Here is a 54,647-nt window from a genome sequence, read left to right on the forward strand (position 1 = left end):
GGTGTTCATGGCCTGAAGCATGTCGATGACCTCTTCGCCACGGGTTTCCCCCACGATGATCCGGTCAGGCCGCATCCGCAGGGCGTTGCGCAGACAGTCGCGCTGCGTGACCGCACCCTTGCCCTCGACGTTCGGCGGGCGGCTTTCCATACGGCCCACATGCACCTGTTGCAGCTGAAGTTCGGCCGTATCCTCGATCGTCAGCACCCGTTCGGCGTTGTCGATGAAGGATGACAGCGCGTTCAGCGTGGTCGTTTTCCCTGAACCCGTACCGCCCGAGACGATGATGTTGAGCCGGGTCGACACGGCCGCCTCAAGATAAAGCGCCATCTCCTCGGTGAAGGCGCCAAAGCGGATCAGGTCGTCGATCTTCAGCTTTTCTTTCTTGAACTTCCGGATCGACACAAGCGAGCCGTCCACCGCGACCGGAGGCACCATGCAGTTGAAGCGTGAGCCATCGGCAAGTCGGGCGTCGCAATAGGGGTTTGATTCATCGACGCGCCGGCCCACGGCCGAGACGATCTTGTCGATGATGCGCAGAAGGTGACGTTCGTCCTTGAAGGTCACATCGGTCAACTGCAGCTTGCCGCCGCGTTCGACAAAGATGCGTTGCGGCCCGTTCACCAGAATATCGCTGACCGACTCGTCCTTCAGCAGCGGCTCCAGCGGGCCAAGGCCCATCACCTCGTCATAGAGTTCCTGATTGAGCGTCGCACGGTCCTGCGCGTTCAGCGCGACCGACATCTCTTCAAGCGCTTCGCTCGAAATCGCCGCGATTTCGGATTTAAGGCTGGTCTCTGTGGCCTTTTCCAGCGCTGCGAGGTTCAGGTTCTCAAGCAGTCGCTTGTGAAGTTCGACCTTCAGCTCCTGCAGACGTTCCTTGCGCTTGCGGTCCTTGTCGGCCTGGGCCACCTCGGCCGGGCTGCGCGCCGGGGCGCGGGTCTGCGACATGGGCGAGGGTGAAGGCTTGGGGCCGCCTGATGCAGCGCCACCCGTCTGGGCGCCGGTCTGCCCACCACCCGGCGGCATCGGGCTGCCGGGTTTTGCTGGACCGTCCGGTTTCTTGAAGCGAGAGAACATCGTGGCTTCCCTTCAGATCAGGCTCAGGCTGCGCCGGCGACAGAGGATTTTCCAAGGTCGTAGAGCGACTTGGCGAGTTTCGCGACTTCTTTGCGCAGCGGGTTCTTCGCAGCGGTTTCCGACAGCGGCAGGCCGTGGTCGTTCGATTGTGTCACCTGTGCGCCGCCATCGGGCAGTTGCAGCTCGATCGAAATATCAAGGCTCTCGGCAAGCCGCTTGACCCGACCTTTGCCTGACAGATCGGTAAACTTCGGCGCGCGGTTCAGCACATAGCGCAGTTTTTCGATTGGCAGGCCTTCGGCTTTCAGCGCACGGATCAGCCGCAGTACGTTCTGGGCCGAGCGCAAATCCAGTTCCATCAGGGCGAAGTAGATATGCGCCCGGTGCAGCACGGCTTCCGTCCAGCTGACGATGGTCTTGGGCATGTCGATGATGACAAAGTCAAAATTCGCCTGCGCCATATCGAGCAGACGGCCGATGTCTTCGCCGGTCACGATATCCAGCGGCAGCATGTCGGCAGGGGCGGTCAACACATGCAGCTTGTCGTTGAAGGTGAGCATTGCCTGCAGGAAACTGTCGCTGTCGGTTCGCTCCAGATCCTGCAACAGCTCGAACACCGCTTCCTTGCGTGGCAGGTCGAGATAGGTCGCGCAGGCGCCAAACTGGAAGTCGAGGTCGATCAGGCAGACCCGCGGCGGCTGTGTTTTGTCCGCGTTGGCCAGTTCCCACGCAAGGTTGGCCGCAAAGGTCGAGGCACCCGCGCCGCCCGCAAGGCCGTGGACCGGAATGATCACGCCCTCGCGGTCACCCTTGGCTTTGAACCGGGGTGCCCGATGCGCGCCCTCATCTGGGTCATGGTGGGCAACAGATGGGGTCTGGCGCGCGCGGCTGATCCGATCGATCGCCTCGTGCAGCGCACCTTCGGGCAGGGGGTAGGGCACAAAATCGTCTGCCCCAAGGCGCAACAGCTGGTGCAGCGCGACGGGGCCGACCTCGGCCGCGATGAGGATGACACGGACCTCGCGCGCCTTGGCTGCGCGGATCACCTCGGTGATGCGGGTCAGGTCCGCCTCGTCATGGCCATCTACGGCCACGGCCACGAATTTCAGGTGCTCGCTGTCGGGCTGCTGTAGAAAGATCAGGGCATCGTCAAACGAGAGATCTCCCCAGTTCTCGCCCAGTTCTCGCTCCATATCGTCAATGAGCAGCTCAAAGTTCTGCACATCGCGCGAGATTGTGCACGCCACAACGGGCGCGGGCTCGGGCTGAAGATTTGCCACAGTCGACATTGCCTCAAGTCCTTCCGTTTCCCACGTTCAACGATCTAGGCCTTTGCATCGCTGCCGACGCCTTGGGCAGCCGGACCGCAGGGTTTGGGTTCATACTGAAAACGCTGGTTTAGAAGTTGGGCGAGATTGGGGCCAAAAAGCCGTAAATCTGCGAATTATCCCCGTTCCGTAACTAATGACGGGCCCGTAGGCCCGCCAGTTCAACCCATGGTTGGGCGCGATCAGTTGCTGCCGGTGTCGAACACCAACTGCTGCACTTGGGTCGGCCGCTCGATCTCGCGGCGGGCCGAATCGATGTACTCGCGATGGATAACTTCGGCATATTTGCCGTTCAAAGGCGCGTTGCGTTTGTGGCCCACGAAGCCTGAAACCTCTGTCACGGTACGACGATTCCGTTCCTCGGGTGCTGCCGTACTGATGACCGGCCTTGTTTCGCCATAGGAAACAAGCGCCTCCAAGCGACGTGAGGAAATTCCACGCGTTCCGAGGTAAGATACCACCGCTTGCGCGCGCCGTTTGCCAAGTGCCTTGTTGTAGGAATTGGAACCGACAAGGTCAGTGTGCCCATAGACCGAGAAGCGCAGTTCGGGGAACTGGCTCATCCACATGGCCTGATGGTTCAGCACCGCCTGCGCCTCGGGTGTCAACTGCGCAGAATTGAACGGGAAGGTGATGGTGGTCGGCACCTCGGCCGCGAAACGGCGGCCGAGAAGGATGGTCGCCTCGGCACCGTTGATCTGCGCCATCGAGTTGTTCATCGTGGCGTTTCCGAAGGTGCCGCCATCGACACGTGCGCCCACTTCCTCGTCCAGGCTGCCGCAGGCTGCGGTCGCGAGGATTGTGGTGAACGCAAGAATAGTCCGCATGTTCCCCCGCATGTGTCTCACTCCATCACATAGCCGTAGGGGCTGCTGAAATCCTGCCGGGCGACTTCGCCGGCAGCACCCTTGGTCGCCGCCACCTTGCCAAACAGGAACAACTCTCGCTCTGTCGGCAGGCGGACACGGTCGGTCGGAAGGGCCAGCGCCTCGCCTCGCGTGGGGGTGACAAGGTGCGGCGTCACGATGATGACCAGTTCGGACTGCGCGCGCTGATACTCGGCGCTGCGGAAGAGCGTGCCCAGAACCGGAATGTCGCCCAGCCACGGCACCTGGCCGTTCAGATCGCGAAAGTCATCTTGCAACAGGCCTGCAATTGCGAAGCTCTCGCCGTCGCGCATCTCCACGGTGGTCGAGGTTTCACGCCGTTTGAAGGCGTTCACGCTGATGCCATCAGTCTGGATCGAAGTATCGGCGTCAATCGACGACACGGCAGCGTTGATCTGCAGGTTGATCAGGTCACCATCGACCACAACCGGCGTAAAGTTCATCTCAACGCCGAAGGGCTTGTAGGTGATGGTGATGCCATCATCATCGGATACCGGGATCGGATACTCGCCACCGGCAAGGAACTTGGCCTCTTGCCCCGAAAGGGCGGTCAGGTTCGGCTCAGCCAGCGTGCGGACAACACCCTTGGACTCCAGTGCCTCAAGCAGCACGCCGAACTGCAGCGAGCCTGCGGTAAAGCCAAGCGCCAGCGCAGAGTTTGCGTTGTCGCGGGCGGTGATCGAGTCATTGCCGAGGCCGTTTCCGCTACCCAGCCATGTCCCGGTTTCACCGATCACGCCGACATCCGTCCCGCCGGCGATTGCCAGTGACGACGACAGGTTCTTGGCAACTGAGCGCTGCATTTCGGCAAACCGCACCTTCAGCATCACCTGCTGCGTGCCGCCGACCGTCATCAGGTTGGAGACGCGGTCGGGTGCATAGCGGTTTGCGAGGTCAAGGGCGCGATCCAGCTTTGCTGTCGAACTGACGGTGCCTGAAAGTACGATGCCATCATTGGCCGTCCGCACCTCGATGTTTTCACCCGGAAGGATCTGGCGCAGGCGTTCCTTGAATTCCGATACGTCGGGTGTCACCTCGACATCGACGTTGGAAATCAGCCGCCCGTCGGCCCCCAGCAGGGTCAGCGTGGTGCGTCCCGGTGCCTTGCCCAGAACGTAGATCGACTTGTCAGAGAGCGTCGAGATATCTGCGATGCCGGGGTTCGCGATCGAAAGTTCGGCAAAGGGTTCGTCGCTTTCGACCACGACGGCCCGGTTGAGGGGAACGGAAAGGGGCGCAGAGGTCGATCCCTGCATGACCCTAAGGTTCTGCGCGCTGACGGCGGTGATCGCCGTGCTCGCCAGCGCAAGGCCAAGAAGCCCGGCGCCGAATATTGTTCTGACCTGCATGTGACCTGCCTTTCGGATCACGCCTCTGTTCGGGTCTTTTCGCCCATTCGAGAAACAAAATGCAGGAGAAGCCGTTTTATTGCAAGAATCAACCTCTTGCGCCGCAAAGTTGCTGTGGATATCTCACAGCGGTTGTGCTTTGGCGGCATCAGGGTCTGCTTGGCGCCCCAGATACAGCGCCAAGCAAGCCGTCAGGACACAATCAGTTGGTGTCGCTTTCGGCGAGACAGGGAATTTCTTCCTCGAGGACTTCGGTGCCCTTGCGGACTTTGCGGAAGCAGCGCTTTTGTTCGGGGGCCTCGACCACGACTTCTTCGGCGCCGAAGATCGTGGTGTCGACCTCAAGCGAAGCGGGGCCAGCGGTGTTCTGGTCGTCCTTCGCGACGAGCGAGACCGACAGATCACCCGAAGCCTGCGCCTGCGCAAGTCGTGCAACTTGCTCCTGGCTTGCAGCGACCGTCATGGCTTTGGGCAGGCTGTTGTCCAGCCCGGTGGCTTTCTGGTCCTTGGCTGGCGGGCGATCAACCGCGATCACTTCGACCGAGCTTTCGATCAGCATGGTCTTTTGCTGGCCGTTCGGGGCAGTGCCCGTCCAGTAGATGTCCACGCGGTTTGTGGGCTGGAGCATCCGCGATGCCCCAGAAGCATCGTCAAACTGAATGGTGAACGCGCGCTGTCCGGGCTTCAGCATGCTGGTCAGGCCCGTCGTCTCGCCGGGGGCGGTGACCTTGGTTGCAAGGATCGGCTCGAACTGCTCCATCTGCCGCAGCACATAGCGGGGGGCCTTTTCGCCCTCGGCGAAAAGCGGGGCTTCGGGGGTGAAGGCTCCTTCGGGCAGCGCATTCTTTTGCCAATAGACCAGCTGCACGTCGTCCGGGGTGATGGTGTCGCCGTAGTTCACCGGCTTGTTCACCACATACACCTCGACAAGCGCGCCGATCCGCTGGCGCATGGCCTGCTCTTTTTCCAGCTGTGCCTGGGTCTGTCCGATGAAGTTCTGCGCCATGTAGACGGCAAAGCCCGCCAGCGCGATACCCAGGGCCAGAACCCCAAGGAAAACTGTCCGCATTATCTGATCCTATCTGGTTTCTTGCCTGGCGGCAGAATGATCTCAGGAGTGCAGATAATCAATGATGCTCTGTGCGATGGATGTGGCGGCATCAGATGCGCCCGCAATTATGAGCACGCCCACGGCGACCGCAACAACGACGATCACCGCCGTCAGGACCGTGAAGTCAACCGTAACGGCACCATCCTCGGCCGCAAGAAACGTCTTCAATCGCTGCATGTCCGAACTCTCATACTTGTTTACCACTACACTGGGGAACGGCACGACACGCCGATCACCCCCTCGCAATTGTAAACAGGCTGCGGCCCTGAACGGGTCCCGCAGCCTGTTTTATCACGCCTCGAGACTGTCGTCTCGTGTCAGATCAGTTGGTGCGGCCGATCTCGGTAGCGTTCGCCATGTCGTCGGCGATGGCGGTCGCGGTGTCTTCGATCGCCGGCTGCAGCGTCGAGATCACGATGATGCCCAGGCCGACGATTGCGGCGGTCAGCACCACGAAGTCAACGGTCACGGCGCCCGACTCTTCTTTCGCGAAGGCCTTGAAGATGTTCAGCAGTTTCATGTGCGTAATTCCCTTGGTTCAGCGTTGCTCTGTCTTGACCGCCACGAAGCTTGACTGATCGGCCTCTGTTCCGATCCGCGTCTCGGTGCGGCATGTGCTCATATAGCCCCTCAATGGTGGCGGGAGTTGGGAGGCAATACGGCCAAAGAAAAATATCGTTCACCAAGGGTAAAAAATCAAATATCACATTGAAAAGAAACAGTAAAAAAATATCGACCGATATGCGCAACCCAAAACTGGCTTCGGAAATTGCGCCAAACTGCGGCAAGATTGCGGCAAGATTGCCACGATTTGGTACCTGTTTCCGTGGTTTTGTGGATCGAAGCAGGGTTTTCTGGCACTCTGCCCACCATAAAACCGGATAACGGACAGGCAGCCCCATGAGGCGGGGAATCGAAGCAGCGGTGATCGTCGGCCTGATTCTGGCTGGCGCACAAGCCACGCGGGCACAGACAGTGCCCGGGTTTGAAAACTTTACATTCCGCAGCGTGAAACCGCCCGCCCCAGGCGAAAAGGTCAAGCGACGCATTACCGTCCAGATCGACCCGGAAGAGCAGGCCCGGCGCCTGGCGGCCTCTCCCAAGGTCGACCTGAAGAAAGAGGCGGAATCGGTCGCCGAGCAAAAACCTGAACCATTGCCCGAACCGCAGGGGCCGCGCTTGCCGCAGCCGAAGGTGGCCAACACCTATGCGTGGTTCTGGGACCGTGTGCCGCCGGCGCGCGAGGCGGTTCAAGGCCGGTTTCCTGCCGCCATGGCTGCGCTGTCGCAAGGGCCGGGCGGCAGCATTGTTGCAGCGCCGCGCATGCAGAGCCTGCAGAACATCGCGCAAAGCTACGGAACCGACATCCTCGCCACCACCATCGGCACCGAGGTATCGCCCGCACTGGTGCTCGCAGTGATTGCCGTGGAAAGCGCAGGCCGGCCCAATGCGATCAGTTCGGCTGGGGCGCAGGGGCTCATGCAGCTTATTCCTGCGACGGCCGAGCGCTTCGGCGTGTCGGATGCGTCGGTCCCCTCGCAGAACATCAAGGGCGGCGTGGCCTATCTCGACTGGCTGATGAAGCGGTTCGATCGGGATCCGCTGATGGTTCTGGCCGCTTATAACGCGGGCGAGGGGGCCGTGGATGCCAATGGCGGCGTGCCACCCTATGCCGAAACCCGTGACTATGTGCCAAAGGTTCTGGCCGCATGGCAGGTGGCGCAGGGCCTTTGTCAGACCCCGCCCGAGCTCTTCTCTGATCCTTGCGTCTTCAAGATCATGTCGGTCGGCGGTTAGACCGCGAAGGCATCGGCCCATTCAGGGTGCTTCTTGCGCTGCGCATTTACAAAGGGGCACAGCGGCATGATGCGAAACCCTTCGGCGCGGGCGTCCTCGACCAGTCTCGTGACCAGCGCGAGCCCCGCGCCAGTGCCCCGAAAGCTGTCAGGAACCAGCGTGTGATCGGCGATCACCAGAACGGGCGAGGTGATGGAATAGGTCAGCTCGGCCTCGTCACCGTTCTGCCGGATGACATAGCGGCCTTTGGAGCCGTTGGTCTCGCGCTGGATATCAAAGGTGGTCATGTCGCGCTCCTGTTGCTGTGCCATCCATCTGGCCCGATTGCGGCGTCTGCAGCAAGGCGCGCGACCGTGCGGTTCCGCACAGCGGCGGTGCGGAAGAAAGGAGAGGGGGGCAGATAGCCCCCCGCCCGAAGTCGGGCTTAGCCGACAATCGTTGCTTCGGTCGCGGCGTGCAGTTCAGCCTCGGTGACACCATCGGCGCATTCCACGATCTTCAACCCGCCCGGCACCACGTCGAGGACGCCGAGGTTGGTGATGATGCGGTTGACGACGCGCTTGCCGGTCAGGGGCAGGGTGCAGGCGCGCAGCACCTTGGACTCGCCGGCCTTGTTGGTGTGGTCCATCACCACGACTACACGGCCCACGCCCGCGACCAGATCCATTGCCCCGCCCATGCCCTTCACAAGCTTGCCGGGGATCATCCAGTTCGCGAGATCGCCGTCCTCGCTCACCTCCATCGCGCCGAGGATCGCCATCGCGATCTTGCCGCCGCGGATCATGGCAAACGAGGTCGCGCTGTCGAAATAGGCCGTCTGCGGCAGTTCGGTGATGGTCTGCTTGCCCGCGTTGATCAGATCGGCGTCCTCTTCGCCTTCAAACGGGAAGGGGCCCATGCCGAGCATCCCGTTTTCCGATTGCAGCGTCACGTTCACGCCCGCGGGGATGTAGTTCGACACCAGCGTCGGGATGCCGATGCCGAGGTTCACATACCAGCCGTCCTGCAACTCCTGCGCGGCACGGGCGGCCATTTGGTTCCGGTCCCAGGGCATCAGATGGCCTCCTTCTTGCGCACGGTGCGCTGTTCGATCCGCTTCTCATGCGGGCCCTGGACAATGCGATGCACATAGATGCCGGGCAGGTGGATCATGTCGGGGTCAAGGCTGCCAAGCGGCACGATCTCTTCCACCTCGGCCACACAGATCTTGCCGCAGGTCGCGGCGGGGACGTTGAAGTTGCGCGCGGTCTTGCGGAACACAAGGTTGCCCGACGGGTCGGCCTTCCAGGCCTTCACGATCGCCAGATCCGCGACGATGCCGGTTTCCAGAATGTATTCGCGGCCGTTGAAGACCTTCACATCCTTGCCCTCGGCAATCACCGTACCCACGCCGGTCGCGGTGTAGAAGCCGGGGATACCCGCGCCGCCCGCCCGCATCCGCTCGGCCAGCGTGCCCTGCGGATTGAACTCCAGCTCCAGCTCGCCCGAAAGGTATTGGCGCATGAATTCGGCATTCTCGCCCACGTAGGACGAGATCATCTTCTTGACTTGCCGCGTCTCAAGCAGTTGGCCAAGGCCAAAACCATCGACGCCTGCGTTGTTCGAGGCAACCGTCAGCCCCTTGACCCCGCTGTCGCGGATCGCCGCGATCAGAAGCTCGGGGATGCCACAAAGGCCAAAGCCCCCCGAGGCGATCAGCATGCCGTCCGAAAGCAGCCCTTCAAGCGCTGCAGCGGCGGTCGGATAGGTCTTTTGCATGGGCCTCCCTCGCGTTGATTTGCCATTGATTTGTGGCGAAGCGCGCAGATCTAGTCAATTGCCGCGCTGCGGCAGAGTGTGCGCCGCACAGATTTTTCCGGTTGTCGCCGGAAATCGCTTGGTTATGTTCGGCCATGGCCCGCGTGGTGGAATGGTAGACGCTGGGGACTTAAAATCCCTTGCCTTCGGGCGTGCGGGTTCGAGTCCCGCCGCGGGCACCAATTAATCTTTTAATTTCAATGAGTTATGTGGATGGCTTTTTGTCTTTCGCGGCGACCAGCTTGTAATAGAGCCACTCCGGCAGGAAGGCCGACCCGCGTAGCAGCCACTGGAACGGCGTCGGGAAGCTGCGCGAGAAGCGCCCGCTCTCCATCAACCGGATGATCTGATCGGCCGCCTGCGCGGGTTCCATCAGCTGCGGCATGGCGAAATCGTTCATCGCGGTCAGGCGCGTGCGGATGAAGCCGGGATTGGCAAGCTGGATCCTGACGCCCGTGTGCGCCAGATCGGCGCGCAGCGTTTCGGCAAGGGACATGACGCCCGCCTTGGACGCGCCATAGCCCACCGCGCCTGGCAGGCCACGGAACCCTGAAAGCGAGCCGGTCAGCACCACATGCCCTTCGTTGCGCGCCATCATCCCCGGCAGGACTGCGCCCAGCACACGGGCGCAGCCGGTCAGGTTGATGTCGCACATCGCCACGACCTTTTCCGTGTCCCAGTCCTGCGCGCGCATCGGCCAATAGACTGCGGCGAGCCAGACCAGCCCATCCACCTCGCCGACCTGCGCTGCCGCAGCGGCCACAGATGCGGGGTCTGCCACATCCATCGGGACCACCTCGGCCCCAAGCGGGCGGGCGACAGCCTCAAGTGCATCGGCTCGCCGCGATGACAGGACCAGTCGGGCTCCGCGTTGGGACATCGCCTCTGCCAGGGCGGCGCCAAGGCCCTCGGACGCCCCGACAAGCCAGTAGCGCCGACCGTTCAATGTGTATTTGGTCATCGGCTGGCTTTCTGGGTGGGCGGAGTGGGGCGGTTTCGGAAGATCGCTCCCCGAAGCCACAACCGCAATGCCTGCCAATGGATCAGCGCAAGCACCCGACGCGAGCCGAGCGGCCGGCGCAGTGATGCCCGCAGGACGCCCGCGACCGTCAGCGGCTTCCGGGGGCCGATCAGGTTGGTATAAACGCCGCCCGTTTCATTGGTGTGGTCGATCCAGATGCCGATCCGGTCCTCCCGGAGGTCAAAGCGAAAGCGATAGCTGCCCGAGATCGGTTGAAACGGCGAGACATGCATCACCTTGCGCGCCTCGATCCAGTCGTCCGGCCCGATGGGCGAGACATCGTCATGAAGGCACAGATAGCAATGCCGGTCGCCGTAAGTATTGGTGACCTCGGCCACGACGATCCGAAGGCCATTTTCGTGACAAAGCCAGAAACTGACAGGGTTGAAGACGTGACCAAGGGTTTTTGGCTGGGCCAAAAGTTCGATTTTTGAAGGTGAGGGCAACCCATGTGCCGCCAGAACCTCACGCAGCCAGCGCGCGCCAGAGCCCGCGCCCGGTGGTCCGCCATGGTCGCGGTCACTGACCGACATCAGGTTCGCGCGGTTGCGAGAGAAAAGCCATGGCGCTTTTACAGCGCCCTCGGCGTCAAGCAGCACATAGTCAACGCCATAGCGGAACGCGTTCGTGATCGGCCCCTTGCGGCCGTGGAACGTGTGTCCCGCGATGTGCTCGACCCGGTTCATTCAGCGGCTACCCTTAGCGTATCGCGCGCGGCCATCGCTTCGACCACATCGACAGCGCTTGCAAAGCCGTCTTCGTGAAAGCCGTTCCGCATCCATGCCCCACAGAACCATGTCGCCCTTTCGCCGTTCACCGACCGCAGTGCTTGCTGTCCCTTCAGCGCCTCCAGATCATACACCGGATGGTGGAAGGTGTTCACGTCATAGATCAGATCCTCACGCACCGGGCTTGTGGCGTTCAGCGTCACAAACATCGGATCGTCCTTCGGGATCGGCTGTAGCGAGTTCATCCAGTAGCTCAGCGAAATCCGCTCCGGGCGCTTTCCTGCAGGTTCCACATAGACCCAGCTGGACCAGACCTTGCGGCGGCGGGGCATCAGGCTGGTGTCACAATGCAGGATTGCTTCGTTCGGCTGATAGCGGATGGCGCCTAGTGCGCGCCGCTCGGCCTCGGACGGATCGCCAAGCATCGCCAGTGCCTGATCAGGGTGGGTTGCAAAGACCACCTCGTCAAATCCCTGCCAGTCGCCGCCCTGCACCATGACCTCGGGCAGGGGGCTGCGACGTACCGCAACAACGGGCCGCCCCGTGCACAACTGTACGCCCGCTGCCTGAAGCTGTGACTGAAGCCTGCGGACGTATTCGATCGAGCCGCCCTTTACCGTGTACCATTGATGCTGACCCGTCACGTTCATGAGATGATGGTTGCGGAAGAATGTCACGAGCGATTGGGCGGGAAAGTCCAGCACGCCCTCGCAGGGGGTGGACCAGATCGCCCCGGAAAACGGCAGAAGATAGCGATCACGGAACCAGTGCCCAGTCCCCAGTTCGCGCAGGAACTCGCGGATCGTCATGCCGGGATGCTGCAGTGCGGACTCGGCATTGGCGTTGAAATGCAGGATGTCGCGCAACATCCGCAAGAAACGCGGATCGGCCGCACGTCGGCGCTGCGCGAAAAGCTGGTCGAGCGAGCCGAGCGCATATTCCATGCGTCCTCCGCCGAAAGAGGCGCCAAAGCTCATCTCGCTGGGTACATAGGGCACCTCCAGCCGGTCAAACAGCCGGGTCAGGTGCGGGTAGTTCACCTTGTTGAAGACGATAAAGCCGGTATCGACCGGCTGGTCTCCACGGCGGCCCGCCAGGATGGTGCGCGCATGCCCCCCGAGGCGCGCCTCTGCTTCGAACAACGTCACGTCAGCGGTGTCTGACAGCAGATGTGCGGCGGCCAACCCCGAAATGCCACCTCCGATAACTGCAATGCGGCGGCGTGGTGGTTGTGGCATTTCGAATGGCATTGCTGTCCTCGTCATGGGTTTTTGTTTGCTTACGCGCAGATAGCGCACATGGATCACTGAATCGCAAAGATTGCAGATGCTGTGATCCACTTTGATCCCCATCACGTATTGGCTGCATGATGTTCGATCTGTGCCAAACGGAAATTGTGGATGCGCGGGCCCGTCGGCGCCCGTATGCTGCGCCTCGCAAGGAGACGCAGCAGGCAGCAATGGAACGCGCAAGCGCAGACGAACAGAACTGGACGGCTCTTCTGCTCGCCGTGCGAGACCAGCAGGACAAGGTGGCCTTTGCCGCACTGTTTCGCCATTTCGCGCCACGGGTGAAGGGGTTTCTGATGAAGTCGGGCATGTCGGCCGCCCTGGCCGAGGAATGCGCCCAGGATGTGTTGGCAACGCTGTGGCAAAAGTCGCATCTCTTTGATCCGACTCGCGCGAGCGTCGCGACCTGGGTGTTCACCATTGCCCGAAACCGCCGGATCGACGCCGCTCGTCGCGCCGCCCGACCCGAGCCCGAGGATCTTCCCTGGGGCCCCGAGGCCGAGCCCGACCAGCAAGAGGCGCTCGAGATGGCGCAAGAGACGGAACGGTTGGGTGCGGCACTTGCACTTCTGCCTGAATCACAGCGGGCGCTGATCGAGAAGGCCTATTTCGGTGAGTTGACGCATACCGAAATTGCCGCCGAGACCGGCCTGCCGATGGGAACAATCAAGTCGCGAATCCGGCTTGCACTGGACAAGCTGCGCGCACAACTGAGTTGAAGGCAAGACAAAGATGACCACGATCCGCCACCATGTCTCTGACCGCCTCTTGATGGCCTACGCGACAGGCAGCCTGCCCGAAGCCTTTGGTCTGGTGATTGCCACGCACCTGTCGCTCTGCGATGAGTGCCGGGCAAGGCTGGGTGCATTTGATGCTGTGGGCGGCCAGGTGGTCGAGGGCTGTGAGGCCGAGATGGCCGCGGGCAGCCTAGATGCCTGCCTCGCGCGTCTTGGCGTGCAGGATCGCCGTGTTGCTCCCCTGCGGTCCAAGCCCGGAGTGTTCCCGCAGCCCTTGCGCGACAAGGTGGGGGGCGATGCCTCCGCCGTCCGGTGGCGGCCTTTGGGGATGGGAGTGCGCCAAGCGATCCTTCCCACTTCCGATTCTGCGACGGCGCGGCTGCTCTATATCCCTGCGGGCGCTGCGGTGCCTGATCACGGGCACAAAGGCACGGAACTGACGCTGGTTCTGCAAGGTGCCTTCTCGGATGCGACCGACCGTTTTGGTCGCGGGGATCTTGAGATTGCGGATGAGGATCTGGAACACACGCCCGTCGCCGAGGCGGGGCAGGATTGCATCTGCCTTGCCGCAACCGATGCACCCCTGCGCTTCACTGGCCTGATCCCGCGCATGCTGCAGCCGATCTTCCGCATCTGACGCAGCACCCCCCGTTCAAATGAAAAGACCCGCAGGTTTCCCTGCGGGTCTTTCCTATTCAGGCTGTTGCCGTATTCACTCGCGGTTGCCCATGAACTGCAGCAGGAACATGAACAGGTTGATGAAGTCGAGATACAGGCTCAGCGCGCCCATGATCGCGGCCTTGCCCAGCCATTCCTGATCGCCGTGCATCGCGTGTTGCAGGTAGGTGTTCTTGATGTTCTGCGTGTCATAGGCAGTCAGACCCGCAAACAGCAGCACACCGATCACAGAGATCGCGAAAGCAAGCGCGCTCGACGCCAGGAACAGGTTGATCAGCGACGCCACGATGATACCGATCAGGCCCATCAGCAGGAAGGTGCCAAAGCCCGACAGGTCACGCTTGGTCGTGTAGCCATAGAGGCTGAGCGACGCGAACGCGATCGAGGTCACAAGGAAAGTGGTCGCGATCGAGGTGTTGGTGAACGCCTGGAAAATCCACGCCAGCGACAGACCCATCGCCGCCGAGTAGACGTAGAAGAACAGTTGCGCACCCGCAGCCGACAGACGATTGATCATGGCGCCAAAGGCAAAGACCATGATCAGCGGCAGGAACATGACGATCCAGCCAAGGATATTCGGGCGCATGGTCTCGGGGTCGCGGAAGATCGCGAACAGCGCGTCGGACGAGCCGACCGCCCAAGCCACGCCTGCTGTGATCAGCATAGCGACGGACATCAGTCCGTAGACCTTGTTCATATGGGCGCGAAGGCCCTCGTCGATCTGCGCGGTGCGCGTACCAACGCCGGCGGCGCTGCGCATCGTGTTGAAATCAGCCATCTGAGCCTCCAGTCGGATGTCGTGCGCCGGATTGCTTGCCCGGCGCCTCATGGCTCAAATATCGTAGCGGCCACACATCTTTTCAAGATGTTCCCGCGCGCGTTTTAGCGCCGCCAATGCGACGGCGCGTCCCATATCGGAAGCTCGGCCTCGCGGCGTGCCTCGTCCTCGGTGATCCCGATATCGCGCAGCAGATGCGGGTCCAGTTCGGCCAGCCGGCGGCGCTGACGGCGGAGCGACAGAACGTCCAGGACAGTCGACAGGATAGAACGGGGGCGACGCGGTGAGGATTGCCGACGTGAAGCGATGACAGACATGGCATACTCCTTTTCGTGATGCATGTGGTATTGTTCATTCCATATCGTCATATTGACTCGGCCGTTGGAATAATGAAAATGAATGATTGTTGGGTCATGCATCACGAGGTTTGATATGGCGCGCAATCTTGACATGACGGCCCTGCGGGCCTTCGTCGCCGTTGCAGATGCGGGCGGTGTCACCCGTGCGGCGGGGCTTCTGAACCTGACGCAGAGTGCAGTGTCGATGCAGATAAAGCGGCTTGAGGATTTTCTCGGCGCAAACCTCTTTCAGCGTGCGGCACGCCGCATCAGCCTCTCGCCCGAGGGCGAACAGCTGATGAGCTTCGCCCGACGGATGCTCGCCTTGAATGACGAGGCAATGGCACGGCTCTCTGCGGCCTGCTGCGAGGGTGAGATCCGGCTGGGCGTACCCCATGATATTGTGTATCCGGCGATCCCCGGCATCCTGAAGCGACTTGCCGCCCAGTTTCCGCGTCTGCGGGTCAATCTGACGTCCTCGTTCACCCTACTGCTGAAAGAGGGCTTCGCGCGTGGCGAGTTTGATGTGATCCTGACGACGGAAGACCGGCCCGGCCCCGAGGGTAGTGTCCTGTCGCGGCAGGATCTGGTCTGGATCGGCGCGCAGGAGGGGGCGGCCCACCTGCGTGCGCCCTTGCGGCTGGCCTTCAAGGACACCTGCATCTTCCGTCCCACGGCGCAGGGCGCGCTGGATGGGGCAGGTCTGCCATGGGAACTCGCGTTCGAGGGGGAAAGCGAGCAGGCGGCCGAGGCTCTGGTCGCGGCTGATCTGGCAATTTCGGCCCGCATTCGCGGCCGCTGTCCACCCGGCACGGCCGAAATCACCCAGCCCGGTCTGCCGGAACTGGGCGGGCTGTCGATCTGCCTTTACGCCGCCCCAACCGTGACGGGCGAGGCGGCTGACGCGCTGCTGGCCGAGTTGCGTCTGGCCTATTCGGGATGACGCGCCTGCGCTTTCGCGACCTTCGTCCAATGTTGCGCCAACGCCGAAGTGCCTAGCCTCTGGTGCAGAGCGTGAAGCGCTGTGCCGGGGAGGGGACATGCGGGGGCCGTGGATCTTGCGGCTGGTTATTTTGTGGTGGTGGCTTGGCTCCGCTGCCGCCGCGGTGCCGTTGTCGCGTGACGAGCTGACCCCCTTGATCGTGCCCCCCTACGCCCTTGGCGAGAACCTCGATGATCGCGGGGTCTGGGGGCTTCTGAACTCGGGCGGGGCCGAGGCGGGTTATGTATTGGAAACCGGCAACCTTGCCCCGCTGCCCGGCTTTTCGGGGGCGCCCATCAACCTTCTGGTCATGATCGACCTTGAGGGACGCTTCCTTGACGTAAAGCTGATCGCCCATAACGAGCCGATCTTCGTCTCGGGCCTTGGCGAGGCGCCGTTCCGCGCCTTCCTTGAACAATATCGCGGTCATTCCATCCACGAGCCTTTGGTCGTGGGTACGCCCTATGGGACTGCGGGCGGTGGCTCTGATCTCGTCTATCTGGATGGAGTCACCAAGGCGACGGCCTCGGTCCGTATCGCACATGAATCCATCCTGGCCGCGACGCTGGCCGTCGCGCGCGAGCGGATGCAGGGCATCGCCGCCGGCCCACCCGTGAGGCCTGATCCCGACGTCGTGCTTGCGCTGGACTGGGCGGCGCTGGTGGAGCGTGGCCTTGCGCGCAATCTGCGTGTCAGCAATGCCGAACTGGATCAGGCCTTCGCTGGCACAGTGTGGGCCGATGATGACCCGGAGGCCGATGCTGATCCTGAGGCGATGTTTCTTGACCTCTGGGTCGTGGATATCGGTCCGCCCTCGGTTGCCCGCGCGGTTCTGACACCGGACAGTCTTGGCGATGTCGACCGTCTGACCCAGCTTTCCCCAGACGACGAGCTTCTTCTGGTGATCGATGCGGGGCGGCACGGGCTGGTCTCCGATGGCTTTGTGCGCAACACAGCGCCAGACCGGCTTTCGGCCGAACAGGACGGACTTCCGGTGGCCCTTCGCGACGCGGACCTTTTGTTCGAGACCCTTCCCGATGTGCCCGAAGGTAGCGCGATGATCCTGCGTGTGGACCGGCGTCTGGGCTTCGATCCGACCCGTGACTGGGTGCTGACCGCGCAGGCCGTGCGCGCCCACGGTATGCTGCAACCCGAGATGGGATCGCAGCATTTCAGCCTGATCACACGATCCGACCCTGCGCTGTTCCGGCAGCCCGAGACACGCAAGGCGCTGCCGCCCTGGCAAGAGGCGCTGCTCAATCGCAAGATCGACCTGATCCTGCTGGTCGGTTTTTTGATCGTTGTTCTGGCGCTGGTCGGGCCTTCAATGCACGCTCTGGCCGCCCCCGCGCGGTTGACCCCGGTGCGGCTTGCTGTGCTGGCGGGAGTCATCGGCTTTGTGGGCTGGTGGGGGCAGGGGCAGCTGTCGATCGTGACGGCACTGGCCGTTCTGCGCGCGGCGGTCGAAGGCGGCAGTCTTGCGGTGCTGGTCTATGACCCATTCTCGCTTTTGGTCTGGGCAGTGGCGATCCTTGGCCTGTTCCTTTGGGGGCGAGGGCTGTTCTGCGGCTGGCTCTGCCCCTTTGGCGCGATGCAGGAATTTGCCCATCACGCGGGACGGCTGCTGCGCCTGCCGGAATGGAACCCGTCTGCCCGCTGGGACCGGCGGCTGAAATGGGTGAAGTACGTGGCGCTGGCAGGTCTTGTCGCCGTTGCCTTTGTCCGGCCCGACGCAGCCGAAACCGCAGCCGAGATCGAACCCTTCAAGACCGCCGTCACCACGTTCTTTCAGCGTGAGTGGTACTTCGTCGCTTATGCGCTGTTCTGGCTGGGGCTTGGGATGGTGACCTTCAAAGGCTTCTGCCGCTATCTTTGCCCCTTGGGGGCGCTGATGGCGCTTGGAGGGGTGCTGCGCCTGCGCAAGTGGATCCCGCGGCGGGCCGAGTGTGGAACACCCTGCCAGCTTTGCCGCGTGCGCTGCCGCTACGGCGCGATCGAGCGCAGCGGAAAGATCGACTATTCCGAGTGTTTCCAGTGCCTTGATTGCGTATCCATCCATGATGACAAGGCGCAATGCGTGCCGCTGATTCTGGCCGCGCGGCGCCGATCCACGACGGAGGCGGCATGAAGCGGCGGCGGTTTCTGGCGATTTCGGCGGCCGCACTCGCCCTGCCGCCTGCGGCTGATGCCCATTCGACAAGCTGGCAGTCGCAGGCGCTTGGCGGGCAGGTGCGCGTCGATCTGCGGGGCGGAGAGGGGATGAACCAGCGGATCCTGTCCGCCATCGCCGCCATCATCGCCGAGGTCGAGGCTGCCGCGAGCCTGTTTCGTCCGGATTCTGCGTTGGTGCGTCTGAACGAGACAGGCGGGCTTGCGGACCCCCCGCCAGTTTTGCAGGACCTGCTCGGACTTTCTGACCGCCTGCATGCGGTAACGGGCGGGCTTTTCGACCCTACGGTTCAACCCCTGTGGCGGGCGCTGGCCGAGCGCGCCTCCGCGCAAGCGATTGCAGAGGCCCGGTCGCGGATCGGCTGGCACAATGTCGCCCATCAGGATGGAGTGCGGCTCGCTCCGGGGCAGGCCCTGACGTTCAACGGAATCGCGCAAGGCTATGCCGCCGATCGCGTGGCGGCGGTGCTGCGGCGCGCGGGATATGGGCCGGCTCTGATCGATATGGGAGAGTTCGTGGCCCTCGATGGCCCCTTTACGCTGGGCATCGACGACCCAACCCACGGAATGCTGGGTCAACGTCAACTGTCAGCCGGGGCGCTTGCGACCTCGAGCCCTGCGGCGCAGTGGTTGCCGGGCGGCACGCATATCCTTGGGCCGATGGATCAGGCGCCGGTCTGGTCCACCATCACGGTCGAGGCTGACAGCGCGGTTCTGGCCGACGGGTTGTCGACCGCCTTTTGCCTGATGCCCGCAACGATGATCCGGGCCGCCTGCGCCAACCTGCCCGAAGTGCGGCGCGTGACCGCCGTCACCTTTGAGGGCGAGTTCCTGACGCTTTGATCCGCTCAGGGGGCGGGCGGGGTGAAGGTCAGCCCGTGTTCGGCAAAGATCGCGGCAATCCGTCCATCCTCCATTGCCTTGTCGATGGCCATGTCCACCGAATAGGCCAGATCCTTGTGCTGGAAGTTCACGCCCACGCCGATCGTCCATGTGCCGCGCGCAAAACCCATGAGGTGCGGCTCATGCACACCGAGGCCTGCATCGGGGTGACGGGCGACGCCTGCCTCCAGCTGGGCGCGCGGGCCCATGGTTGCCATGACCTCGCCGGTAGCAAGCGCATCCATCGCAGCATCCACGGATTTGTGGCGCGTAATCTTGGCCTGCGCGCCCAGAAGCGAGGTCAGGTAGAAGTCCGCTATCGTGTCATTCTCGACCGCGACCGGATCGAAACGGAAGAAGGGTGGCGTCGGCGCCTTGTCCGGGTAGGCGGCCTTGCGAAAGGCGATGGCCATCGTCTCTGACGCATATTGCCCGGTGAAGGTGACCTGTTCGATCCGGCAGACCAGCGCGCTGTCATAAGGCACATGCAACATCACGTCGCTGACATGGCCACCGACAACCGCGCCCTTCCAGACGTAGTTCAAGAGGTCAGCCTCCAGCGTCTCGCTGGCCTGAACCAGCCGGAAGCGTGCCTCGACCCCCAGATCCGCCGCGATCAGGCGGCCGATCTCGACATCAACACCCTTGGCCGTGCCACCCTGCTCATAGGACCATGGTGCAAAGTCCTCATAGACCGCAAACTCGATCCAGCCTTCCTCGATGATGCGGTCGAATTCGCGCCCCACGTCCTGGGCTGCGGTGTTCTGGGGCTTGGGCTGAGGAACGACTCCTTCGCAACGGGCAAAGGCGCCACCCGGTAGGGCAGCGCCGATCGCCAGTGCCAAAAACGCTTGGCGGAGTGTCATGACAGGGCCTATTCGCTGGCCGAAAGGCCGACGGTCAGAAGATCGCTCGCCACCTTCCAGCTTGCGGGCTCGGGTGTCAGGACGCGCGCGGCCTCATAGGCCACGCTGTCGGCCACCGGGGCGCCGGATGCTGTCTTGACCTCCACCGCGATGGTCTCAAGCTCGGACTTCAGGGCCGCGGGATCCGTGACACTGCCATCCGCCAACGAGTCGCGAATCTCATGCAGGCGGTCCGAATGGGCATCGAGTGCGCCATCTTCGGGGCGTGTCTCGATATAGGTGCGAATTGCCCATGCGGCCTTCTGGCCGAGGATCTCGCCAAAGGCGGGCATCTTGGTTGTGCCGTCTTGCGTATAGCCGTGGCGGAAGCGTTCGACGAACCATTCATCGCCGTATTCCTCGGCCTCGAGGAACCGCAAGTCAGGGGCCAGGCCGCCCGACACTGCGCCAAGGCCATGGCAGCGCGCGCAGTTCTGGTTGAAGCCCGAGGCGCCGATCTCGACCGCCTTGAGCCAGACCTCATGCCCGGCCGCTTCCTCGCGGTAGGGGTTCTCGGTCAACCATTCCTCGCCCACCTCAGGCAGGGCGTCGGTATTGATGGGCTGCGGTGCAACATCACCGTGACCAAGCGCCATGGTTGCTGCCGACAGCAGGGCAATTGCGGTGATTGCGCCACCGATGCGATGTGCGGGCATGGGTTCCTCCCTCGCGGTTCCTTTTCCGTCTTCGGTGATAGGCCCCGCAGGGCAGGCCGCACCATTCGACATAGGTGGTAAACTGCCCGATCCGGCATCGGACAAAGGTCGCATAGCCCCGGAGTGTGGTTCTTCGCACCATGACCGCGGGAGGACGCGAGATGATCTATCACCCGACAAAGGCCGGGCGGAATGCCTGTCTGGCACTGGTGTTCGCCAGTTGCACCATGCCTGCGCAGGCGGACCTCAGCATCGCGATGACCTATCTGCGCCAAGAGGTTGAGGCGCCGCCCGTTCTTTCGAACCTCGACCCGATTCCCGAGGATCGCGGCATTGCCGGGGCTGAGGTTGCGCTGGCCGACACCCGCACCACCGGGCAGTTTCTGGGCCATGACTATCAGCTTGAGGTCGTCTCGGTGCCGCCGGGCGACGATCTGGCAGGGGCGGCAAAGGCGGCACTTGCGTCATCGCGCATCCTGCTTGTCGATGCGCCGACGGCCGATGTGCTGACCGTGGCCGATCTGCCCGAGGCGCAGGGCGCGCTTCTGTTCAACGTCTCGTCCGGAGCGCGCACCCTGCGCGATGCCGAGTGCCGGGCGAACCTTCTGCACACGGTTGCCGAGGATGCGATGCGGACTGATGCGCTGATGCAGGTTCTGGCGGCCCGGCGCTGGACCCGCACGGTGATGATCATCGGTCCGCGCGACGAGGACCGCGCCTTTGCCGAAACCCTGCGCGCCTCGGCCCTGAAATACGGGGTAGAGATCTTGGCGGAAAAGGACTGGACCTTCGAGACCGACCTGCGCCGGTCTACTAGTGCCGAGATCCCGCTCTTTACGCAGGACTTTCCAGATCATGACGTGCTTCTGATCGCGGATGAGACGGACGACTTCGCGCGCTACGTTCAGCACAATACCTGGCTTCCGCGCCCGGTGGCCGGGTCGGACGGGCTGCATGGCGAGGGCTGGGCGCCGGTCCTTGAACAATGGGGCGCCGTTCAGTTGCAGAACAGGTTCGAAAAGTATGCGGGCCGGAACATGGGCGCGCGCGACTATGCGGCCTGGGCTGCGGTGCGCAGTGTGGGTGAGGCGGTAACGCGCAGCCAGAGCGACGACCCGGCCGTTTTGCGCGCCTATATCCTGTCCGACGCCTTTGCTCTCGACGGCTTCAAGGGGCGCAGCCTCTCGTTCCGTGACTGGAACGGGCAGCTGCGTCAGCCGATGGCGGTCGTGAATGCCCGCGCCCTGGTCGAGCTCGCGCCGCTTGACGGCTACCTGCACCAGACCAACGAAACCGATAGCCTTGGCCTTGATCGCGGCGAAAGCGCCTGCACAGCCTTTGGAGACTGACATGAGACTGGCCGCCATCCTTCTGATCACCACCTTGCCCGTGGCCGCTTTGCCCACGGCGACCCATGCCGCAGGCGAAATCTGGGTGACCAATGAAAAGGATGACACGATCTCTGTCATCGATGTCGAGACGCGCCAGGTGGTGCGCACCATCGAGACGGGCGAGCGGCCGCGGGGGATCACCTTCAATTCGGACGGAAGCAGGCTTTACATCTGCGCCTCTGACAGTGACGCCGTGCAGGTGATGGACCCGGCGACGGGCGAGATCCTGCACGATCTGCCGTCGGGCGATGACCCCGAACAGTTCGTGCTGGCCCCCGATGATCGCCACCTGTGGATCGCCAACGAGGATGACGCCGTCACAACCGTCGTCGATGTGGAAACCCGCAAGGTCGTGGCGCAGATCAATGTGGGGATCGAACCCGAGGGCATGGCCGTCTCGCCCGATGGCAAGATCGTGGTGACCACATCCGAGACGACCAATATGGCCCATTGGATCGACACCGGGAAGAAAGAGATCTTCGCCAATACGCTGGTCGATTCCCGACCGCGCCATGCCGAGTTCACCAAGACCAGCAACGAGCTTTGGGTCTCGTCGGAAATTGGTGGCACGATCACGGTCTTCGATGTGGCAACGCAGGCCGAGAAGGCCAAGGTCCGGTTCGAGATCGCAGGCGTGAATGCCGATCTGCTGCAACCCGTAGGCTTCAAGTTCACGCCTGACGAAAAGACGGTGTTCGTCGCCCTTGGCCCGGCCAACCACGTCGCGGTTGTGAATGCCGAGACCTACGAGGTCGAGGACTACATCCTTGTCGGTCGGCGGGTCTGGCACATGGCCTTCTCGCCCGATTTTACCCAGCTTTTCACGACCAACGGTGTGTCCGGTGATGTCACCGTGATCGATGTCGCCTCGCGGCAGCCGCTCGAATCCATCAAGGTGGGCCGCTTCCCCTGGGGCGCGGCGACCCGGTTCTGATTTGCAACAGGAGTGAGCAATGAAACGCATGATCCTTGCCGCAGCCGTGCTCTGCGCGCTGCCCATGATGGCCATGGCCGATGACGACGAGGCGGCAGAGGGGGCCGAAATGGGGCTGGCAGGCCTTTTGTCGGCGACGAACCGGGCTGAGCTTCCGCCGCTGACCCTGTCGGCCGGACAGCCGATTGCCGCCGCGCCCCTGAAGCTCAAGTCCGGCACCTATTACACGCTTGAGATCGAGGCCGATGGCAGCCAGGAGCTTGCGCTGGAAGGTTCGGGGTTCTTTCGAGCGATCTGGGTCAACGAGGTGGTGATCGAGGGCATCGAGGTACGTCCACTGGGCATCGATTCCATCGAGTTTGACGAGGCAGGCTCGGCCGAGATGAGTTTCATCGCCATCAAGCCCGGCAGTTATTTCCTGAAGGTGCCAGGGAGTACCGGCGACAGCCAGCAGGTCGAAATCGTGATCGAATAGCGCTGCCAGCTACGACCATCGCGCCCGCGCAAATGCGCGGGGGGCGTGGTAGTGTTGCTGTTGTCCGCACCGAGGAGGAGCCATGCGACACGTCGTCCTGTCGATCGGCCTGATTGCGCTTTCCAGCGCTCTCGCCCACGCCGAAACCAACTTGGATGCGGGGATCGAGGATGGCGGCGGCACCCTCAACCCCGAGGAGCTGACCCTTGGTCGCGTCATGAGCGATGTGGCCGAGGGCAAGACCAGCATGACGACCTGCGCCGCCGGGTACTACATCACCAAATCCGGTCGCCACGAAATGGCGCGCGAGCTGTTCGAGCTCTGCGCGAACAACGGCTGGACGGGCGCGATGACCTGGATGTCGCAGCTGGACAACAACGGTCTGGGCGCGCCAGAGGACCCCGATGCCGCCGCCAACTGGGACCGCCGCGCCGCCGAGGCGGGCGATCCGGTGGGGCAGTTCAATTACGGGGTCGATCTGATGCGCGGGCGCGGTGTTCCCGCCAATGAGGAACTGGGCCGCCAGCTCGTCGATCAGGCCGCGCGTGCGGGTCTGTCGGATGCGCGGCGCCTGCAGGCTTCGGGCTATGATCTTGATGAGATCACGCCCGATGCCGACAACTGGAAATACGCCCCGCTGTTCTGATGCCCCGATCGCTTGCACGCGACTGGACCGCCCCTGCAAGGGGCGGTTTTTGCATTCCGGGCCCCGTGGTCAGACGTGGACTACGACCTTTTTCCCGGTCTCCGACCGTGCTGTGGCGGGGTTTTGCGACCAAGGTCCAATTCATGTCGGGGCGGCCCGCGCCGATGATATTTCCGTGAACACCGCGCGCCGAGCCCAGGGCGGCGGATCCGAGGGAGGATATCATGAGAAGCTTTGTTCTGGCCGCCGTCACGGCCATCGTCTGCGCGGGATTTGCTCAGGCGCAGGTGACGGAAGAGGATCTGGCGAAGGACGCCGAAACCCCTGGCGACGTGCTGACCAACGGCATGGGCCGCAGTCTGCAACGCTTCTCGCCGATGGAGACGCTGAACAAGACCAACGTGCAGAAACTGGTTCCCGCCTGGGCGTTCTCGCTGGGTGGCGAAAAGCAGCGCGGTCAGGAAAGCCAGCCCATCATCTATGACGGGATCATGTATATCACCGGCTCGTACAGCCGGCTGTTCGCCATCGACATCAAGACCGGCAAAGAGCTGTGGCAGTTCGATGCCCGCCTGCCGGAAGGCATCCTGCCCTGCTGCGACGTGATCAACCGCGGCGCGGCCATCCATGGCGACAATATCTATTTCGGTACGCTGGACGCCCGCATCGTCGCGCTGAACCGCAAGACGGGCGATGTCGTCTGGAACAAGAAGATCGCCGACTACAAGGAAGGCTACAGCTACACTGCCGCGCCCCTGATCGTGAACGGGCTGGTCATCACCGGCAACTCGGGCGGCGAATTCGGCATCGTGGGCGAAGTGCAGGCCCGCAACGCCGAAACGGGCGAGCTGGTCTGGACCCGCCCGGTGATCGAAGGTCACATGGGCACCTACATGGGCAAGGAAAGCACCATGACGGGTACGCTCAACGCGACCTGGCCGGGGGACATGTGGAAATCGGGCGGCGGCGCAACATGGCTCGGCGGCTCTTATGATGCCGACACCAACACGCTGGTCTTTGGCGCTGGCAACCCGGCACCGTGGAACAGCCACCTGCGCAACGCGGGCACCCCGGTCGAGGGCAACAAGGGTGACAACCTCTATGCCGCCTCGCGCCTTGGTATCAACCCCGAGAACGGCGAGATCAAATGGCACTTCCAGACCACCCCGCGTGAGGGTTGGGACTTTGATGGCGTGAACGAGGTTGTGCCCTTCGTCGACAAGGACGGCAACAAGCGCTTTGCCACCGCCGACCGCAACGGGTTCTTCTACATTCTGAACCGCGAGGACGGAAAGTTCGTCAACGCCTGGCCCTTCGTGAAGAACATCTCCTGGGCCAAGGGCATCGATGAAACTGGCCGCCCGATCTACAACGAAGACAATCGCCCCGGCGATCCGACTGCCTCGGCCGATGGGGCCAAGGGCGCGCAGGTCTTCGCTGTGCCGTCCTTCCTTGGTGGCAAGAACTGGATGCCCATGGCCTACAGCCAGAAGACCGGCCTCTTCTATGTGCCGTCGAATGAATGGGGGATGGACATCTGGAACGAACCGATCAGCTTCAAGAAGGGCGCGGCCTACCTGGGTGCGGGCTTTACCATCAAGCCGCTGTTTGAAGACTATATCGGCAGCCTGAAGGCGATGGACCCCAACACCGGCGAGGTGAAGTGGGAGTTCAAGAACGAGGCTCCGCTTTGGGGTGGCGTGATGACGACAGCGGGCGGGCTGGTCTTCACTGGCAACCCCGAGGGCGACTTCATGGCGCTTGATGACGAGACGGGCGAGGTTCTGTGGAGCTTCCAGACCGGGTCGGGCATCGTGGGCCAGCCCGTCACCTGGGAACAGGATGGCGAGCAATATGTCTCGGTCATCTCTGGCTGGGGTGGCGCGGTCCCGCTGTGGGGCGGGGAGGTGGCCAAGAAGGTCAACTACCTGAACCAGGGCGCGACCGTCTGGACCTTCAAGCTGCCGAAGGAACTGGCCGCGGCCAACTGAGCGCAGAACAACGTCGGAAAGGCCGGGCCCTGCGCCCGGCCTTTTTCATTTGTGGCGTCAGGGCAGGGCGCAAGGGCCAATCTTGATCGCGCTAATTGACAGCGCCGCCCCGGTAACCCACTTCTGACAGGCGGGTGCAGGCTTGCTGCGCGCGATCGAAAGACTGGACAGCACGAGATGAAGATCGACCCCGATGCCATCCCCGAGGATGGTCGGAGCGTGGCCACACCAATGGCAAGGGCCGAAGGCGAAACCCCGATCAGTGGGCCGCAGCGGTTCGTGATGCGCCAGCCGCTGATCACGGATATCTCGGCCGCGCGCTGGTTGCTGTTTCTGATCCTCGCGGCCTCGATCTACTTCTTTTACGGCTTCATCGTTCCGGTTCTTGCCGCGACGGTAATTGCGCTTGCAAGCTGGCCTCTGCGGACGAAGGTGGCGCGCGATCTGGAGCTTGGGCGGACCTGGGCCGCGACGGTGCTGGTTCTGATCTTTGTCTGCTTTCTTGTCGTCCCCATCATCATGGCGCTGGTCTATGCCTTTGGTGAGTTGAAGATCTGGATCAACTGGGCCATCGCCATCAACGCGCAGGGTATGGACACACCGGTCTGGATGCGTGACCTTCCGCAAGTGGGGGATTGGCTGGACGAGCAATGGCGCGACCATATCGGCCGACCCGGCGCGATTTCCGAGATTGTCTATCTGGTCAGCGGATCCAACATCGGGGCGATCTACAGCACAGTCGTGACGGCGGGCGCTTTGGCCTTCCATATGGCGCTGACGCTGCTTTTCATGTTGATCACCCTGTTCGTGCTGTATCGCGACGGGGACCGCATTGCCGACCAGATCGACCGCGTGGGTCTGCGCATCCTGCCAAGCCGTTGGGAAAGGTTGTCGCGCGTGGTGCCTGCCACGATCAGCGCAACGGTCACCGGCATGACCCTGATCGCGATCGGCGAAGGTGTGATCCTTGGTACCGCCTACTGGATTGCCGGGGTGCCTTCGCCCGTCACCTTTGGCGTCATCACCGCCTTCATGGCGCTGATTCCGGGCGGGGCGCCGCTGTCATTCACGCTGGTCTCGATCTATCTGGTGGCCTCGGGCTCGGCCTTCGCGGGGGCCGCGCTGTTCATCTGGGGCACGGTGGAGCTGTTCATCGTCGACAAGACGATCCGGCCGGTTCTGGTGGGCGGGCCGGTAAAGCTCCCATTCCTGCCGACGTTCTTCGGGCTGATCGGCGGGGTCAAGACCATGGGCATTGTCGGGCTCTTTGTCGGGCCGGTACTCATGGCGCTGCTGGTTTCGATCTGGCGAGAATGGCAGCGAGAGATTTCCGAGGAAGAGGAACGGCAGCGCAGCCGCTCTGCATCACGACCCTAGGTGGTCGGCGGGAAACGCACCACCACACGCAGGCCGCGTCCCTCGGGGCCGGTATCGACCATGATGCGGGCGTCAAACGCCTCGGCGATATCGCGCACGATCAATAGCCCCAGCCCATGCGCCGAGGCGCGCGCAGTGCGGGCGACCTGCGGCCCCTCCAGCGCACGGCGGATCGTGGCCATCTGCGTCTCTGACAGCGGCGGGCCGGTATCCTCAACGGTAACCTCGGCACCTGTGGGCCCCGGTGTGACCCTTACGGTCACCGTCGGGTCAGGGCCTGCGTGGGTCAGCGCGTTGTCGATCAGGTTGTGAAGCAATTCCTGCACCAATGTCGCCTCTGCCATCCCATAGGCGGGCAGGTCGCCCTCAAACCCAAGATCGCAGGCCGCCTCGGGTATGCGTTCGGTCACCAGTTGCCGGGCGATATCGGTCAGGTCCAGCCGGCTGCGGGCAGGTTGCGCCCCCGCCGCCTCGACCTGAGCCAGCAGCAGAAGCTGGGCCAGCACCCGTTCCGCCCGGATGAGCGCGGCATCGGCCTTGTCGAGTGCTGCCGAGATCATCGCCGGGTCACCGCCGCGACTTGCCATGGCAAGCTGCATCCGTGCCGTGGTCAGCGGTGTGCGGATCTGGTGGTTTGCGCTCCCCGAAAAGGTCTTGAGCGCCGAAACCGTTGCATCCAGCCGCGCCATGAAGCCGTTGATCGCCTCGATCAATCCCTCCACCTCGCGGGGGACATCGGCACGGATCGGGGTCAGATCCGCCGGAGCCCGCGCGGCAAGCCCTTGTCCCAGACGGTTCAGCGGGCGCAGCGCCAGCGTGACGGCGATCCATGAGACCACCGCCGCTGCCGTGGCAAGAAGCGTCATCCGCAGGGCCGAGCGCGTGAGCAGCGCGCGGGCCAGCGCCGCCCGCGCCCGCGTCGATTCCGCCACGGTGACCGAGAAGGCCAGATCGCCCTCGCCGGTCGACAGAACCCGCGTCAGCGTCGCCGCGCGCACCTCGACCCCGCGCGTGACGAAGCCTGCGAAAACCGTGGTGCCGGGGGCAGCGCCGGGGACGCGGGGCAGATCCTCGTAGCCCGTCAGGATGCCCGCCGGGCTATCGACCCGGTAGAACACCTGGTCCTGCGCGGTAGAGGCCAGCATCTCGAGCGCCGCATAGGGGATATCGACATCGAGGCCCCCGTCGGTGCTGACGGTGACCCGTTCGGCAATCGCCAGCGCCGATCCGGCAAGGATGCGGTCCGAGATTGCTTGGGACGTGCGCAGCGCCTCGGCCCGGGTGTCCAGAAGCGCCAGTCCTCCGATGACAGCAGACGACAGGAACAGCCAGGCCAGCAGCCGCCCACGGATCGAGGCGGGTGCGATCATGGCCCCTCGCGAGGTTTTTCGATGAAGTACCCAAGGCCGCGTGCCGTGCGCAGGTTCAGCCCGAGGGGAGAGAGGCGGCGACGCAGGCGGCTGATGTATTGCTCGATCGCATTGCCCGACAGCTCGTCATCGATCGTGGTCAGTGACTGGACGATCGCATCCCGCGTCACGACGCGCCCGGCGCGGGTGACGAGAAGCTCGAGCAGCGCCAGCTCGCGCGCGGGCAGGTCGATGGCTTCGGCCCCCACGCGGAATTGCCGGGCAACCAGATCAAAGGTCAGCGGACCCAACTGGATTGTCGCCGCGCGCAAGCCTGCCTGACGCCGCAACAGTGATCGCACGCGGGCCTCGAACTCGGCTACGTCAAAGGGCTTTGTCACATAGTCATCCGCACCAAGGTCAAGCCCCTTGACCCGGTCCTCGGATGCGCCGCGCGCGGTCAGGATCATCACCGCCGCCTGATTGCGCCGCGCCCGGATCGCGCGCAGGACGCCCAGCCCGTCAAGCCCCGGCAGGTTCAGATCGAGGATCACCAGATCAAAGGTTTCCGCCAGCGCCAGATCCATGGCCGAAAGCCCGTCATGCACATAATCGACCGCGTAGCCTGCCGTGGTCAGCAGGGTGGTCAGGGCCTCGGCCAAGGGTAGGTCGTCTTCGGCAAGCAGGATGCGCATGGGGCCAAGCTTAGGGCCGCGCGTGCAGCTTGTGAACTGCCCCGTTTCAGGCGCCCGTTTCAGGCGCCCGTTTCAGGCGGTTGTGCGGGGGCGGGCGCTCTGCAACAGTAGCGCCATGGGATGGAAGGCCTCTCTTGCCGCGCTGATGTTTGCCGCCACCGCCGCCTCGGCGGAGGTCGCGCATTTTCCGGCCCCCGATGGTGGCGAGGACCGGCACCTTCGGCTGTATTCCTCGCTGGACGTGCATCTGGCCTTGCCGCTGATCGAAGGGTTCCAGCGCCTGCACCCGGATATCGCCGTCAGCTATGACGAGATTCTGACCGCCCCGCTTGCCGAGCGTGTGATTGACGAAACGGACGCGGGCGGGCCGACTGCCGATCTGATCTTTTCATCGGCCATGGATCTGGTGGTGAAGCTGGCCAATGATGGCTATGCGCGCCCCGCGCCGGTGCCCGAGGCGGCGAACTGGCCCCGTTGGGCCAACTGGCGCGACATGGCTTTCGCGCTGACCTATGAGCCGGGCGTGCTGATCTATCACAAGCCGTCGTTCCCCGATGGGCCACCCGATACGCGCGCGCAGTTGATGGACTGGCTGGAGACAGCGCCGAAGGGCAAGATCGGCACCTATGACGTGACGCAATCCGGCGTGGGATACCTGTTCTTCCTGCGCGATCTGGAACATTTCGCCGATCTCTGGTCGCTTGTGGGCGCGATGGGCGAGGCGGGGCTGCGGGTCTTTCCGACCAGTCAGGACATCATCGCCCGCGTGAATTCGGGCGATCTGCTCATCGGCTACAACATTCTTGGCAGCTATGCCGCCGATCAGGCCGCGCAGATGCCGAATCTTGGCCTGACCTTGCCGCGCGACTTTGTCGTGGTGGTCAGCCGGGTGTCGATGGTGCCGCGCGCTGCGGCCAATCCCGAACTGGGCGAGTTGTTCCTGTCGTTCCTCATGTCGCGTGAGGGGCAGACCCTGCTGGCCGAAAAGCTGCGCCTTCCGGCCGTCAGTCTGGAAGTGTCGGGCAGCGCCAGTGCCGGTGCGATGAACCGTGTTTTCGGCGACCGGCTGCGCCCGGTGCCCGTCAGCCCCGGCCTACTGGTATATCTGGATCAGGCAAAGCGCGCCCGTGTTCTGGCCCGCTGGAGAGAGGTTCTGGACCTGCATTGAGTTTCCGCGTTGCGGCGTCAGGTTCATGACAGGTTTGCGTGTTGAACATGGCTCCAGTCCGGGGCGAGGAGGCCCCAGACCTTGGGAATCGGCGGCATGACCGCCCCTTCGGGAGGAACGACATGAAACACTTCATCCTTGGCTCCGCACTTTCGCTCGTGCTGGCCATCCCCGCTTTTGCCGATGACTATACGATCATGGCGCCGGCCAACCCCGGCGGCGGCTGGGATGCCACTGCGCGGTCGATGCAAGAGGTGATGCAGGCCGAAGGTATTGCCGGCAACGTCGAGGTGACGAACGTTCCGGGCGCCGGCGGCACCGTGGGCCTTGCGCAGTTTGTGGCGGATGCAAAGGGCGATCCGTCCAAGCTGATCGTCGGCGGCTACGTGATGCTGGGCGCGATCCTGACGAACAACAGCCCCGTGACCCTGGCCGATGTGACCCCGATCGCGCGTCTGACGGGCGATACGCAGGCCATCGTGGTTCCGGCGGCATCCGATATCCAGACCATCGGTGATCTGGTTGAAAAGCTGAAGGCTGATCCCGGCGCCGTATCCTGGGCGGGTGGCTCGGCTGGTGGTACCGATCACATCACCGTGGGCCTGCTGGCAAAGGCTGCGGGCGCCGATCCGTCGAAGGTGAACTACATCGCGTTCTCGGGCGGTGGTGAGGCGATGGCGGCTATCCTTGGCAATCAGGTCACCGCCGGTGTCTCGTCGGTGGGTGAGTTTGCCGAGCAGGTCAAGGCCGGCACCATGCGCCTGCTGGCGGTCTCGTCGGCCGAGCGTCTGCCGGGCATCGAGGCGCCGACGCTGAAGGAAGCGGGCTTTGACGTCGTCGTGCAGAACTGGCGCATGGTCGCCGCCGCGCCGGGCCTGACGGATGAGCAGGTCGCCAAGATCTCGGCCGATATCGAAAAGCTGAACGGCTCGGCGGGCTGGACCTCGGTGCTGGAAACCAAGGGCTGGGCCAACACCTATCTCGCGGGCGATGCCTTTGCCGAACAGCTGAAGGCCGATACCGCAGCGACCGAAGCCGTCCTGCGTGACATCGGGCTTGTGAAATGACCGGCCACTTCGTGCCACAGCGCCGCCCCTCGTGGGCGGCGTTCGTTATCGCAGCGGGGCTGGCGGCTCTGGCGGCCGTGATGCTGTGGGATGCCACGCTTCTGAAGCAGGATGGCGGCTATGGCGGTGTGGGGCCTGCGGATGTGCCGCGCCTGATCGCCATCGGATTGCTCGTTCTGTCGGCCGCGACCGTGTACGCGGGCATCCGGGGCAATGTGCCGCGCGCACCGCGCCAGGAACCGGCGCCGGTGCTGTGGATGCTGGGCGGGCTTGTAGCACAACTTGTGCTGCTGCATCCGGCGGGCTTTGCCATTGCAAGCGGGCTTCTTTTTGGGTTCACGGCGCGTGCCATGGGGAAAAAGCCGCTGTGGCTGACCTGCGGTGTCGGGTTTCTGATGGCGCTGGTTGTCTATGGCATCTTTGATCGACTGCTGAAACTCGACCTGCCCGCCGGGCCCATCGAGCGACTGATCTTCGGGGGCTGAGATGGATACCTTTGGTTTGCTTCTGCACGGGCTCTCGGTCGCTATGGACCCGATGATCCTGTTCTATGCGCTGGTCGGCGTGACACTGGGCACGGCAGTTGGCGTTCTGCCCGGCATCGGCCCCGCGCTGACCGTGGCGCTGCTTCTGCCTGTGACCTACGGTCTCGACCCGGCCGGGTCGATCATCATGTTCGCGGGGATCTACTATGGCGGGATGTATGGCGGCTCCACCACCTCGATCCTGCTGAACACGCCGGGCGAAAGCGCCTCGATCGTGACGGCGATCGAAGGGAACCAGATGGCCCGGAAGGGCAGGGGTGGACCTGCGCTGGCAACCGCCGCCATCGGCAGCTTCGTGGCCGGGCTGATCGCCACGCTGCTTCTGGCCTTTCTTGCGCCGCAGGTCGTCAAGCTGGCCCTGACGCTGGGACCGCGTGAATATTTCGCGCTGATGGTGCTGGCCTTCGTGACCGTCTCGGCCACCTTCGGGGACAGCACGCTGCGCGGTTTGACCTCGCTCTTCATCGGGCTTGCGTTGGCCTGCGTGGGCATCGACGGTCTGACCGGCGCTGCGCGGCTGACCTTTGGCGTGCCGCAACTGATGGACGGGATCGAGGTCACGACCATGGCTGTTGCGCTCTTCGCCTTGGGTGAGGCTTTTGCCGTGGCTGGCCAGCATGCGCCCGAAGACGGAATGCACAAGGTCAAGGGGCGCGTCTGGATGACCAAGGAAGACTGGAAGCGGTCGTGGAAGCCCTGGCTGCGCGGCACGTTCATCGGCTTCCCCATCGGGTCGATGCCGGCGGGTGGGGCGGATGTAGCCTCGTTCCTGTCCTATGCGACGGAACGGAAATGTGCGCGCCGCCCTGAAGAATTCGGGCAGGGCGCGATTGAAGGCGTGGCGGGACCCGAGGCTGCCAACAACGCCGCCGCCGCCGGTACGCTGGTGCCGCTGTTGACGCTGGGCCTACCGACCACGGCGACGGCCGCGATCATGCTGGCCGGGTTCCAGCAGTTCGGCCTGCAACCGGGGCCCTTGCTCTTCGTGATGAACGCAGAGCTGGTGTGGGGTCTGATCGCAAGCCTTCTGATCGCCAACATCATGCTGGTCGTTCTGAACCTTCCGCTGATCGGGCTGTGGATCCGTCTGCTATCGATTCCCAAGCCCTGGCTTTACGGCGGCATCATGCTGTTTGCGACGCTCGGCACGATCGGGGTCAACCCCTCGCCGGTCGAACTGGGCATGCTGATCATGTTCGGCATCATGGGCTATGGGATGCGCCTGTTCGGCTACCCGGTCGCGCCCGTGGTCGTGGGGCTGATCCTTGGGCCGATGGCTGAACAGCAGCTGCGCCGCGCGCTGTCGATCGCGCAGGGTGACTGGATGACGCTGGTGTCGACGCCGGTTTCGGCAATCCTGCTCTTGATCTCGGCGCTGTTCCTGATCGTGCCGATGATCATGCGCCTGCGTGGCGGGGGCGAGGTGCTGCGTCAGGTTGCCGGCGACAGCGACTGAACAGAAAAAGGCTGGGACTGAACAGAAAAAGGCCGGGGCGTCGTGATGGCGCCCCGGCCAGTTCGGTCTGCGACCGTTCAGACCACGTTGAAGGCCGGGCCGTAGGGATACTTGGTAATATCCTCGTTTCCATCCTCGGTGATGAACAGGATGTCATGCTCGCGGTAGCCGCCCGCACCGGGCTGACCCTCGGCGATGGTCAGCATCGGCTCCATCGAGATCACCATTCCGGGCTCAAGCACGGTGTCGATATCCTCGCGCAGCTCAAGCCCCGCCTCACGACCATAGTAATGCGACAGCACGCCGAAGGAATGGCCGTAGCCAAAGGTGCGATACTGCAGCAGATCGCGCTCGGCGAAGAAGTCGTTGATCTTGGCCGTAACCTCGGCGCAAGAGGCGCCGGGCTTCAGAAGGCTCATGCCATATTCATGGGCCGCGATATTTGCCTCCCAGATCTTGAGGCTGGCGGCGTCGACCTCACCCACGAACATCGTGCGCTCCAGCGCAGTGTAGTAGCCCGAGATCATCGGAAACGTGTTCAGGCTGAGGATATCGCCCCGCTGCAGCTTGCGTGAGGTGACCGGGTTGTGCGCGCCATCGGTATTGATGCCCGACTGAAACCAGACCCAGGTGTCACGATACTCGGCATCGGGAAAGCGCTTGGCGATCTCCAGCTCCATCGCATCACGTCCGGCCATGGCCACGTCGATCTCGCGTGCGCCCTCCTTGATGGCGTCGTGGATCGCAAAGCCGCCAACATCGGCGACAGCCGCACCGTGGCGGATCAGGTCAAGCTCTGCCTGCGATTTGCGCATGCGTTGCTGCATGGTGGCAGGCGCGATATCCAGCACCTTCGAGGGCGAAAGGAAGGCGCGTAGCTTGTCCGATTGTAGCAGGGTCAGGTGATCGGCCTCATAGCCCACGACCTTGCCGGGACCGGTCACCGACAGGATCGCGCGCCAGTAGTTGTCGCGCTGCCAGTCGGTATAGGTGATGTTGTCGCCATGGCAGCGCCGCCAAGGTTGGGACGCATCAATGCCCGCGCTGATGGTCACGCTTTCGGACATCGTGACGACAAGGCCATAGGGACGCCCGAACGAGCAGTAGAGGAAGCCCGAGTAGTAGGCGATATTGTGCATCGAGGTGAAGACGCAGGCGTCGACCCCCTGTTCGGCCATCGCGCGACGCAGGCCAGCCAGACGTGCATCGTATTCTGACGCGGCGAATGGCAGGACGCGGTCGCCCTGATGAAAGCGGTACATCTGCGGACGATCGGTGGTGGCTTCGCCAAAGCGGGCGTGTTCAGTCATGTCAGACCTCCAAACTGGGGTCTGCGCATGCGAACGAGACCCCGAAAGGTCCCGGCGTACAGGACATGGCAGGCAAGGCTGCAAGCGGTGGGGACATACCCCTGTGGCGACGCCATCGCCACGGCTCGTCCATAAGAATACGCCAATCCGGCTATTCGGCAAGTGGTTTCGCGTCAGATCTGGATCAGGACGAAATCGCCATTTGGGCCGAAGTCAAGGCTGTTGGGCGCGACGTCCTCGATGATCACAGTCACATTCAGGAATCGGACCACTGCGTCGCCGCCCTGATAGGTAAAGGCGATGTTCAACTGTTCGGGTTGGGTCAGCAGGATCTGCACCTCATCGACGCCTGAACGAAAGCCGGTGATGTGATCGACGCCATCGCCCCGGCGGAACTGAAAGGTGTCGGCACCTGCGCCACCGGCCAGTGTATCGTCGCCGGTTCCGCCCCGCAGCGTGTCATTGCCAAGCCCGCCGTTCAGCCGGTCATCCCCCTTGCCGCCATCGATCCGGTCGCGACCGCCTCCGCCTGATGCTGTGTCGGAACCGCTGTCGCCAAAGATCCGGTTCCCAGCCTCGTTCCCTGTCAGCAGGTCATTGCCATTGCCGCCCGAAAGCCAATCCGCGCCACCGCGGGCGATCAGCGTGTCGTTCCCGCCGAGCCCCTTGAGGTGGTCGAGTTTGGCGGGCTTGCCCAGCATACGGTCACCTTCGGGTGTGCCGAGTGTGGGGGGAATTAAGAGGGCTTCCAACGCGGATAGCGCAGCGCCCCCATCATGTGATGGGATCGGAAAAGTCATGGCCGAAACCTCTGTAAAAATTGTTGTCGATAATGAAACAGAGGTTACGCCAGAATCGCGATTTTACCAAGAACTCAGACCAATTCCTTGACCGCCTCCATGGCGACATAGGTTGACGTCGCGGCGACATGGGGCAGGGCGCTGATCCGTTCGGCCAGAACGCGGCGATAGTCAGAGATATCCGACGTGCGCACCTTCAGCAGATAGTCAAAGCGGCTGGCGATCATGTGGCACTGCTCCACCTCGGGGATGGCGCGGACCGCGCGGTTGAAGGCCTGCAGTGCCGCCTCGCGCGTGTCCGACAGACGCACCTCGACAAAGGCCACATGCGCAAGGCCCATGGCGATAGGGTCCAGCATCGCGCGATATCCTGCGATGACGCCCGCATCCTCAAGCCGTTTCAGCCGCGCCTGGGTGGGGCTCTTAGACAGGCCGATGCGGCGCGCGAGCTCGGTCGCGGCGATGCGGCCCTCGGTCGCGAGGATGCGCAGAATCGCCTCGTCATAGGAATCAAGCGATGCGCGGGCGGATGGCATTGAAAACCCCCTGAATTTAAGTCGATGTGGCTTCAATATGGCACATGATCGGGAATATTGCCTGCGAAATCCGCTGTATTCTTGCGCAAACAGGCCGCCCGAACAGGCCAAATGCCCCCATTCCCCGAGGAGAGCCCCATGAGCGCGATGATGCAGGACAGCTGGAGCGTGATCGAAACCGGCAGTCTGACTGACGAGGCCGCGCTGGTCCGCCGCCTGATCGCGGAAACCGGCCTCGACGCGGCTGCCCGTGCCCGCATCACCGCCGCGGGGGCCGATCTCGTGCGCCAGATCCGTGCCTCGACCAAGCCGGGGTTGATGGAGGTGTTTCTTGCCGAATACGGGCTTTCGACCGACGAGGGGATTGCCCTGATGTGTCTGGCCGAGGCGCTGCTGCGGGTGCCCGATGCCGAGACGATGGATGCGCTGATCGAAGACAAGATCGCGCCCTCGGACTGGGGGCGCCATCTGGGCAAGTCGGCCTCAAGCCTTGTGAACGCCTCCACCTGGGCCCTTATGCTGACCGGACGGGTGCTGGACGACCGCGAGCCGGGTGTGGTGGGGCACCTGCGTGCGGCCGTCAAACGTCTGGGCGAGCCGGTGATCCGTACTGCCGTGGGGCGCGCCATGAAAGAAATGGGCCGCCAGTTCGTTCTGGGTGAAACCATCGAGGCTGCGATGAAACGCGCCCGCGAACTGGAAGAGCGCGGCTATACCTACAGCTACGACATGCTGGGTGAGGCTGCGCGCACCGAAGCTGACGCACGCCGGTATCATCTGTCCTATTCCAAGGCGATCACCGCCATCGCGGCGGCCGCGACCACCGGGGATATCCGCACCAATCCGGGGATCTCGGTCAAGCTCTCGGCCTTGCATCCGCGCTATGAGGTCGCCAAGCGCGCCCGAGTGATGGCCGAGCTTGTCCCGCGGGTCAAGGCGCTGGCAGGGCTTGCGAAGGCCGCGGGTCTTGGCTTCAACATCGACGCGGAAGAGGCTGATCGGCTTCAGCTTTCCCTGGAAGTGATCGAGGCGGTGCTGGCCGATGAAAGCCTTGCTGGCTGGGATGGGTTCGGCATCGTCGTGCAGGCCTATGGCCGCCGCGCGGGTGCCACGCTCGACTGGCTCTATGGTCTTGCGCAGCGGCTCGACCGTCGCATCATGGTGCGTCTGGTCAAGGGCGCCTATTGGGACGCCGAGGTAAAGCGCGCGCAGGTGATGGGGCTGGAAAGCTTTCCCGTCTTCACCCGCAAGCAGGCAACCGACGTGAGCTACATCGCGAATGCCCGCAAGCTTCTGCGCATGACCGACCGGATCTATCCGCAGTTCGCGGGCCACAACGCCCATACCGTCGCCGCAATCCTCGACATAGCGCAGACCGAGGGCGTGGGCGTCGATCACTACGAGTTCCAGCGCCTGCACGGCATGGGCGAGCGTCTGCATGACATCGTGCTGACCGACCGCAAGGCGCATTGCCGGATCTATGCGCCCGTCGGCGCGCATCGCGACCTTCTGGCCTACCTGGTGCGTCGTCTGCTTGAAAACGGCGCGAACTCCAGCTTCGTCAATCAGATCGTGAACGAGGAGGTGACGCCCGAAGAGGTTGCGTCCTGCCCGATCACCTTCATGGAAGGCGTCTCCGAGGTCGCGAACCCTGCAATCCTGACCGGCCCGCAGATCTTTGGCAAACGCACCAACTCAAAAGGGTTCGATCTGACCGATACTCGCGATCTGGCGGTGATCGAGGCTGCGCGGGCACCCCATATGGAGACGCTCTTTGATGCCCGCCCCCGCATCGCCGGGCCGGTGGCCGGCGGTTTGCGGCTGGATGTGATCAACCCTGCGACGGGTGCGCGCGTGGGCAATGTGATCCCTGCGGCTGCGCCCGATGTGCAAGCGGCATTGGCTGCGGCAACGCCATGGTCGGCTGCACCTGCCGAACGTGCCGCCGTTCTGCGCCAAGCGGCCGACCTGTACGAGCAGAACTTCGGTGCGATCTTTGCGCTTCTGGCGCGCGAGGCGGGCAAGACCCTTGCCGACGCCGTGGCCGAACTGCGAGAGGCGGTGGATTTCCTGCGCTATTACGCCGATGGCGCTGATGGGCTGGACGCCCCGGCGCGCGGCCGGTTCGTCTGCATCAGCCCGTGGAACTTCCCGCTGGCCATCTTTACCGGCCAGATTGCTGCGGCGCTGGCGGCTGGCAATGCGGTCCTCGCCAAGCCCGCCGAACAGACCCCGCTGGTTGCCACGCTGGCGGTTGATCTGCTGCTTCAGGCCGGGGTGCCCGCGACGGCGCTGCAACTGCTTCCCGGTGACGGCGCCGTAGGGGCGATGCTGACGTCCGACTCGCGGGTGAACGGCGTGGCTTTCACCGGATCGACCGAGACCGCGCTGATCATCCGCCGTGCGATGGCCGAAAACCTCGACCCGACCGCACCGCTGATCGCCGAGACCGGCGGGCTGAACGCCATGGTCGTCGACTCGACCGCCCTGCCAGAGCAAGCGGTGCGCGACATCATCGCCTCAAGCTTCCAGTCGGCGGGTCAGCGCTGTTCGGCGCTGCGCTGCCTCTATCTGCAGGAAGATATCGCGCCGCATGTGCTTGAGATGCTGAAAGGCGCCATGGCCGAGTTGACTCTGGGCAACCCCTGGGATCTGGCAACCGACGTGGGCCCCGTGATCGACGCCGAGGCGCAAGAGGGGATCGCCGCCCATGTCGCCAAGGCCCGCAGCGAGGGCCGCGTTCTGGCCGAACTTCAGGCACCGGGGCAGGGCACCTTCATCGCGCCGACCGTGATCCGCGTTGCCGGAATTGCCGAAATGGGGCGCGAGATCTTCGGCCCGGTCCTGCACGTGGCGACCTTCAAGGCCAGCGCGATCGACCGTGTGATTGATGACGTGAACGCCATGGGCTATGGCCTGACATTCGGCCTGCATACGCGTATCGACGACCGGGTGCAGCGCGTGGTCGAACGCATCCGCGTCGGCAACACCTATGTGAACCGCAACCAGATTGGCGCTGTGGTGGGTAGCCAACCCTTCGGCGGCGAGGGGCTTTCGGGCACCGGGCCGAAGGCGGGCGGGCCGGAATATCTGATGCGCTTCACAGCCGAAACCGCACCGCAGATCGCAGGCGGCATCCATGGCGCGGCTGTCGAGGCCGATGTGCAACGCGCGCTTACCGCGCTCCAGATCCCGGATGCGGCGCTTGAGACGCAAGACCTTCCCGGCCCGACTGGCGAGAGCAATCGCCTGTCCTTCTACCCGCGCCGCCCGCTGATCTGCCTTGGGCCCGGTGCCGAAGCGGCACTGGTGCAGGCTGAGGCGGTGCGCCGTCTGGGTGGCCACGCGGTCGAGGCCCCCGGCCTTGAACCTGAGGCGCTGACCCGTTTGTCAGGCTTTGCCGGAGCGATCTGCTGGGGAGCAGATGCTCGCGCCCATGCGCGCGCGCTGGCGTCCCGAAAGGGGCCGATCCTGCCGCTGATTGGCGGTCTGCCCGACCGTGGGCATGTCGTGCTGGAACGCCATGTCTGCATCGACACCACCGCATCGGGCGGCAACGCCCAACTGCTGGCGCAGGTTGCCGAGGGCTGAAGGGTGGGCTGATGCGCCCCTCCCTTCCTTTGAGAAGTATCCTCTGGGGGTGCGGGGGGCGACGCGCCCCCGCGCGTGATATCAGCCAGGCGCGCCGCACATCCCCTTGACGCGCCGTCGATGATCGGAAAGCCTGAGCGCATGTTTCCGATCCGCGATCACAACCCCTCGGGCCGGGTGCCCCACGTCACGCGGTTCCTGATCGTGGCGAATGTGCTGATCTTTCTGGCCTATTGGTACGGCCTGCCGGATGAGGCGTCGCTCACCCGTTTCATCTACACCTACGGTCTGATCCCGGCCGCCTTGACGCAGGGCGGCGAATGGGCTGGCCTTGTCACCTCGATGTTCCTGCACGGGGGCTGGGCGCATCTTCTGGGTAACATGCTGTTCCTGCATGTCTTTGGCGACAATCTGGAAGACAGCTTTGGCCACTTCGGCTTTCTGGCCTTTTACCTTGCCAGCGGCATCGGGGCGGGCATGGCGCAAGTGGTTGCCGATCCGGTGTCGCTCATTCCGATGGTCGGGGCCTCGGGCGCGATTGCGGGCGTGATGGGTGGCTATCTGCTGCTGTTCCCACGGGCCCGCGTCGATGTTCTGATCATCATCGTGATCTTCTTTCGCATCTTCACCATTCCGGCCTTCATCGTGCTGGCGTTCTGGTTCGGCCTGCAACTGATCTCGGGCGTCTCGACGCCGACGGATGCGGGCGGCGTCGCCTACTGGGCCCATGCCGGCGGGTTCATCGCGGGAATTGCGCTGGCGCTGTTGCCGTGGCTCCGGCGCGGAGGGCCCGCCTTCTGGCAGCGCAGCCACGGTGTTCCCGCCCATCCGGCAGTCCAGACCCGCATCCCGCTGGTGCGTCGTGCGCCGCGCCGCTGATGGGCGCGGCGGTTGGGATCAGGCCTCGCCGCGGATGATCTTGCGCAGCGGGTCGAACAGCTGATCGTTGCCGCAGACCACCGAACCGGACTCGAGCGGGTCCTGCCCGTCACGGATACCCGACAGCATCCCGCCGGCCTCACGCACCAGCAAAAGACCGGCGGCCATGTCCCAAGCCTTCAGCTCGCGCTCCCAGTAGCCGTCATAGCGCCCGGCCGCGACCCAGGCGAGGTCAAGCGCGGCAGAGCCCAGCCGACGCACACCGGCGCAGGTGGGCATCAGGCGCGCCAGATCCTGCAGCGTGGCGGGCAGGGTGGACTTCGCGCCAAAGGGCACGCCGGTCGCAAACAACGCCTCATGCAGGTGACGGCGGCCCGAGACGCGCATCCGCTTGTCGTTCATCCAGGCGCCTGCACCCTTTTCAGCCCAGAAAAGCTCATCCTTCGCCGCGTCGAAGACCACGGCCGAGACGATCTCGCCCTTGTGTTCAAGCGCGATCGACACCGACCAATGGGGCATCCCGTGCAGGAAGTTGGTGGTCCCGTCCAGCGGGTCCACGATCCAGCGCCGGGTGGGGTCGGCGCCCGCCGTCTCTCCGCCCTCTTCGCCAAGGAAGCCATAGGTCGGACGCGCGCCCATCAGCTCTTCGCGGATCAGACGCTCGGCCTCGCGGTCGGCCTTGCTTACGAAATCGCCAGGCCCCTTGGAGGATACCTGCAGGTTTTCAACCTCGCGGAAGTCCTTGACCAGGCTGCGCCCGGCCTTGCGGGCGGCCTTGATCATCACGTTCAGGTTGGCGCTGCCCTGCATTGGCTGTCCTCGTCGCTTTCGGTCATGTCGGCTGTTCAAGACGGGGCTTCTAGCCTGAATGACCGCGCTTGTGAAGAGGCGGGCGGGTGGCTTTCCGCCCGGCCGCCCGATGAAAGCGGGGGCGGGCATCAGGGTGTCGCAAAACCGTCATGCCTTCATGATCTTGTCCCGCGCGAAGGAACAGGAGCTGCGCGATGAACGACGATCAGGATCTGCCGGGGCGTGACTGGCTGGCGGCGGAACTTGCCGATACGCTGGACGAGGAATACGAGCTTGAACTTGAAGATGCGGTGATCTCGGAAGAAATCGCGCGCATCTACAAGGAAATGCATCCCAACGCGCTTGATCGTGCAAGCTACATGCACGCGCTGATCCGGCTGCAGGCCGAGCTGATCAAACTGCAGGACTGGGTCGTGCATAACCGCGAAAAGGTGGTCGTAGTCTTTGAAGGGCGGGATTCCGCAGGCAAGGGCGGCGTGATCAAGCGCATCACACAGCGGTTGAACCCGCGCGTCGTGCGCACCGTAGCCCTGCCGGCCCCCACCGAGCGCGAGCGCAGCCAGTGGTATTTCCAGCGCTATGTGCCGCATCTTCCCGCCGCCGGAGAGATCGTGCTCTTTGACCGCAGCTGGTACAACCGCGCGGGCGTCGAGCGCGTGATGGGCTTTGCGGATGAGGATCAGGTCGAAGAGTTCTTCCGCGACGTGCCCGAGTTTGAGCGCATGCTCGTGCGCTCTGGCATCCGGCTGGTCAAATACTGGTTCTCGATCACCGATGAGGAACAGCAGTTCCGCTTCCTCATGCGCATCCATGACCCGATGAAGCAGTGGAAACTGTCACCCATGGACCTGCAGTCGCGGGTGCGGTGGGAACAATACACCAAGGCCAAAGAGGACATGTTCGCCCGTACGAACATCCTCGAGGCGCCCTGGTATATCGTCGAGGGCAATGACAAGAAGCGCGCCCGGCTGAACTGTATCGACCACTTCCTGAAGCAGTTCCCCTATGGGCCTGTTCCGCATGAGGAAATCACGCTGCCCGACCGCGTGTTCAACCCCGACTACGAACGCGCCGTCCTGCCGCGCGAGTTGTATGTGCCGGAACGCTACTGACCGTCATCCCCGCTGCAGCTTGACCGCCTCGCTGCGGGTCAGGCGCAGGAAGTGCGCCATGAAAGGCTGCAACGCGTCTTCGCTGCGCGTTGCGGCATACATGCGTTTGGTGACATTGCCGGGGGCAAGTGGGCGGGTGACATAGTCGGGGTTCTCGCGAATGCCACGCATCACCCAGTCGGGCAGGACCGACACGCCGCGGTTTGACCCGACCAGCATCAGGATCACGGCCGTCAGTTCGGCCTGACGATGATGGGCAGGTTCCACGCGGGCGCGCGTCAGAAGCTCGGTGAACACATCCAGCCTGTCGCGGCTGACAGGGTAGGTGATCAGGGTCTGATCCCGCAGATCTTCGGCCGCGATCATCTGCTTCTGGGCAATCGGATTTTGCGCTGACGCAACAAGCGTCGGGGAATAGTCAAAGAGCGGGTTGAACACGATCCCCGGCAGATCGACCGGGTTGGACGAGATCACGAGATCCACTTCCTCGCGGTCAAGTGCAGGCAGCGCGTCAAAGGCCAGCCCCGCGCGGATATCCACGTCCACCTCGGGCCAGATGTGGCGGAACTGTTCAAGCACCGGGAAGAGCCAGTCATAGCAGGCATGACATTCCAGTGTGATATGCAGCCGCCCGGTCTTGCCCGATTGAAGGGCGCGGAATTCTGCCTCCATCGCCTCGATTTCGGGCAGGACGCGTTCGGCCACGCGCAACATCCGCTGTCCTGCGGCCGAAAGTTTGAGTGGCTTTGACCGGCGGACAAAGAGCTCGACACCCGCCTGATCCTCCAGTCCCTTCACTTGGTGCGACAGCGCCGACTGCGTCATGTTCAGAAGATCCGCCGCGCGTGCGAGGCCACCGGCCTCATGGATGGCGCGGATCGTGCGCAGGTGGCGAAGCTCGAAGTACATGAATGTTCCTCATGTTGATCTTGAGAATTATGAATTTGTCTCACAGCACAGATTCCTGCACAAGAGCATCACAGAAAGCAGGAGCCGACCATGACCGCACCGCGAATCTCTTTTGAGTTCTTCCCGCCGCAGACGCTGGATGCGTCGTTCAAGCTGTGGGAAACGGTGCAGATGCTGGCGCCGCTGAAGCCCGAATTCGTGTCGGTGACCTATGGCGCTGGCGGCACCACCCGCAAGCTTACCCATGATGCGGTGACCACGATCGCCAAGAACACCGGGCTCAAGGTTGCCGCGCACCTGACCTGCGTCGATGCGACCAAGGCTGAGACGCTGGAGATCGCAGCCGCCTATACCGCCGCCGGGATCACCGATATCGTGGCGCTGCGCGGCGATGCCCCCAAGGGCGCAACCCGCTTTGCCCCGCACCCCGAGGGGTTTGCCGACAGTGTCGAGCTGATCGAGGCGCTGGCCGCGACCGGCAAGTTCACCCTGCGCGTCGGCGCATACCCTGAGCCGCACCCCGATGCCGCCGACACGCTGCAGGATGTGCGCTGGCTGAAGCGCAAGCTGGATGCGGGCGCCACCGCAGCGCTGACCCAGTTCTTCTTTGAACCCGAAACCTTCCTGCGGTTCCGCGATCTGTGCGCCAAGGAAGGCATCACCGCGCCGATCATCCCCGGCATCCTGCCGATCGAGAACTTCGCTGGCGTCAAGAAATTCGCAGCCCGCTGCGGCGCGCATGTGCCGCAATGGCTCGATGATGCCTTCACCGTGGCCAAGCGTGACGGCCGCGAGGACCTGCTTTCCGTCGCGCTGTGCACCGAGCTTTGCGACACGCTGATTTCGGAAGGGGTAGAGGATCTGCACTTCTATACCCTGAACCGCCCGCACCTGACCCGTGATGTCTGCCACGCGCTTGGCATCACCCCCGAAGTGGCGCTGGAGAAGGTGGCCTGACAGGCATTTTCCAGCAGACTTGCGCCCGGACCCTGAGCAGGGGGACGGGCGTTTTTTTATGGTGGTCAAGCGTTCGGCTTTTTGGATGCCGCAGGTCCATTGATCCTGAAAGCCGGCTTGTCAATGGCCCCGATGGCGCTGGTTTCACCTTGGTGAGGCTCTGTCAGATACGTTCGGTGGACGGGGTAACGAGCGGCCCTCTGCGGATTTTTCAGGCGCCGCCAGACTGCATCAAAGACTGCCTGCGGACGATGCCTTACCGAAGTGTCGAGCGGTGATGTCGGGGCAGGTGCAGTTGTTGCAGGGTGCTCAGAACCCGCAGACCCCGGTTCGGATCATCCGCGAACTGATAGGGAGCGACCCGGCGCACTCGGTTGAGTTTGTGCCGCGAACCGAGACGGCTAAGGTGAGCAGCATGCCGCCCTGTGCATTCTGGCAGAGGAACATCGGCGCGATGCCGAATTGCATCAATTCAGAGGTATCGGATTCGTATTTGATGCGGATCAATGTGCGCTGCGGCCATGTGGAAAAATCTGCCTGATGCGCAAACATAGGGGGATTTTGCATGGAAGACATTTCGCAACTGCCGACCGTTCCTACCGTCCCGACCGCCGATCTTAATCCGGTTGCCGTGTCACAAGATGCGGGCGAGGGGTTCGACCGGGTCGGCCCGTCCAGCTTTCCGCATGCCGATGCCGACGCCATTCGCGAGGCCTTTGAAAGCGGCAAGTATCCCTATGCCCGCCCCATGGGTCGCATCCGCTATGAACAGGAAAAGGCCCGGCTTCAGGCCGAACTGCTGAAGGTGCAGATCTGGGCGCAGGACACGGGGCAGAAATTTGTCATCCTGATGGAAGGGCGCGACGCCGCCGGCAAAGGCGGTACCATCAAGCGCTTCATGGAGCATCTGAATCCGCGCTATGCCCGCGTTGTGGCGCTGACCAAGCCCTCGGACAAGGAAAAGGGCGAGTGGTTCTTCCAGCGCTATATCCAGCATCTGCCAACCACGGGCGAAATCGTGTTCTATGACCGCAGCTGGTACAATCGTGCGGGCGTGGAGCGGGTGATGGGGTTCTGCTCGCCGTCCGAATATCTGGAGTTCATGCGTCAGGTTCCCGAGCTGGAGCGCATGCTGGTCCGCTCGGGGATACGCTTTTACAAGTACTGGTTCTCGGTCACGCGGGACGAGCAATTGCGCCGCTTCAAGGCGCGCGAGACCGACCCCCTGAAGATGTGGAAGCTGTCGCCCATCGACAAGGCGAGCCTCGACAAATGGGATGACTATACCGAGGCCAAAGAGGCGATGTTCTTCTACACCGACACCGCCGATGCGCCCTGGGTCATCGTCAAGTCGAACGACAAGAAGCGCGCAAGGCTGAACTGCATGCGGCACTTCCTGTCGAGCATCGACTATCCCGGGAAGGACCCAGAGGTGATTGGCGCTGCAGATCCGCTGATCGTCGGGCGCGCCAGTCAGGTCATCGGCGGCGAGGGGCATATCCTGAACACCGCGCTGCCGCACGACTACAGCCGCAAGCGGGGTTAATACCTGGTGGCAGTGGTCAGTCTGGCACTTCGACCGCCACCGCTACTGCCTCGCCCCCGCCGATGCAGAGCGTGGCCATGCCGCGCCGCTTGCCGTAGCGGCGCAGCGCATGGATCAGCGTGACAAGGAGGCGCGCGCCCGAGGCACCGATGGGGTGGCCAAGCGCGCAGGCCCCGCCATGGATGTTCACGCGATCCTCCGGCAGCCCAAGGTCGCGGATCGCGGCCAGCGTGACGACGGCAAATGCCTCGTTGATCTCGAACAGATCGACGTCGGCAAGCGCCCATCCCGTGCGCCCCGCCAGTTTCCGCAGCGCGCCGATCGGGGCGGTGGTGAACTGTGACGGGGCCTGCGCATGTGTGGCATGGCCCACAAGCCGCGCAAGTGGCACCTGTCCGCGTGCCCGTGCCTCGGCAGAGGACATCAGGACCAGCGCCGCCGCTCCATCCGAGATGGAGGAGGAATTGGCCGCCGTTACCGTGCCATCCATCCGGAATGCCGGTTTCAGGATGTGGATACGGTCGGGGTCGGCCTTCAGGGGCTGTTCATCCTCGGTCACGGTTCGGGGTGACCTGCCGCCGGTTTCAACCGGCGTGATCTCATCCGCGAATGCACCCTGCATCGCGTCGCGCGCGCGTTGCAGGGACAACAGCGCCCAGCGATCCTGCAAGGCCCGGTCGAAGCCATAGGCGGCGGCGCAGTCCTCGGCAAAGCTGCCCATCAGGCGACCGGGCTCGTAGGCATCTTCCAGCCCGTCGAGGAACATGTGGTCAAGAACCTGACCATGGCCAAGCCGATAGCCCGCCCGAGCGCGCGGCAAAAGGTAGGGGGCGTTGGTCATGCTCTCCATCCCGCCCGCGACGATGATGCGCGCGCTGCCGGCGCGGATCGCATCATGGCCCAGCATCACGGCCTTCATTCCCGATCCGCACATCTTGTTGATTGTCACCGCCCCACAGGATGCCGGCAGCCCGGCTCCGAGGGTCGCTTGCCGCGCGGGGGCCTGTCCTTGCCCGGCGGGAAGCACGCAACCCATCAGCACCTCGTCGACCGCGTCTGGCGCAAGGCCCGAATTGCTCGTCGCCGCGCGTATGGCCGTCGCCCCGAGGTGATGGGCGGCGAGAGAGGCGAAGGCGCCCTGAAACCCACCCATGGGAGTTCGCTTGGCTGCGGTGATCACGATATCGTCCATCGCGGTGCTCCGTTTCACGAGGGCCTGTCACCTCAAGTCTAGCGCGGATCGGGCAGTGATGCATCCGGGACGGGCGGCTCCAACCCGCCATCTGCATGAAATGGCGACATTCCGTGTCGCAAGTTGGCGTGCCGCAATCGCATTGGCGCCCTAGACGAGGGGCATGATCCCAGTTCTGTCCCGTTCCGCCCATATCCGGGCCCTGCTTGCCCTTGGCCTGCCGCTGGCAGGCAGCCATATCGCGCAAATGGCGCTGCATGTCGTTGATACGATCGTGCTGGGCTGGTATGGAGTGACCGAGCTTGCCGCTGTGGTTCTTGGCGGGTCGTGCTTCTTTGTCGTCTTCGTTCTGGGATCAGGCTTTGCCCAAGCCGTGATGCCGATGGTCGCGCAGGCGCTTGGCCGCAAGGATGAAACCGAGGTGCGCCGTGCCGCGCGCATGGGGATGTGGCTGTCGATCCTGTTCGGAGCCGCGATCTATCCGCTCTTCTGGTGGTCGGAATCCATCCTGCTTGCGCTTGGACAAAAGCCGGATGTCGCGCGCCTTTGTGCCGAGTTCCTGCGCATCGCAGGCTTCGGCATGATCCCCGCGCTGCTCGTCATGGTGCTCAAAAGCTACCTTGCCGCGCTGGAGCGGACACAGGTCGTGCTGTGGGTCACGGTTGGCGCCGTCTTTGTCAACGCCGCACTGTGCTATCCGCTGGTGTTCGGTCGTTGGGGCCTGCCCGAGATGGGGGTGGCGGGATCGGCGATTGCCACACTGATCATCCAGATCCTGACGCTGGTCATCATGGCGCTTTATGCGGGTCTTCTGCCATCCTTGCGCCGTTTCCGGCTGTTTCAGAGGTTCTGGAGGCCCGACTGGCACGCGCTGGCCGCCGTGTTCAGGCTGGGTATGCCCATCGGTCTGACTGGCCTTGCCGAGGCAGGACTTTTTCAGGCAACCGCGCTGATGATGGGCTGGATTGGCACGGTCGAGCTTGCCGCCCATGGCATCGCGATGCAGGTCACCTCCATCGGGTTCATGATCCATGTCGGCATCTCCAGTGCGGCGACCGTGCGGACGGGGCGCTTTGCCGGGGGGCAGGACTGGACCAACCTGCGCCGGGGCGGGGTGATGGCGGTTGCGATTTCGGCGGCAGTGGGGGTGGTGCAGATCGTCATCTACCTGACGCTGGCCCAGCCGATCGTGGGCCTCTTCATCGACCGCAGCGCGGCCGAGGCGCCAATGATCCTGACCTACGGCAGCATGCTTCTGGCCTATGCGGCAGCCTTCCAGATGATGGACGCAGGCCAGGTTCTGGCGCTTGGACTGCTGCGCGGGGTGCAGGATACGCGGGTGCCGATGTGGATTGCTGCCGTGTCCTACTGGCTGATCGGGGTGCCTGCTGCCTATCTTCTGGCGTTCCGCGCAGACCTTGGCGGGGCGGGCCTTTGGTCGGGGCTGGTGATCGGGCTCTTCTTCGCCGCCACCGCTCTCATGCACCGGTTCTGGAGCCGTATCCCCGCCGGCTGATCAGGCCTCGTCGCCCTGCGGTGCAAGGCGCTCTGCCATCTTGCGCACAAGGGTGCTGCGCAGGTCATGCATGGCCAGCAGCAGCGCATCCGTCACGGCGGCAAGCTGTTCGTCGCTGGCGCGCGACTGTGCCCAATGCGCGGCCATATTCAGCCGGTCCACCGTCTGCAGGATCTCGTCATAGTCACGACTGGCAAGCAGCGCCTGGCGGCCTTCCATCCAGGCGCGGATGTGCGTCAGTTCTTCCGGGGTCAGCTCATGCGTGCCATGCGGGCGGATATTGCCGTTGCGGATATTGACGGCCGCGATCTCTTGCATCTCCAGCCGGCGCTGGCGGTTCTCGGCATCCAGCCGGTACACCGCAGCACCATTTTCGCGGACGCGAAAGTAGAGTTCGGGCAGGCTTTTCTCCATCACACCGCGCGCAGCCCCTCGCAGAAGCTACGGATACGGGTGCAGGCTTCGGCCAGCACGGCATCCGAAGTGGCGTAGCTGACGCGGAAGTTGGGCGAGAGGCCGAAGGCTGCGCCGAACACCACGGCAACGCCCGTCTCTTCCAGAAGCGCGGTGGCAAAGGCCTCGTCATCCGTGATCCGCGCGCCCCCGGCCGAGGTCTTGCCGATGCAGCCCGCGATATCGGGATAGACGTAGAAGGCACCTTCCGGCGTGGGGCAGGTGATGCCGGGGCAGGCGTTCAGCATCGACACCACCAGATCGCGGCGGCGCTGGAACACGGCCTTGTTGGTGGCCAGAAACTCTTGCGGACCCGTCAGCCCCTCAAGTGCGGCGTATTGGCTGACCGAGCAGGGGTTCGACGTTGATTGCGACTGGATCGTGCCCATCGCCTTGATCAGGGCCACCGGACCGCCGGCATAGCCGATGCGCCAGCCGGTCATCGCAAAGGCCTTGCTGACGCCATTGCAGGTCAGGGTGCGATCGTAGAGGCCGGGTTCCACCTGCGCGGGGGTCACGAATTCGAAATCGTCAAAGACCAGATGCTCGTACATGTCGTCCGACATGATCCAGACCTGCGGGTGGCGCATCAGCACATCGGTCAGCGCCTTCAATTCGGCGCGATTATAGCCCGCGCCGGTCGGGTTCGAGGGGCTGTTGAAGATGAACCACTTGGTGCGCGGTGTGATCGCGGCCTCAAGCTGTTCGGCTGTGATCTTGAAGCGGTTCTCCAGCGTGCCCACAACGGGCACGGGCGTGCCACCGGCCAGCAGAACCATATCGGGGTAGCTGACCCAGTAGGGGGCGGGGATGATGACCTCGTCGCCCGGATTGCAGGTCGCCATCAGCGCATTGTAGAGGATCTGCTTGCCGCCAGTGCCCACGGTGATCTGGTTCGGCTGATAGGTCAGGCCGTTTTCGCGCAGGAACTTGGCGCAGATTGCTTTCTTCAGCTCGGGGATGCCATCGACAGCCGTGTAACGCGTCTTGCCGCTGTCAATGGCCCGCTTTGCCGCCTCGCGGATGTTCTCGGGCGTGTCGAAATCGGGCTCGCCCGCGCCAAGGCCGATCACGTCGCGCCCGGCGGCCTTCAACTCGGCCGCCTTGGTCGTCACCGCGATGGTGGCCGAGGGTTTGACACGGGCAAGGGTATCGGACAGGAAGGCCATGACGCAGCTCCGGCAAGGGGGTTGGCGAAGTCTTAGGGCGCGCGGGCGACGCGGGCAAGGGAGAAGCGGATGACAGAGACCCATGAAGCACGGCTGAAGCGGATGCGCATGCGCAGCTGGCGGCGTGGCACCAAAGAGATGGATCTGGTGCTTGGCCCCTTTGCCGACGCCCATCTGGATACCCTCGATGCCGCCGAGCTCGATGTCTATGACGCCCTTCTGAACGAGAACGATCAGGATCTTCTGCCCTGGGTCCTGGGACAGGCCGCGGCGCCGGCGGAACTGGCCGGGCTGATCGCGCGCATCGGCACCTTTGCCCGTGCACGGCTGCAGCGCGGCTGACGATTTACCTCGAATTTTCGCGATCCCCGGCGTGATTCACCGGTTGTTTCCTATTCTTGCCGAATCTGCCGTGAACGAACCGCACGGTAGGGGGCGCGATGTCGATACATCATCAGGTGCTTGATGGCTCGCAAAGGGCCTTCATGCTGGGCTATCTGGAAAACCTTGCGCTGATAGAGCGGCTTCACAGGCTGCTTCTCGATGTCATCAAGGATGAGTTCGAGCGGTTGGCGATCCTTGAAATCAACCCGGTGCAGGCGCTTTTGCTGTTCAACATCGGCGAGAACGAGGTGACAGCGGGTGAGCTGAAATCGCGCGGCTACTATCAGGGCAGCAATGTCAGCTACAACCTGAAGAAGCTGGTCGATCTGGGCTATATGCACCACCAGCGGTCCGAGATCGATCGCCGCTCGGTGCGGGTCCGGCTGACGGAAAAGGGCAGGCGGGTGCGCCATCTGATCGACGGGCTTTTTGTTCGCCACGCCGAGGCGATGGAAAAGCGCGGCTTTGTTTCCGCTGCAGCGATGGAGGATGTGAACCAGACGCTGAAACGGATGGAGCGGTTCTGGGGCGAACAGATCCGCTATATCTACTGACCCCGCCGCCACAGCCGCGCTTGACTGGCAAACATCCCCTGCAGCTTGGACAGACCGCGCAGAAGCGCACCCTGTGGCGCGGGCGGGCTTGCGATCAGCCGATCCAGAGCCGCCTCGGGTGAGCAGGGGCGGCCCGTCGCCGGATCGAAATACCGCGGGGCCGCGATCAGCGCGGCATGGGCCAGATGCATCAGCGACGGTCGCGGCAAGGGATGCCCGTCAGCTGCGCGGCGGCGGCGCTCAGGCACAGGGCCAAGGTCGGTCGTCAGACCCCAACCGGCATAAAACGGGGTGCCAAGGCAAGTAACTGGCTTGCCACGCAACAGCGCTTCAAACCCCAGAAGCGAGGTCAAAGTCCAGACCTCGTCACAGGCGTGGATCAGCGCAGCGGCGTCCGCCCCATCGGCAATCACCTCGGCAAGTCCGTCACGCTGCAGTTGGCCGGGGTCCACCGCGCCCATGCGCAAACCCGCAACCACATCGGGATGCGGTTTGAAGACAATCACCGCATCGGGATTTGCTGCCCGCGTCGCGCGCAGCAGATCAAGGTTTGAGTGAACCTGATCGCATCCGAGGCGGATCGAGGCGTCGTCCTCGACCTGCCCCGGCACAAGAATGCGCCGTCCGGGGGGCAGGTCGGGCAGGCCGCCGGGCAGGTTATACTTGGTGACGCCCGATTGCACGATGCGCATGGCGAGACGCTCGGCCCGTGCAAGGTCGCCATCGGTCAACGGCGCAGTGATGTTCCGCTCCATCCGGCTTTCGTGCTGCGGGTCATAGTGAAGCCCCAGATCGTCGAGGATCAGGCAGGTCGGGGGTACCAACGCGGCGCCAAGCCCACGAGAGCGCAGGAAGCCGTCTTCGGCGCGCAAGACTGGAATCCCGGGCGCGGGCAGGTCCTGCACCGTCGCACCCCAGACCATCAAGGGGCAATCAAGCCGCGCGGCCAGCCTTGCCGCATCCATCGGGTCTGAGCGGAAGCGGATCGCTTGTTCGCGGCCAAAGGCACGTTGCAGCCAACCCCGTTTCCAGAGCCGCATGCCGGTGGCCACATAGCCCCGCCGATCCTCGCGATAGGCGCGGACCTCGGCCTCAAGCTGGTCAAGCGCCTCTTCGAAGGTGCAAAGGCGATCCCGGCAGGGATCATACCAGACCGGGGCAAGGATCATGGCGGCGGCGAAAACCTGCGTTGGCGTCAGTCGCCGCGTACGCCTTTGTACCGGTATCCTGTCATCGGTCAGCCCCCATCCCGCATAGAAGGGCTGACCAAAGACATGCGGTCGATGACCGGCGAGGATGGCCTCAAACCCCATTTGCGAGCTGACGGTATAGACCGCAACGGCCCCTTCAAGCAGCGTGCGTGGGGGAAAGGGATCATCGCAAAGGCTCGTGCGCTCGTCACAATCATCCGCGCCGAAATGGCCCGCCCTCAACCCCATGGCGGTTTCCGGGTGGGTCTTGATCAGGATCCGAGACCGCGGATGCGCAAGTCGCGCTTCTGCCAGCATTTCGGCGAACGTCGCGGCGCTGGCCCCCGCATGACGGATCGCTGCGTCATCACGTGTCTGGTCGATCACCAGCACGTAGCCCGCAGGGGGCGGCGGCAATGTGGGGTCGGTCGCGTTGTATTTCGACAGCTGGGCGCGCGCCATACGCGCCATGCCCTCGCGTGCCCGGCGCAAGAGGTTGGCGTCATCCAGCGGGTTGCGGGCGAGGATCTGTTCCAGCCGCGATGGGCGCGCGCTGTCGAAATGCACCCCCAGATCGTCAATGATCAGGCCGAGGGGGGCATCGCCCTTGCGACCCGGCCGGATCGAGCGAAGGAAGGCGTCTTCGACCCGGATCAGCGGCAAGCCGCGTGCCTCGGCCACGCGCGCCCCGCGCTGCGCATAGGGCGACTGGCCCCAGACGACGACTGCATCAGCCCCGCCCAGCCCCGCCGGTGCCAGTTCATACCCGGCTAGCGAGAGAATGCGCCGCACACGACGCTGCCAAAGAAAGCCTGCATTGAAAAAAGCAAGCCGCCGGGGAAATTCCCCGGCGGCATCAAACGCACCTCGCGGCGTATCGGTCACATCAGTCGCTCGAACCGATCGAGGTCAAAGAGTCCGCAGCACCTGCTGTGCCGGTGACGGCGTTGACAGCCTTGGTCCATTGCGAGAACGGCGCTTCGGTCACAAAGATCGTGTCGCCATCGCGAACCTGGAAATCGCGCGCCTCGAACAGCCCGTCCGGAGCGGTCAGGTCGAGGGCGTAGACCATGCGCTGCGATCCGCGCAGGTCATCGCGCCCCATGATCGCGTTGGCAACCGATGCCGACTCTGACCGCAGGATGAACACCCCCGTCGGGTCGGCCAGTGTCGTGCTGAGACCGCCAACCTGCGCCAGCGATTCCAGCGCCGAGAGCGATTGCGATTCAAATGGTACAAGGCTTTGCGCGCCGGTCGCACCAAGCGCGGTATAGGCACGCTGGTCCCGCTCGACGACGATCTGGTCGCCCCCGCGCAGCGCGATGTCGAGGCTGGGGTTCGCAAACAGGTCTTGCATCCACACCTGTCCGGTCTGGTTGCCGCGCGTCACGCGAACCACCGCGACCGAAGGCTCGATCGCAACCCCGCCCGCGCGGGCGATCATCGCGGAAAGCGTCCGGGTGGGACGTTCAATCGGGTAAATGCCTTGCGCGCCAACACTGCCCGCAACCGAGACAGTCTGACCATCACCCGCCACGCGCTGAACGGTGACCTGCGGGTCGGGCGTCTGGGCATCGAGCTTGCTGGTGATCAGCTGGCGCAGCCCATCGGGTGTCTGACCTGCGGCCTGCAGTTTGCCTGCGTAAGGAATGAAGATGAAGCCTTCGCCATCGACCTGCACGCTTTCCAGCGCCGACACCCGTTGCCCGGTGTTGCCCAGAAGCGGGTCGTCCTTGACGTTCTCGAAGACCGTGATGCTGAGCTCATCGCCCGGGTTGATCGTGTCAGACCCGACGCGGCCCGCATTCTTGAAGGAGCTGCTGAAGCCGAGCGCGGGGGTGCCGCCTGCAAGCTTGCTGACGCGGCTGTCCACCAGAATGAAATGCGCGCTTCCCCCTTCGGTTACGGAGCTTTTGTAAAGTTCGGTCTTGTTAGGGCCCGAGCGGGGCAAGCCGCAGGCGGAAACCGCAAGGCTCAACGCAAGGAGGGCCATCAGCCGGGTTGCTCGGAAGGTCAGCAGGTTCACCCTGGGGCTCCTCATTCGGTGATGGAACGATCCTTCACGAATCGTACATCGAAACACGCCATGTCCAGTCTCTAATACCCAAGTCACTTGACAATACGCAACAGTTG

At 63.6% G+C, this 54,647-nt stretch carries 55 protein-coding genes and 1 tRNA gene (2 of these 56 only partly in view); 26 read left to right on the forward strand and 30 right to left on the reverse strand.

Features of this window, described 5'->3' with window-relative positions:
- The 7 genes from FQU74_RS04475 to FQU74_RS04500 form a co-directional block, all read right to left on the reverse strand.
- Window positions 1-1,080: the 5' portion of a TadA family conjugal transfer-associated ATPase gene (locus FQU74_RS04475; RefSeq protein WP_146285221.1), read on the reverse strand. Its footprint begins 384 nt before the window's first position; 1,080 of the gene's 1,464 nt are visible here — the first part of the coding sequence; its start codon is at window positions 1,078-1,080; its stop codon lies beyond the left edge, outside the window.
- Window positions 1,081-1,103: 23 nt separating this feature from the next.
- Window positions 1,104-2,369 carry a CpaE/TadZ family protein gene (locus FQU74_RS04480; protein WP_146285222.1) on the reverse strand — a complete coding sequence of 422 codons (1,266 nt, stop codon included), beginning with the start codon at window positions 2,367-2,369 and terminating at the stop codon, window positions 1,104-1,106.
- A 221-nt stretch (window positions 2,370-2,590) separates the two neighbouring features.
- Window positions 2,591-3,247 carry an OmpA family protein gene (locus FQU74_RS04485; protein ID WP_146285223.1) on the reverse strand — a complete coding sequence of 219 codons (657 nt, stop codon included), beginning with the start codon at window positions 3,245-3,247 and terminating at the stop codon, window positions 2,591-2,593.
- A gap of 5 nt (window positions 3,248-3,252) precedes the next feature.
- On the reverse strand, window positions 3,253-4,644 hold the full coding sequence (locus tag FQU74_RS04490) for a type II and III secretion system protein family protein (protein WP_146285224.1): 1,392 nt from the start codon (window positions 4,642-4,644) through the stop codon (window positions 3,253-3,255).
- A gap of 202 nt (window positions 4,645-4,846) precedes the next feature.
- On the reverse strand, window positions 4,847-5,713 hold the full coding sequence (gene cpaB / locus FQU74_RS04495) for a Flp pilus assembly protein CpaB (RefSeq protein ID WP_146285225.1): 867 nt from the start codon (window positions 5,711-5,713) through the stop codon (window positions 4,847-4,849).
- Window positions 5,714-5,755: 42 nt separating this feature from the next.
- Window positions 5,756-5,932 carry a hypothetical protein gene (locus FQU74_RS19395; RefSeq protein ID WP_170246193.1) on the reverse strand — a complete coding sequence of 59 codons (177 nt, stop codon included), beginning with the start codon at window positions 5,930-5,932 and terminating at the stop codon, window positions 5,756-5,758.
- A gap of 145 nt (window positions 5,933-6,077) precedes the next feature.
- Window positions 6,078-6,275 (reverse strand): Flp family type IVb pilin, encoded by a 198-nt coding sequence (locus FQU74_RS04500; protein WP_146285226.1) that lies wholly within the window; start codon window positions 6,273-6,275, stop codon window positions 6,078-6,080.
- Window positions 6,276-6,655: 380 nt separating this feature from the next.
- Here FQU74_RS04500 and FQU74_RS04505 point away from each other — a divergent pair, with 380 nt between their 5' ends.
- On the forward strand, window positions 6,656-7,552 hold the full coding sequence (locus FQU74_RS04505) for a lytic transglycosylase domain-containing protein (protein WP_146285227.1): 897 nt from the start codon (window positions 6,656-6,658) through the stop codon (window positions 7,550-7,552).
- On the opposite strand, the gene FQU74_RS04510 is transcribed toward FQU74_RS04505, so the two are convergent.
- The 3 genes from FQU74_RS04510 to FQU74_RS04520 all read right to left on the reverse strand — a co-directional run bounded on the left by FQU74_RS04510 (window position 7,549) and on the right by FQU74_RS04520 (window position 9,310).
- Window positions 7,549-7,839, reverse strand: coding sequence for a GNAT family N-acetyltransferase (locus FQU74_RS04510; protein ID WP_146285228.1), 291 nt, complete (start codon window positions 7,837-7,839; stop codon window positions 7,549-7,551). The two genes, FQU74_RS04505 and FQU74_RS04510, sit on opposite strands and share 4 nt — an antisense overlap.
- Before the next feature lie 137 nt (window positions 7,840-7,976).
- Window positions 7,977-8,606, reverse strand: a complete 630-nt coding sequence (locus tag FQU74_RS04515) for a 3-oxoacid CoA-transferase subunit B (protein ID WP_146285229.1) — start codon at window positions 8,604-8,606, stop codon at window positions 7,977-7,979.
- The gene (locus FQU74_RS04520) at window positions 8,606-9,310 is read right to left on the reverse strand and encodes a CoA transferase subunit A (protein WP_146285230.1); all 705 of its coding nucleotides are present in this window, start codon (window positions 9,308-9,310) and stop codon (window positions 8,606-8,608) included. Before FQU74_RS04520 ends, FQU74_RS04515 begins: the two co-directional genes overlap by 1 nt.
- Before the next feature lie 137 nt (window positions 9,311-9,447).
- On the opposite strand from FQU74_RS04520, the gene FQU74_RS04525 reads away from it, so the two are divergent.
- Window positions 9,448-9,531 (forward strand) — tRNA-Leu (locus FQU74_RS04525).
- Between the two features lie 23 nt (window positions 9,532-9,554).
- On the opposite strand, the gene FQU74_RS04530 is transcribed toward FQU74_RS04525, so the two are convergent.
- The 3 genes from FQU74_RS04530 to FQU74_RS04540 are packed head-to-tail and all read right to left on the reverse strand — an operon-like array spanning window position 9,555 to window position 12,348.
- Complete coding sequence (locus tag FQU74_RS04530) at window positions 9,555-10,310, reverse strand: SDR family NAD(P)-dependent oxidoreductase (RefSeq protein ID WP_146285231.1); 756 nt, start codon at window positions 10,308-10,310, stop codon at window positions 9,555-9,557.
- The gene (locus FQU74_RS04535; RefSeq protein WP_146285232.1) at window positions 10,307-11,056 is read right to left on the reverse strand and encodes a DUF1365 domain-containing protein; all 750 of its coding nucleotides are present in this window, start codon (window positions 11,054-11,056) and stop codon (window positions 10,307-10,309) included. Before FQU74_RS04535 ends, FQU74_RS04530 begins: the two co-directional genes overlap by 4 nt.
- Entirely contained in the window at window positions 11,053-12,348 is a 1,296-nt protein-coding gene (locus FQU74_RS04540; RefSeq protein WP_146285233.1) for an NAD(P)/FAD-dependent oxidoreductase, read from the reverse strand. The genes FQU74_RS04535 and FQU74_RS04540 overlap by 4 nt, the downstream gene beginning before the upstream one ends.
- A gap of 209 nt (window positions 12,349-12,557) precedes the next feature.
- On the opposite strand from FQU74_RS04540, the gene FQU74_RS04545 reads away from it, so the two are divergent.
- Window positions 12,558-13,106, forward strand: coding sequence for a sigma-70 family RNA polymerase sigma factor (locus FQU74_RS04545; RefSeq protein ID WP_188781565.1), 549 nt, complete (start codon window positions 12,558-12,560; stop codon window positions 13,104-13,106).
- Window positions 13,107-13,119: 13 nt separating this feature from the next.
- Window positions 13,120-13,761 (forward strand): ChrR family anti-sigma-E factor, encoded by a 642-nt coding sequence (locus FQU74_RS04550; protein WP_146285235.1) that lies wholly within the window; start codon window positions 13,120-13,122, stop codon window positions 13,759-13,761.
- A gap of 75 nt (window positions 13,762-13,836) precedes the next feature.
- Here FQU74_RS04550 and FQU74_RS04555 read toward each other — a convergent pair whose 3' ends face one another.
- Both FQU74_RS04555 and FQU74_RS04560 read right to left on the reverse strand, forming a co-directional pair.
- Window positions 13,837-14,580 carry a Bax inhibitor-1/YccA family protein gene (locus FQU74_RS04555; RefSeq protein WP_146285236.1) on the reverse strand — a complete coding sequence of 248 codons (744 nt, stop codon included), beginning with the start codon at window positions 14,578-14,580 and terminating at the stop codon, window positions 13,837-13,839.
- A gap of 104 nt (window positions 14,581-14,684) precedes the next feature.
- Window positions 14,685-14,897 (reverse strand): DUF1127 domain-containing protein, encoded by a 213-nt coding sequence (locus tag FQU74_RS04560; protein ID WP_146285237.1) that lies wholly within the window; start codon window positions 14,895-14,897, stop codon window positions 14,685-14,687.
- A 115-nt stretch (window positions 14,898-15,012) separates the two neighbouring features.
- On the opposite strand from FQU74_RS04560, the gene FQU74_RS04565 reads away from it, so the two are divergent.
- The 3 genes from FQU74_RS04565 to FQU74_RS04575 all read left to right on the forward strand — a co-directional run bounded on the left by FQU74_RS04565 (window position 15,013) and on the right by FQU74_RS04575 (window position 18,912).
- A complete protein-coding gene (locus FQU74_RS04565) occupies window positions 15,013-15,861 on the forward strand; it encodes a LysR family transcriptional regulator (RefSeq protein WP_146285238.1) in 849 nt (282 codons plus the stop codon).
- A gap of 97 nt (window positions 15,862-15,958) precedes the next feature.
- Window positions 15,959-18,028, forward strand: coding sequence for a 4Fe-4S binding protein (locus FQU74_RS04570; protein WP_146285239.1), 2,070 nt, complete (start codon window positions 15,959-15,961; stop codon window positions 18,026-18,028).
- A complete protein-coding gene (locus FQU74_RS04575; protein WP_146285240.1) occupies window positions 18,025-18,912 on the forward strand; it encodes an FAD:protein FMN transferase in 888 nt (295 codons plus the stop codon). The genes FQU74_RS04570 and FQU74_RS04575 overlap by 4 nt, the downstream gene beginning before the upstream one ends.
- A 5-nt stretch (window positions 18,913-18,917) precedes the next feature.
- On the opposite strand, the gene FQU74_RS04580 is transcribed toward FQU74_RS04575, so the two are convergent.
- Both FQU74_RS04580 and pedF read right to left on the reverse strand, forming a co-directional pair.
- Window positions 18,918-19,817: a substrate-binding periplasmic protein gene (locus tag FQU74_RS04580; protein WP_146285241.1), complete on the reverse strand. Its 900-nt coding sequence runs from the start codon at window positions 19,815-19,817 to the stop codon at window positions 18,918-18,920.
- Between the two features lie 8 nt (window positions 19,818-19,825).
- A complete protein-coding gene (gene pedF / locus FQU74_RS04585) occupies window positions 19,826-20,512 on the reverse strand; it encodes a cytochrome c-550 PedF (protein WP_146285242.1) in 687 nt (228 codons plus the stop codon).
- 140 nt (window positions 20,513-20,652) lie between these two features.
- Between pedF and FQU74_RS04590 the strand changes: the two genes are divergently transcribed.
- The 6 genes from FQU74_RS04590 (at window position 20,653) to FQU74_RS04615 (ending at window position 27,326) form a co-directional block, all read left to right on the forward strand.
- Window positions 20,653-21,861 carry an ABC transporter substrate-binding protein gene (locus tag FQU74_RS04590; protein ID WP_229704322.1) on the forward strand — a complete coding sequence of 403 codons (1,209 nt, stop codon included), beginning with the start codon at window positions 20,653-20,655 and terminating at the stop codon, window positions 21,859-21,861.
- Window position 21,862: 1 nt separating this feature from the next.
- Window positions 21,863-22,837, forward strand: coding sequence for a YVTN family beta-propeller repeat protein (locus FQU74_RS04595; protein ID WP_146285244.1), 975 nt, complete (start codon window positions 21,863-21,865; stop codon window positions 22,835-22,837).
- Between the two features lie 19 nt (window positions 22,838-22,856).
- Complete coding sequence (locus FQU74_RS04600; protein WP_146285245.1) at window positions 22,857-23,312, forward strand: cupredoxin domain-containing protein; 456 nt, start codon at window positions 22,857-22,859, stop codon at window positions 23,310-23,312.
- An 82-nt stretch (window positions 23,313-23,394) separates the two neighbouring features.
- A complete protein-coding gene (locus FQU74_RS04605; protein ID WP_146285246.1) occupies window positions 23,395-23,958 on the forward strand; it encodes a tetratricopeptide repeat protein in 564 nt (187 codons plus the stop codon).
- Between the two features lie 224 nt (window positions 23,959-24,182).
- Window positions 24,183-25,949 (forward strand): PQQ-dependent methanol/ethanol family dehydrogenase, encoded by a 1,767-nt coding sequence (locus FQU74_RS04610; protein WP_146285247.1) that lies wholly within the window; start codon window positions 24,183-24,185, stop codon window positions 25,947-25,949.
- A gap of 231 nt (window positions 25,950-26,180) precedes the next feature.
- Entirely contained in the window at window positions 26,181-27,326 is a 1,146-nt protein-coding gene (locus FQU74_RS04615; protein WP_146286206.1) for an AI-2E family transporter, read from the forward strand.
- Here the strand turns inward: FQU74_RS04615 and FQU74_RS04620 are convergent.
- Both FQU74_RS04620 and FQU74_RS04625 read right to left on the reverse strand, forming a co-directional pair.
- Complete coding sequence (locus FQU74_RS04620; protein WP_146285248.1) at window positions 27,323-28,696, reverse strand: sensor histidine kinase; 1,374 nt, start codon at window positions 28,694-28,696, stop codon at window positions 27,323-27,325. The genes FQU74_RS04615 and FQU74_RS04620 overlap by 4 nt on opposite strands.
- On the reverse strand, window positions 28,693-29,370 hold the full coding sequence (locus FQU74_RS04625) for a response regulator transcription factor (RefSeq protein WP_146285249.1): 678 nt from the start codon (window positions 29,368-29,370) through the stop codon (window positions 28,693-28,695). The genes FQU74_RS04620 and FQU74_RS04625 overlap by 4 nt, the downstream gene beginning before the upstream one ends.
- Window positions 29,371-29,485: 115 nt before the next feature.
- Here FQU74_RS04625 and FQU74_RS04630 point away from each other — a divergent pair, with 115 nt between their 5' ends.
- The 4 genes from FQU74_RS04630 (at window position 29,486) to FQU74_RS04645 (ending at window position 33,606) form a co-directional block, all read left to right on the forward strand.
- Entirely contained in the window at window positions 29,486-30,538 is a 1,053-nt protein-coding gene (locus FQU74_RS04630) for an ABC transporter substrate-binding protein (protein WP_146285250.1), read from the forward strand.
- A 122-nt stretch (window positions 30,539-30,660) separates the two neighbouring features.
- Window positions 30,661-31,605: a Bug family tripartite tricarboxylate transporter substrate binding protein gene (locus FQU74_RS04635; protein WP_146285251.1), complete on the forward strand. Its 945-nt coding sequence runs from the start codon at window positions 30,661-30,663 to the stop codon at window positions 31,603-31,605.
- Window positions 31,602-32,090 (forward strand): tripartite tricarboxylate transporter TctB family protein, encoded by a 489-nt coding sequence (locus FQU74_RS04640; RefSeq protein WP_146285252.1) that lies wholly within the window; start codon window positions 31,602-31,604, stop codon window positions 32,088-32,090. The genes FQU74_RS04635 and FQU74_RS04640 overlap by 4 nt, the downstream gene beginning before the upstream one ends.
- 1 nt (window position 32,091) lies before the next feature.
- The gene (locus FQU74_RS04645) at window positions 32,092-33,606 is read left to right on the forward strand and encodes a tripartite tricarboxylate transporter permease (protein WP_146285253.1); all 1,515 of its coding nucleotides are present in this window, start codon (window positions 32,092-32,094) and stop codon (window positions 33,604-33,606) included.
- A gap of 77 nt (window positions 33,607-33,683) precedes the next feature.
- Here the strand turns inward: FQU74_RS04645 and FQU74_RS04650 are convergent, their stop codons facing one another.
- The 3 genes from FQU74_RS04650 to FQU74_RS04660 form a co-directional block, all read right to left on the reverse strand.
- Window positions 33,684-34,916, reverse strand: a complete 1,233-nt coding sequence (locus tag FQU74_RS04650) for an aminopeptidase P family protein (protein WP_146285254.1) — start codon at window positions 34,914-34,916, stop codon at window positions 33,684-33,686.
- Window positions 34,917-35,089: 173 nt separating this feature from the next.
- Window positions 35,090-35,617, reverse strand: a complete 528-nt coding sequence (locus FQU74_RS04655; protein ID WP_158635570.1) for a calcium-binding protein — start codon at window positions 35,615-35,617, stop codon at window positions 35,090-35,092.
- A 173-nt stretch (window positions 35,618-35,790) separates the two neighbouring features.
- A complete protein-coding gene (locus tag FQU74_RS04660) occupies window positions 35,791-36,252 on the reverse strand; it encodes an Lrp/AsnC family transcriptional regulator (protein WP_146285256.1) in 462 nt (153 codons plus the stop codon).
- A gap of 138 nt (window positions 36,253-36,390) precedes the next feature.
- On the opposite strand from FQU74_RS04660, the gene putA reads away from it, so the two are divergent.
- Together putA and FQU74_RS04670 are read left to right on the forward strand one after the other, a co-directional pair.
- On the forward strand, window positions 36,391-39,843 hold the full coding sequence (gene putA / locus FQU74_RS04665; RefSeq protein WP_146285257.1) for a bifunctional proline dehydrogenase/L-glutamate gamma-semialdehyde dehydrogenase PutA: 3,453 nt from the start codon (window positions 36,391-36,393) through the stop codon (window positions 39,841-39,843).
- Window positions 39,844-39,984: 141 nt separating this feature from the next.
- Window positions 39,985-40,722, forward strand: coding sequence for a rhomboid family intramembrane serine protease (locus FQU74_RS04670; RefSeq protein WP_146285258.1), 738 nt, complete (start codon window positions 39,985-39,987; stop codon window positions 40,720-40,722).
- Window positions 40,723-40,740: 18 nt separating this feature from the next.
- Here FQU74_RS04670 and FQU74_RS04675 read toward each other — a convergent pair whose 3' ends face one another.
- On the reverse strand, window positions 40,741-41,532 hold the full coding sequence (locus FQU74_RS04675; protein ID WP_146285259.1) for an inositol monophosphatase family protein: 792 nt from the start codon (window positions 41,530-41,532) through the stop codon (window positions 40,741-40,743).
- Between the two features lie 194 nt (window positions 41,533-41,726).
- Between FQU74_RS04675 and ppk2 (FQU74_RS04680) the strand changes: the two genes are divergently transcribed.
- Window positions 41,727-42,644, forward strand: coding sequence for a polyphosphate kinase 2 (gene ppk2, locus FQU74_RS04680; protein WP_146285260.1), 918 nt, complete (start codon window positions 41,727-41,729; stop codon window positions 42,642-42,644).
- Window positions 42,645-42,647: 3 nt separating this feature from the next.
- Here ppk2 (FQU74_RS04680) and FQU74_RS04685 read toward each other — a convergent pair whose 3' ends face one another.
- Window positions 42,648-43,553, reverse strand: a complete 906-nt coding sequence (locus FQU74_RS04685) for a LysR family transcriptional regulator (protein ID WP_146285261.1) — start codon at window positions 43,551-43,553, stop codon at window positions 42,648-42,650.
- Window positions 43,554-43,643: 90 nt separating this feature from the next.
- Between FQU74_RS04685 and metF the strand changes: the two genes are divergently transcribed.
- The 3 genes from metF (at window position 43,644) to ppk2 (FQU74_RS04700) (ending at window position 46,056) form a co-directional block, all read left to right on the forward strand.
- Window positions 43,644-44,510, forward strand: coding sequence for a methylenetetrahydrofolate reductase [NAD(P)H] (metF, locus tag FQU74_RS04690; RefSeq protein WP_146285262.1), 867 nt, complete (start codon window positions 43,644-43,646; stop codon window positions 44,508-44,510).
- Between the two features lie 277 nt (window positions 44,511-44,787).
- The gene (locus tag FQU74_RS19230; protein WP_158635529.1) at window positions 44,788-45,051 is read left to right on the forward strand and encodes a hypothetical protein; all 264 of its coding nucleotides are present in this window, start codon (window positions 44,788-44,790) and stop codon (window positions 45,049-45,051) included.
- A 24-nt stretch (window positions 45,052-45,075) separates the two neighbouring features.
- A complete protein-coding gene (gene ppk2 / locus FQU74_RS04700) occupies window positions 45,076-46,056 on the forward strand; it encodes a polyphosphate kinase 2 (protein ID WP_146285264.1) in 981 nt (326 codons plus the stop codon).
- A gap of 16 nt (window positions 46,057-46,072) precedes the next feature.
- On the opposite strand, the gene FQU74_RS04705 is transcribed toward ppk2 (FQU74_RS04700), so the two are convergent.
- Window positions 46,073-47,248, reverse strand: coding sequence for an acetyl-CoA C-acyltransferase (locus FQU74_RS04705; protein ID WP_146285265.1), 1,176 nt, complete (start codon window positions 47,246-47,248; stop codon window positions 46,073-46,075).
- A gap of 163 nt (window positions 47,249-47,411) precedes the next feature.
- Here FQU74_RS04705 and FQU74_RS04710 point away from each other — a divergent pair, with 163 nt between their 5' ends.
- Window positions 47,412-48,764 (forward strand): MATE family efflux transporter, encoded by a 1,353-nt coding sequence (locus tag FQU74_RS04710; protein WP_146285266.1) that lies wholly within the window; start codon window positions 47,412-47,414, stop codon window positions 48,762-48,764.
- On the opposite strand, the gene FQU74_RS04715 is transcribed toward FQU74_RS04710, so the two are convergent.
- The gene (locus tag FQU74_RS04715; RefSeq protein WP_146285267.1) at window positions 48,765-49,178 is read right to left on the reverse strand and encodes a hypothetical protein; all 414 of its coding nucleotides are present in this window, start codon (window positions 49,176-49,178) and stop codon (window positions 48,765-48,767) included. It abuts the gene before it with no gap.
- Window positions 49,178-50,386, reverse strand: coding sequence for a pyridoxal phosphate-dependent aminotransferase (locus tag FQU74_RS04720; protein ID WP_146285268.1), 1,209 nt, complete (start codon window positions 50,384-50,386; stop codon window positions 49,178-49,180). Before FQU74_RS04720 ends, FQU74_RS04715 begins: the two co-directional genes overlap by 1 nt.
- 69 nt (window positions 50,387-50,455) lie before the next feature.
- Between FQU74_RS04720 and FQU74_RS04725 the strand changes: the two genes are divergently transcribed.
- Together FQU74_RS04725 and FQU74_RS04730 are read left to right on the forward strand one after the other, a co-directional pair.
- Window positions 50,456-50,728, forward strand: a complete 273-nt coding sequence (locus FQU74_RS04725) for an FAD assembly factor SdhE (protein WP_146285269.1) — start codon at window positions 50,456-50,458, stop codon at window positions 50,726-50,728.
- Between the two features lie 98 nt (window positions 50,729-50,826).
- Window positions 50,827-51,324, forward strand: coding sequence for a MarR family winged helix-turn-helix transcriptional regulator (locus FQU74_RS04730; RefSeq protein ID WP_146285270.1), 498 nt, complete (start codon window positions 50,827-50,829; stop codon window positions 51,322-51,324).
- Here FQU74_RS04730 and FQU74_RS04735 read toward each other — a convergent pair.
- The 3 genes from FQU74_RS04735 to FQU74_RS04745 form a co-directional block, all read right to left on the reverse strand.
- Entirely contained in the window at window positions 51,318-53,399 is a 2,082-nt protein-coding gene (locus tag FQU74_RS04735) for a capsular polysaccharide biosynthesis protein (protein ID WP_444542686.1), read from the reverse strand. The two genes, FQU74_RS04730 and FQU74_RS04735, sit on opposite strands and share 7 nt — an antisense overlap.
- A 1-nt stretch (window position 53,400) precedes the next feature.
- Window positions 53,401-54,540: a polysaccharide biosynthesis/export family protein gene (locus FQU74_RS04740; RefSeq protein ID WP_373288991.1), complete on the reverse strand. Its 1,140-nt coding sequence runs from the start codon at window positions 54,538-54,540 to the stop codon at window positions 53,401-53,403.
- Window positions 54,541-54,623: 83 nt separating this feature from the next.
- A protein-coding gene (locus FQU74_RS04745; RefSeq protein ID WP_146285273.1) for a capsule biosynthesis protein crosses the window boundary here: on the reverse strand, window positions 54,624-54,647 show its end. 1,266 nt of this gene lie beyond the right edge of the window; only the last 24 of its 1,290 coding nucleotides appear in the window; its start codon lies off the right edge, out of view — the gene reads right to left on this strand; the stop codon is at window positions 54,624-54,626.

The sequence above is a fragment of the Gemmobacter aquaticus genome (assembly GCF_007859075.1).
Classification (GTDB): domain Bacteria; phylum Pseudomonadota; class Alphaproteobacteria; order Rhodobacterales; family Rhodobacteraceae; genus Gemmobacter; species Gemmobacter aquaticus.

Bases quoted from the DNA above. Each gene is read 5' to 3' on its own strand.
- FQU74_RS04660 (WP_146285256.1), bottom strand. From the start codon at position 36,252: ATGCCATCCGCCCGCGCATCGCTTGATTCCTATGACGAGGCGATTCTG.
- FQU74_RS04630 (WP_146285250.1), top strand. From the start codon at position 29,486: ATGGGATGGAAGGCCTCTCTTGCCGCGCTGATGTTTGCCGCCACCGCC.
- FQU74_RS04625 (WP_146285249.1), bottom strand. From the start codon at position 29,370: ATGCGCATCCTGCTTGCCGAAGACGACCTACCCTTGGCCGAGGCCCTG.
- FQU74_RS04715 (WP_146285267.1), bottom strand. From the start codon at position 49,178: ATGGAGAAAAGCCTGCCCGAACTCTACTTTCGCGTCCGCGAAAATGGT.
- FQU74_RS04520 (WP_146285230.1), bottom strand. From the start codon at position 9,310: ATGCAAAAGACCTATCCGACCGCCGCTGCAGCGCTTGAAGGGCTGCTT.
- FQU74_RS04685 (WP_146285261.1), bottom strand. From the start codon at position 43,553: ATGTACTTCGAGCTTCGCCACCTGCGCACGATCCGCGCCATCCATGAG.
- FQU74_RS04600 (WP_146285245.1), top strand. From the start codon at position 22,857: ATGAAACGCATGATCCTTGCCGCAGCCGTGCTCTGCGCGCTGCCCATG.
- FQU74_RS19230 (WP_158635529.1), top strand. From the start codon at position 44,788: ATGTCGGGGCAGGTGCAGTTGTTGCAGGGTGCTCAGAACCCGCAGACC.
- putA (WP_146285257.1), top strand. From the start codon at position 36,391: ATGAGCGCGATGATGCAGGACAGCTGGAGCGTGATCGAAACCGGCAGT.
- FQU74_RS04480 (WP_146285222.1), bottom strand. From the start codon at position 2,369: ATGTCGACTGTGGCAAATCTTCAGCCCGAGCCCGCGCCCGTTGTGGCG.
- FQU74_RS04705 (WP_146285265.1), bottom strand. From the start codon at position 47,248: ATGGACGATATCGTGATCACCGCAGCCAAGCGAACTCCCATGGGTGGG.
- FQU74_RS04565 (WP_146285238.1), top strand. From the start codon at position 15,013: ATGGCGCGCAATCTTGACATGACGGCCCTGCGGGCCTTCGTCGCCGTT.
- FQU74_RS04485 (WP_146285223.1), bottom strand. From the start codon at position 3,247: ATGCGGGGGAACATGCGGACTATTCTTGCGTTCACCACAATCCTCGCG.
- ppk2 (WP_146285260.1), top strand. From the start codon at position 41,727: ATGAACGACGATCAGGATCTGCCGGGGCGTGACTGGCTGGCGGCGGAA.
- pedF (WP_146285242.1), bottom strand. From the start codon at position 20,512: ATGCCCGCACATCGCATCGGTGGCGCAATCACCGCAATTGCCCTGCTG.
- FQU74_RS04580 (WP_146285241.1), bottom strand. From the start codon at position 19,817: ATGACACTCCGCCAAGCGTTTTTGGCACTGGCGATCGGCGCTGCCCTA.
- metF (WP_146285262.1), top strand. From the start codon at position 43,644: ATGACCGCACCGCGAATCTCTTTTGAGTTCTTCCCGCCGCAGACGCTG.
- FQU74_RS04720 (WP_146285268.1), bottom strand. From the start codon at position 50,386: ATGGCCTTCCTGTCCGATACCCTTGCCCGTGTCAAACCCTCGGCCACC.
- FQU74_RS04510 (WP_146285228.1), bottom strand. From the start codon at position 7,839: ATGACCACCTTTGATATCCAGCGCGAGACCAACGGCTCCAAAGGCCGC.
- FQU74_RS04615 (WP_146286206.1), top strand. From the start codon at position 26,181: ATGGCAAGGGCCGAAGGCGAAACCCCGATCAGTGGGCCGCAGCGGTTC.
- FQU74_RS04645 (WP_146285253.1), top strand. From the start codon at position 32,092: ATGGATACCTTTGGTTTGCTTCTGCACGGGCTCTCGGTCGCTATGGAC.
- FQU74_RS04515 (WP_146285229.1), bottom strand. From the start codon at position 8,606: ATGCCCTGGGACCGGAACCAAATGGCCGCCCGTGCCGCGCAGGAGTTG.
- FQU74_RS04635 (WP_146285251.1), top strand. From the start codon at position 30,661: ATGAAACACTTCATCCTTGGCTCCGCACTTTCGCTCGTGCTGGCCATC.
- FQU74_RS04595 (WP_146285244.1), top strand. From the start codon at position 21,863: ATGAGACTGGCCGCCATCCTTCTGATCACCACCTTGCCCGTGGCCGCT.
- FQU74_RS04490 (WP_146285224.1), bottom strand. From the start codon at position 4,644: ATGCAGGTCAGAACAATATTCGGCGCCGGGCTTCTTGGCCTTGCGCTG.
- FQU74_RS04570 (WP_146285239.1), top strand. From the start codon at position 15,959: ATGCGGGGGCCGTGGATCTTGCGGCTGGTTATTTTGTGGTGGTGGCTT.
- FQU74_RS04710 (WP_146285266.1), top strand. From the start codon at position 47,412: ATGATCCCAGTTCTGTCCCGTTCCGCCCATATCCGGGCCCTGCTTGCC.
- FQU74_RS04670 (WP_146285258.1), top strand. From the start codon at position 39,985: ATGTTTCCGATCCGCGATCACAACCCCTCGGGCCGGGTGCCCCACGTC.
- FQU74_RS04655 (WP_158635570.1), bottom strand. From the start codon at position 35,617: ATGCTGGGCAAGCCCGCCAAACTCGACCACCTCAAGGGGCTCGGCGGG.
- FQU74_RS04590 (WP_229704322.1), top strand. From the start codon at position 20,653: ATGACCGCGGGAGGACGCGAGATGATCTATCACCCGACAAAGGCCGGG.
- cpaB (WP_146285225.1), bottom strand. From the start codon at position 5,713: ATGCGGACAGTTTTCCTTGGGGTTCTGGCCCTGGGTATCGCGCTGGCG.
- FQU74_RS19395 (WP_170246193.1), bottom strand. From the start codon at position 5,932: ATGCAGCGATTGAAGACGTTTCTTGCGGCCGAGGATGGTGCCGTTACG.
- FQU74_RS04575 (WP_146285240.1), top strand. From the start codon at position 18,025: ATGAAGCGGCGGCGGTTTCTGGCGATTTCGGCGGCCGCACTCGCCCTG.
- FQU74_RS04530 (WP_146285231.1), bottom strand. From the start codon at position 10,310: ATGACCAAATACACATTGAACGGTCGGCGCTACTGGCTTGTCGGGGCG.
- FQU74_RS04725 (WP_146285269.1), top strand. From the start codon at position 50,456: ATGACAGAGACCCATGAAGCACGGCTGAAGCGGATGCGCATGCGCAGC.
- FQU74_RS04610 (WP_146285247.1), top strand. From the start codon at position 24,183: ATGAGAAGCTTTGTTCTGGCCGCCGTCACGGCCATCGTCTGCGCGGGA.
- FQU74_RS04550 (WP_146285235.1), top strand. From the start codon at position 13,120: ATGACCACGATCCGCCACCATGTCTCTGACCGCCTCTTGATGGCCTAC.
- FQU74_RS04560 (WP_146285237.1), bottom strand. From the start codon at position 14,897: ATGTCTGTCATCGCTTCACGTCGGCAATCCTCACCGCGTCGCCCCCGT.
- FQU74_RS04505 (WP_146285227.1), top strand. From the start codon at position 6,656: ATGAGGCGGGGAATCGAAGCAGCGGTGATCGTCGGCCTGATTCTGGCT.
- FQU74_RS04620 (WP_146285248.1), bottom strand. From the start codon at position 28,696: ATGATCGCACCCGCCTCGATCCGTGGGCGGCTGCTGGCCTGGCTGTTC.
- FQU74_RS04650 (WP_146285254.1), bottom strand. From the start codon at position 34,916: ATGACTGAACACGCCCGCTTTGGCGAAGCCACCACCGATCGTCCGCAG.
- ppk2 (WP_146285264.1), top strand. From the start codon at position 45,076: ATGGAAGACATTTCGCAACTGCCGACCGTTCCTACCGTCCCGACCGCC.
- FQU74_RS04640 (WP_146285252.1), top strand. From the start codon at position 31,602: ATGACCGGCCACTTCGTGCCACAGCGCCGCCCCTCGTGGGCGGCGTTC.
- FQU74_RS04730 (WP_146285270.1), top strand. From the start codon at position 50,827: ATGTCGATACATCATCAGGTGCTTGATGGCTCGCAAAGGGCCTTCATG.
- FQU74_RS04535 (WP_146285232.1), bottom strand. From the start codon at position 11,056: ATGAACCGGGTCGAGCACATCGCGGGACACACGTTCCACGGCCGCAAG.
- FQU74_RS04545 (WP_188781565.1), top strand. From the start codon at position 12,558: ATGGAACGCGCAAGCGCAGACGAACAGAACTGGACGGCTCTTCTGCTC.
- FQU74_RS04540 (WP_146285233.1), bottom strand. From the start codon at position 12,348: ATGCCATTCGAAATGCCACAACCACCACGCCGCCGCATTGCAGTTATC.
- FQU74_RS04675 (WP_146285259.1), bottom strand. From the start codon at position 41,532: ATGCAGGGCAGCGCCAACCTGAACGTGATGATCAAGGCCGCCCGCAAG.
- FQU74_RS04605 (WP_146285246.1), top strand. From the start codon at position 23,395: ATGCGACACGTCGTCCTGTCGATCGGCCTGATTGCGCTTTCCAGCGCT.
- FQU74_RS04555 (WP_146285236.1), bottom strand. From the start codon at position 14,580: ATGGCTGATTTCAACACGATGCGCAGCGCCGCCGGCGTTGGTACGCGC.
- FQU74_RS04500 (WP_146285226.1), bottom strand. From the start codon at position 6,275: ATGAAACTGCTGAACATCTTCAAGGCCTTCGCGAAAGAAGAGTCGGGC.